The following is a 55,899-nucleotide window of genomic DNA, read 5'->3' as shown; positions in this document are numbered from 1 at the left end:
TCGGTGCAGCCAAGCTCGCCGAGGCTCTGCGCGCCAACGACTTCGACGGCCGGGTGACGGTGCTGGCCGCCGAGGAGGAGCTGCCCTATGAGCGGCCGCCCCTGTCCAAACAGCATCTGGCGGGCACCCAGCAGTTGCCCGATTTCACCGTCGACCAGGGTTCCTGGTACCGCGATCATCACATCGACCTGCGGCTGGGCACCACCGCGACGGCGTTCGACCCGCGCGCCCACACGGTGACGCTGCCCGACGAATCCACGTTGAGCTACGACAAGCTGGCGCTGGCCACCGGTTCGCGCCCGCGCACGCTGCCCATTCCCGGCGCCGACGCGCGGAATGTGTACACCTTGCGCACGATCGGCGATTCGGATGTGCTCGCCCAGATCCTGCGGACGCACCGCACGCTGGTGATCATCGGAGGTGGCTGGATCGGCCTCGAGGTCGCGGCGCAGGCACGGGCCAGACAGGTCGAGGTGACCGTGCTGGAGGCGGCCGAGCTGCCCCTGATCGGCGCGCTCGGCCCGGAGATGGGCGCGTTCTACGCCGAGCTGCACCGCGCGCACGGCGTCGACCTGCGGACCGGAACCAAGGTCGACACGATCCTGACCGACGACGGCAACGCCACCGGCGTGCAGCTCGGCGACGGCACCGTGATCCCCACGGAGGCGGTGCTGGTCGCGGTCGGCGCCCAGCCCAATATCGAGGCGGCGCTCGCGGCCGGACTCGCGGCCGACGGCGGCGTGCTGGTCGACGCGGGTCTGCGCACGAGCGACCCGGATGTGGTCGCGGTCGGCGACATCGCCGAGCAGGAACATCCGCTGCTGAACCGGCGCGTGCGCGTCGAGCACTGGGCCACCGCGCTCAACCAGCCCGCGGTGGCCGCGCTGACCATGCTGGGCAAATCCGCGTCCTACGACCGGCTTCCGTACTTCTTCAGCGATCAGTACGACGTCGGCATGGAGTACACCGGCTATGTCGGCCGTGACGACGACGTGCGCGTGGTGGTGCGCGGCGACCAGGCCGAGCGCGAGTTCGTCGCGTTCTGGCTCGACCCGCAGAACCGGGTGCGCGCGGGCATGAACGTCAACGTGTGGGACGTGACCGAGCGGATCAAGCAGCTGATCCTGGCGGGCGAGCCGGTCGATCCGGACCGGCTGGCCAATTCCGACATTCCTTTGTGAGGCAGGTCACATCAATCGGGGGAACCGATGTGTCGAACGGTGCGCATCGGCTCCGACCATGCCTCGAGGGTGCCAGGATGGCGCCACCGAAACCAGGAGAGTTCCGATGAAGTACATGCTGGTCAAGACGTATTCCGACGCCGCGTACTGCAGCACCCCGCTGCCGGAATGGGCGCCCGAGGACATCGCCGCCCACATCGATTTCCAGCGGGCGCTGGGTGAACAGCTCGCCGCCGCGGGCGAGCTCGTCGACGCCCAGGGCCTGGCCGGTCCAGAGCAGGCACTGATCGTGAGCTCCGACGGCAGCTCGGCGCCGGTGGTGGCCGACGGGCCATTTCCCGAGACCAAGGAGTTCCTGGCTGGCTATTGGATCGTCGACGTCGACTCCCCCGAACGCGCGATCGAGATCGCCGCGCAGGCCTCGGCCGCACCCGGCCCTGGCGGCAAGCCGCTCGGCGAGTACATCGAGGTGCGCCAGATCATGAGCGCGCCTGCCGAGTGAGCCGAGCCCCGCGCACCGAGGACCTGCTGCGCGAGCTCGCCCCGCAGGTCCTCGGCGTACTGGTCCGCCGGTTCGGCGATTTCGACCTGGCCGAGGACGCCGTGCAGGACGCGCTGCTCGCGGCGGCGACGCAGTGGCGTGCCGACGGCCTGCCGGGCAATCCGCGCGGCTGGCTGATCCAGGTGGCGCAGCGCCGGATGGCCGACGCCGTGCGCGCCGAGGTCGCGCGGCGGCGCAGGGAGACAACGGTTTTCGTCCGCGATGTGCCCGTAGAGGCGACCGGGCGCGACGACACCCTCGACATGTACTTTCTGTGCTGCCATCCCGATCTGCCGCCCGCCGGCGCGATCGCGTTGACCCTGCGCGCGGTCGGCGGCCTGAGCACCGGCGAGATCGCCGCCGCTTTCCTGGTCCCGGAAGCGACCATGGCGCAACGCATTTCCCGCGCCAAGCGGCGGCTCGCGGAGACCGAGCGCCCGTTCGCCGACGGCGCGAACGACAGCGCGCGCGTGAGCGCGGTGCTGCAAGTGCTGTACGTGATCTTCACCGAAGGGCACACCAGCAGTTCCGGCGCCGGACTGCGCCGGGGTGACCTCTCCGCCGAGGCGATCCGGCTGACCCGCTCGCTGCACACCCTGCTGCCCGCGAACACCGAGGTCACCGCCCTGCTCGCGCTGATGCTGCTCACCGATGCCCGGCGCGCCGCCCGCTCCGGTCCGCACGGCGAGCTGATCCCCCTGCACGAACAGGACCGCTCGCGCTGGGACCGCGCCCAGATCACCGAGGGACTGCGCCTGCTCACCGCGACCATGCCCGCCGGCCTGTCCGGCAGGTATCAGATCCAGGCCGCGATCGCGGGCCTGCACGCGCAGGCAGCTCGGGTCGAGGACACCGATTGGGCTCGAATCCTGCTGCTCTACACCATGATCGAGCGTTCCGACCCGAACCCGATGGTCACCCTGAACCGGGCCGTGGCGACCGCCATGGCGCACGGCCCCGCGGCCGGACTCACCGTGGCCGACTCCGTCGCGGAGCCGCTGGCCCGCTCCCACCGGCTCGCCGCGGTGCGCGGGCACCTGCACGAGATGGCGGGCGATGACGCCGCTGCCGTCGCGCACTATCAGCTGGCCGCCAAGAAGACGGCAAGCGTGCCGGAGCGCGACTACCTACTGCTCCGCGCCGCCCGCCTGCGTTCGGGCGAGGCCGTATCGGCGATTCGCTTGCGTCCACCCGAACAGCCCGGCATCGAGAAAGTCGTCGGCCCGAACTCCGGCAAGGCCACGCCAGCCCAGTGAACTCGCCGCGCGACCGTCGCTGGACGTGCCGGTGAGCGCGAATGTTCGCCAACGCCGAAATCGTGAGTGAGCGCCCGCCAGCTCACATCTCGACGTCTGCTCGCACCCACGCGCGAGGGCGTCGGTGCCGGCAAGTTCAACGCGCCGAGGCCGGGAACGGGTCAACCGGCTGGTTCGAGGTTCGCGATCATTCGCGCGAGAGTGGTGGTGAGCGTGGCGAATTCGGCATCGGTGATGCCGTCCGCCAGCTGTCGGCGGACGACGCCCACCGCGCGGGCCGCGGTCCCGTGCGCTGCCACCCCCGCGTCCGTAGCGGCATACCGGCCGTCGGGGTCGCGGGTGATCCACCCACGTGCGATCAGGGCGGCGGTGACATCGGCGATCGACTCGCCGTCGGCCGTCCAGAAGGGCCGCAGCGCGTCGACCAGGTCGGCGGCGGGATCGCCGACGATCGTGTTGAGCGTCTGCCACTCGCGCCGCGACATCCCGACGCTCTCGACCGCCCGGTCGAAGGTCGCCTCGATGAGCTGGTCCAGGCGTTTGACCTGGTAACCGATCAGCCTGCGTTCGGTCATCATCCACTCTTTCATGCACTATGACAGTTACATGTTCTTTTACATGTATATGTTCGACGGTAGCATGATCCCGTGGACGAGGTCGAGCGGATCGAACGGGCGATGATCGCCATCCGGCGGCGCCAAACCCGGCGCACCCTGGCGGCGGACGAACCGAGCGGACAGGCCTTCGACGTGCTCGATGTGGTCGAGGCCGCGACCGAGCCGACCGTGTCCACGGTCGCGACCGCGCTGGCCGTGGATCAGCCGCGCGCCAGCAAGCTCGTCGCCGCCGCCGTCACCGCCGGCTACCTGCACCGCGTCGCCGACCAGACCGACGGCAGGCGTTCGCTGCTCGTGCTCACCGAGCACGGCCGAAACCTGCTGGATCGGGCGCACGACCGGCGTCGCGACGCCTTCGACCGCGCGATGACCGGCTGGTCCGGCACCGACCGCGCCGCGTTCGCCCGCCTGCTCGGCCGGTTCGTCGATGGACTCGACTGACAGCGGTCCTGGCAGACTCGCAGTCGTGACGGATGTATTCAGTGCGGGTGTCCTGGTCTACCGCCGCCGCGGCGCCGGGATCGAGGTTCTGCTCGGACACATGGGCGGCCCGCTGTGGGCGAAGAAGGACTCCTCGGCGTGGTCGATTCCCAAGGGCGAGTACGTCCCCGACGAGGAATCGGCGCGCCTGGCCGCGGCCAGGGAGTTCACCGAGGAGCTCGGCCTCCCGGTCCCCGAGGGCGACTGGATCGACCTCGGTGAGGTGCGCTACGGCAGCGGCGGCAGGCGCAAGACCGTCACCGTGTGGGCCGTCGAGGGCGAGCTCGATCCGGCCGAGGTAGTCCCCGGCACGTTCGAGATGGAATGGCCGCCGCGCTCCGGCCGCACCGGAGTGTTCCCCGAAATCGACCGCGCGGCCTGGTTCGATCCGGCCACCGCCGAGGACAAACTCGGGAAAGGTCAGCGCCCTTTTCTCACCCGTCTCACCGACCACCTGGGCTGACGCCGGGCACGCCGGGCGATTACCTCGACGGAGTACATTGCGGTCATGCCCAGCGACCTGCAGCTGAAGATCATGAACGCCGGCCACCGCGTCCTGCTCGCCCTCAGCGGGGGCCGCATCGGCAACCGCATCTTCGGGATGCCCTCCCTCGAACTGACCACGATCGGCCGCAAATCCGGCGAACCGCGCAAGGTGATGCTGACCGCGCCGGTCATCGACGGTGACACGATCGTCGTCGTTGCCTCCCGTGGCGGCGACCCGACCCACCCGGCCTGGTTCCTGAACCTGCGCGACAACCCGGACGTCGAGGTGTCGTTGCAGACCGGCCCGACCCGGCCGATGACGGCCCACATCGCCACCCCCGAGGAACGGGTGAAGCTGTGGCCCCGGGTCGTCAAGGGATACAAGGGTTACGGCGACTACCAGACCAAGACCACCAGGGAGATCCCGCTGGTGCTGCTCACCCCGCGAACCTGATCAGACGAGAGCGGCGCGGAACTCCGTCGGGCTGCTGCCCCGCGAGCGCTTGAAGGCCGCGCTGAACCCGAACGCGTCGGAGTAGCCCACGGTGGTCGCCACCTGGGCGACGCTGCGCGCGGGATCGGCGAGCAGTTCCTCCGCCTCGGCCATCCGCCATTCGGTGAGGTAGGTCAGCGGCGGTTCCCCGATCACCTCGGTGAACCGCTTGGCGAACAGCGCCCGCGACACGGCGGCCTCGGCGGCCAGGCTCGCGACCGTCCACCGCTCGAAAGGCTTGGCGTGGATGGCCTCCAGTGCCGGGCCGACCACCGGATCGGCCATCCCGCGATACCAGGCGGGCGCGCAGTGCTGCTGCTCGGCGAGCCAGGTGCGCAGGTTGCAGACCAGCATCCAGTCCAGCAGGCGATCCATCATGGCCTGCGAGCCCGCGCTGTGCCGGACCGCCTCGGCGGCGGATTCCTCGAGCCAGGCGCACACATCGCTGTCGGCGGCGACCACCATCACCGGCGGCAGGGCGCGCAGCAGGCGTTCGTGCCGCCTGCCCGAGGCGCGATAGGCGCCGACGATCAGCGAGGTCTCCCCCGGCGCACCCGTTTCGGGGATCTCCTCGGTCAATTCCGGTGTGGCACACGACATCCGGCCGAACCCGTCCGGCACGAAACAGGACAGCTCGTACTCGGTGAGCGGCTGATCGGTCGCGACCTCGGTATCGTTGAACTGGAACGGTTCACCGGCCTGCACCAACGCCGTATCGCCCGCGCCGAGCCGGGTGCGCGACCCGTCGGCGAGCACCAGGGTGCCGCCGCCGTGCAGCACGCACACCATGATCAGCGGCGCTCGATCGGCGAAGCGGATCGTCCACGGTGCGCGCAGCACGGCATGGGCGACGACCGAGCCGTCGGCGCGGATGCCACTCAGCAGCGAACTCAACGGGTCCATGCCACCAGCGTAGACGAACTCCTATCAACTGGAGATGATCGCCCATAGATCGTCCACACAAACCACGGTTAACTCGAAGACACGGGGCACACCGTCCCACTTCACGATCGAACAGGGAGCCCACCGTGTCGCAGTCGCCCTCCACCACCGTGCCGACCACCACCGCGTCGAATCAGCCCGAATCAGGCTCTCGCACAGCGCTTGTCGTGCTCGCCCACCACCGCGCCGACTCGCTGTCCGCCCATATCGCGCGCCGAGCGGCCGCCCGGCTCACCGCCGCCGGGTACACGATCGACTTCCTGGATCTGCACGCCGAGAACTTCGACCCGCGGATGACCGTGGCCGACCAGCCGGACTGGGGCAACCGCGACAAGCGGTACGCCGCAGGGACCGAGGCGCACATGCGGCGTCTGCTGGCCGCCGAGGTCGTGGTGGTGGTCTTCCCGGTCTACTGGCAGAGCGTGCCCGCGACGCTCAAGGGCTGGATCGACAGCGTCTGGAACTACGGATTCGCCTACGGCCGCAGCAAGCCGCGCCTGGCGGGCAAGCGCATCCTGTGGCTCGGCCTCGCGGGCGCGACCGCGGGCGACGAGATCCTCCCCGGCATGCAGCAGTTGCTGGAGGCCCAGCTCAGCGCGGGTCTGGCCTACTACAGCGGTTTCGCCGACTCCCGGGTCGGCCTGCTCCCCGACGCCGAGGAACAGCCGCAGACCCTGGACGCCGAGGGCAATCTGATCATCGGCGAGGCGATCAGTGGCGACGCCCGCACCGCCCACTACGCCGCGTTCGACGCGACGGCCGAAGGTTTCGTCGACGACTTCCTCGCGGCGAACCTGGTCGACGCCTGAGCCCCTGCCCCGCGCGGTGACCGTCACCGTCACCGCGCGGTCGGGGCCCCCGGAGAGCGGACACGCTCACAGTCCAGTGAGCATGCGTCGCAGCACGCCGAAGAGTTCGGTGGGGTTGCCGGATTCGACGGCCGCCTTGTCGATCAGATCGATGGCGGCGGCGGTGAATTCGTCGCTCTGTTCCTGCGCGTACTCCGCCGGGGTGTCGATGCCGGGCGCGTGCTGGGCGAGCAGGGTCGCCATGGCCTGGAGGAACGGGGCCATCAGCGCGGCCAGCTGCGCGGCGGTGCCACCCGTGGTGCGGACCATCGCGCCGCCCTGCTGGAACGCGGCGAACATCGCGTACATACCGCCCAGGATCGACACGTCGTACATCGCCGCCGCGCCGGGATCCGCGCCGACGAAATCGGCCCGCCCGAACAGTTCGAGCACCGGGCGGTACCGATCGAAGGCCGCGGTCGCGCCGCTGTACAGCACGAACGCGCCGGGCCCGCCGATCATCGACGGCACCGCCATGATGCCGCCATCGATCAGTTCGACCTCGTTGTCCGCGGCCCAGCGGCCCAGTGCCCGCGCCTGTTCCGGTGTCGTGGTGGTCAGGTTCACCACCGTGTGCCCGCGCAGTAGCGCCGCGACCGGCTCGATGTGCTCGCGCACCGCCGCGTCGTCGAGCACGCACAGGATCACCAGATCGGCCGCGGCCAGCGCCTCGGCGGAGCTCGCCGCGAGCACCGCGCCCTGCGCCACCAGCGGCTCGGCCCGCGCCGCGGTGCGATTCCACACCGTCACCTGATGGCCGCCGGTCAGCAGCGCCTGCGCCAGGGCGGAGCCCATCGCACCGAGACCGAGCACCGAAACCCGCTGTGCCGTCACCGAGTTGGTCATGTTTCCCCTTGGTTCGAAGCTCTCGTCGCCACCTCGGCAACGCACTCCTAGGTTCGCCGGTAGCGATACACTGCACAAGTACCGACTATCAAGTCCAATACTCACCAAAAAGTAAGTAAGGCGAACATGAAGCAGCGAGAGCGTCCGTACTCGTGCGGGATCGATGCCGCGCTCGACGTCGTCGGCGGCAAGTGGAAAGCCCTGATCCTGTGGGCACTGTCGACCGGCACCCAGCGCTTCGGCGACCTCAAGCGGATGGTGCCCGGGGTGACCGAGAAGATGCTGATCCAGCAGTTGCGCGAGCTGGAGCACGATGGGATCGTCCACCGCGAGATCTACGCGCAGGTGCCCCCGAAGGTGGAGTACTCACTCACCGACCTCGGGGTATCGCTGAACGCGGCGCTCGTCACGCTCGGCGCGTGGGGCAACGCGAACATGGACCACATCTGCGAGGTCAAAGGCGTTCTCGCGCCGGTGCACTGACGCGCCGACCGTGGTCCGGTCGGCCATCGCGCGGATGCGGCGCCGGTGCATCGCCCCGGTGCCGCGCGGGCATCAGCCCTGGATGCCCTGCCAGGTGTTGCCGGTGATGCGCTCGTAGGCCTCTTCGTACTTGCGCCGGGTCGCCTCGACCACGTCGGCGGGGATCTCCGGACCCGGGTACTCCTTGTTCCACCCGGTGGAGGTCGACCAGTCGCGCACGAACTGCTTGTCGAAGGAACGCTGCGCGCGGCCCGGCTCCCACTCGTCGGCGGGCCAGAAGCGCGAGGAGTCGGAGGTGAACACCTCGTCGCCGAGGGTGAGCACGTCACCGTCCCAGCCGAATTCGACCTTCGTATCGGCGACGATCACGCCTGCCTTCGCGGCATGCTCGGCGCCGCGCGAGTAGATCTCGAGGGTCAGGTCACGCAGCTTCTCGGCGACCTCACGGCCCTCCTGGTTCACCACGTCGGCGAAGCTGATCGCCTCGTCGTGCCCCTCGGCGGCCTTGGTGGACGGGGTGAAGATCGGCTCGGGCAGCTTGTCACCGTCACGCAGCCCCGGCGGCAGCGCGATGCCCGACACGGTCCCGGACTGCTGGTACTCCTTGAGCCCCGACCCGGTCAGGTACCCGCGCGCGATGCACTCGACCTGCACCATCTTCAGCGGCTTGACCCTGATACCGCGCCCGGCGAACTCGGCGGGCACATCGGTCGCGGAGACCACATGGTTGGGGATGCCGGTGAAGTACTCGAACCACCAGTTCGACAGCTGGGTCAGCAGCGCGCCCTTCTCCGGAATCGGCGTCGGCAGCACCACGTCGTAGACCGACACGCGGTCCGAGGCAACCAGCAGCAGGGTGTCGCCGTCCTCGTAGAGGTCACGAACTTTCCCGGCGTGCACATGCTTCAACGTCGAGCCTCCGAATCCTGGATGGGCTTACATACTCGGTATGTAAGGACTGTACCGGCCGCTCGTGGTACCGAATCCGACCTGGTCACCACGACGCGAGGGCGGTCACATTCCGGTGCAGCGCGCTCTCACCCAGGCCACGGTGCGCCGCGGTGGCGGTCGCGGGCGCGTGCCCGGCCTGGCCGCAGCTCCGCCGCGATGGCGGTCACCGGTGCGCATCCGGACCGGCCGCAGGTCCGTCGGGTGGCCGGTCAGGCAGTCGCACGCTCGCCATCGGCGAGGCGGAAGGTGCGGCGGTAGGCCAGCGGGGCGACGCCGACCGCCACCTGGAAGTGCTGGCGCAGTGAGGCACCGGTCGCGAAGCCGACGCGGCCGGCGATCTGCTCGACCGACAGTTCGCTGGCCTCGAGCAAGTGCCTGGCCCTGGCCACTCGCTGCTGAGTGAGCCAGCGACCGGGACTCATCCCCACTTCGTCGACGAACCGGCGCGCGAAGGTGCGCTGACTCATTCGCGCGTGCGCGGCCAGCTCCGCCATGGTGAGCGGAAGCTCGAGATGTTCGAGCGCCCAGTGCCGGGTCGCGGCGGTGCTCGCGATCGCGGGATCGGGGACGGGCTGGTCGATGTACTGCGCCTGCCCGCCCTCGCGCCACGGCGGCACCACGCACCGGCGGGCCACGTGGTTGGCCACCGCGCTGCCGTGATCGGCGCGCACGATGTGCAGGCACAGGTCGACGCCGGAGGCCGCGCCCGCCGAGGTCAGGACGTCGCCGTCGTCGACGAACAGGACGTCCGGGTCGAGCCACACCCGCGGGAAGTGGCGGCGGAACGAGTCGGCCATGCGCCAGTGCGTGGTCGCGGGTCGCCCGTCGAGCAGGCCCGCCGCGGCGAGCACGAACGCTCCGGTGCAGATCGACACGATCCGGGTGCCGGGCCGTATCTGCGCGAGCGCGCCCAGGGTCACCTCGCTCAGCCCGGCGCGAGCCTCGGCGGTATCGCACGCGGGAACCACCACGGTGTCGGCGGTGGCCAGCAACTCGGGCCCGTGCTCGACCGTGATCCGGAAGTCGGCGCAGGTCCGCACCGGCCGGGCGTCGACGGAACAGGTGAGCACCTCGTAGCGGTCGTCGAGGGTGCCGAAGACCCGCTGCGGCGTACCGAGTTCGAACGGATACACGCCGTCGAGAGCCAGAACCACCACGCGATGCATGGCACGATTCTATCGGATGATGACTTCTCTGCCATTTCCCTGACGCCGCGCACCCGGCACCGTTGACCCCATGACCGACACCATGCGCGCCATCAGCCAGGACACTCTCGGCGGACCCGAGGTCCTGCGCGAGATCGAACTCCCCCGCCCCACCCCCGGCCCGAGTCAGCTACTCGTCCGCGTCCACGCGGTCGGACTCAACCCGACGGACTGGAAGCATCGCGCCCTCCCTGGATTGTTCCTGCCCGCACCGCCTTTCGTGCTCGGCTGGGATGTCTCCGGCGTCGTCGAGGCCGTCGGTTACGGCGTCACCCTGTTCGAGCCCGGCGACGAGGTGTTCGGCATGCTGCCCTACCCGCACGGGCACGGATCGCTGGCCGAATACGTCGTCGGGCCCGCGCGCGCCTTCGCCCGCAAGCCGGACAACGTCGACCACATCGTGGCCGGTGCCACGCCGCTCGCCGCGCTCACCGCCTGGCAGGCCCTGGTCGACACCGCGAATATCCAAGCGGGACAGCGGGTGCTGATCCACGCGGCCGCGGGCGGGGTCGGCCATCTCGCGGTGCAGATCGCGAAGTCGCGGGGCGCGTATGTCATCGGGACGGCGAGCGCGGCCAAGCACGAGCACCTGCGCTCGCTCGGCGCCGACGAGCTGATCGACTACCGGGAGGTCGATTTCGCCGAGGTGGTCGGCGATGTCGACGTGGTGCTGGACACCCTCGGCGAGGAGAACAGCCGCCGGTCGCTACCGACACTGCGCCCCGGCGGACTGCTCGTCAGCATCCTGGCGCGCAACGGGTCCGACCTGCCCGCCGAGGCAGCCCGGCAGGGCGTCCGCTTCGCCGCGTTGCTCGTCGAGGCCGATCATGCCGGGATGCGCGCCGTCGCCGAACTGCTCGCGTCGGGCGAGCTGACGCCGACCATCGCCGGGGTGTTCCCGCTCGCCGAAGCGGCGAAGGCGCACGCGCTCGGCGAGACGGACCGGACGCTCGGAAAACTCGTGGTCACCGTGCCCTGACCAGGTGGGCGCCGCCGACCAGGTGCGCGGCGGCGCCGACCCCGGGCATGCGGTGGCGCCGACCCCGGGCATGCGGTGGCGGCGACCCCGGGCATCCGGCGGTGGCGGTGGCGGTGACCCAGGGCACGTGGTGGCGGAGAGGCCGGAAACTCGTGAGCGGGGGTCGACGGCAAGTGGCATTGTTGACGCTGATGTGCGCACCGGTGCAGACCGGAACGCGCAACCGTGCCGTGTTCGTCGACGACGAAGGAGATCTATGTCCGCCCCGAATCTCACCCGCGACCAGGCGGTCGAACGCGCCGCGACCGTGGCCGTGCAGAACTATCGGATCGAACTCGACCTCACCGACCAGCCGCGAGGCGCGGGTTCGGAAGTGTCGGACACCTTCGGTTCGAAGACCGTCGTCACCTTCACCGCCACTCCCGGCGCGAGCACCTTCATCGATCTGGTGGCGCCGCGGGTGCGTTCGGCCGTGCTCAACGGCACGCCGCTGGATGTGAGCGACTACGACGAGTCGACCGGGATCACGCTGACCGATCTGGCCGAGACCAACGAGCTCGTCGTCGAGGCCGACTGCGAGTACTCGCACACCGGCGAGGGCCTGCACCGCTTCGTCGACCCGACCGACGACAACGTCTACCTGTACTCGCAGTTCGAGACCGCCGATGCCAAGCGGATGTTCGCCTGCTTCGACCAGCCCGATCTCAAGGCGACCTTCGACATCGTCGCCACCGCACCCGGTGACTGGCGGGTCGTCTCCAACGGCGCGACCACCGAGGAGCACAAGGTCGGCGCGGTCGTGCGGCACACCTTCGCGACCACCCCGAAGATGAGCACCTACCTGGTCGCCATGATCGCCGGTCCGTACGCGACGTGGACCGATTCCTACACCGACAGCCACGGCGAGATCCCGCTCGGCCTGTTCTGCCGCGCCTCGCTCGCCGAGCACATGGATGCCGAGCGCCTGTTCACCGAGACCAAGCAGGGTTTCGCCTTCTACCACGACAACTTCGGCGTGCCGTACGCCTTCGGCAAGTACGACCAGCTGTTCGTGCCGGAGTTCAACGCGGGCGCGATGGAGAACGCGGGCGCGGTCACCTTCCTCGAGGATTACGTCTTCCGGTCCAAGGTGACCCGCGCGTCCTACGAGCGCCGCGCCGAGACCGTGCTGCACGAGATGGCGCACATGTGGTTCGGCGACCTGGTCACCATGAAGTGGTGGGACGACCTGTGGCTGAACGAGTCGTTCGCGACCTTCGCCTCGGTGCTGTGCCAGGCCGAGGCCACCGAATACACCAGTGCCTGGACCACTTTCGCCAATGTGGAGAAGTCCTGGGCCTACCGCCAGGACCAGCTGCCCTCGACGCACCCGATCGCCGCCGACATCCCCGACCTGCACGCGGTGGAGGTCAACTTCGACGGCATCACCTACGCCAAGGGCGCCTCGGTGCTCAAGCAGCTCGTCGCCTACGTCGGGTTGCAGCCGTTCCTGGCCGGTCTGCGGGACTACTTCGCCGAACACGCCTACGGCAACGCCACTTTCGACGATCTGCTGGCCGCGCTGGAGAAGGCGTCGGGCCGCGACCTGTCGAGCTGGGGCGCGCAGTGGCTCAAGACCACCGGCCTCAACATCCTGCGTCCCGACTTCCTCGTCGCGCCGGACGGCACGTTCTCGAGTTTCGCCGTGGTGCAGGAGGGCGCCGAGCCGGGTGCCGGTGAGCACCGCGTGCACCGGATCGCGGTCGGCGTCTACGACGATGTCGACGGCAAGCTGGTGCGCACCCACCGCGCCGAGCTCGACCTCGACGCGACCGGCCGCACCGAGGTACCCGAGCTGGCCGGCGTCCCGCGCGGAAAGCTGGTGCTGGTCAACGACGACGACCTCACCTACTGCTCGCTGCGCCTCGACCCTGACTCGCTCGACGTGGTCGTGCAGCGCATCGGTGACATCGCCGATTCGCTGCCGCGGACGCTGGCCTGGTCGGCGGCCTGGGAGATGACCCGCCAGGCCGAGATGAAGGCCCGCGATTTCGTCGCGCTGGTGCAGCGCGGGATCGGCGCGGAGTCCGAGATCGGCGTGGTGCAGCGTCTGCTCATGCAGGCCGCCACCGCCATCTCCAGCTACGCCGATCCGGTGTGGGCCGAGCAGGAGGGCTGGCCCGGTTTCGCCGACCGGCTGCTCGAGCTGGCCCGCGAAGCCGAGGCCGGCTCGGATCATCAGCTCGCCTTTGTCAACGCGCTGACCGGGGCATTGCTCGCGCCGCGCCACACCGGCGTGCTGGCGCGACTGCTCGACGGCGATCCGGCCGTGGCCGGGCTGCCCGGGCTCACCGTCGACACCGACCTGCGCTGGCGCATCATCACCGCGCTGGCGGCGGCCGGGCAGATCGACGCCGACGGCGTCGACTCGCCGACCATCGACGCCGAGCTGGCGGGCGACCCGACGGCGGCGGGCAAGCGCCAGGCCGCCGCGGCAGCCACCGCCCGCCCGATCGCCGAGGTGAAGGAGCGGGCCTGGGCGACGGTGATGGGCGACGACTCGGTGCCCAACATCACCGCCCGCGCCATCGTCGGCGGCTTCGCGCCCGCCGGTCAGGGCGAGCTGCTCGCCCCGTACGTGGACAAGTACTTCGCCGAGATCCCGGCCGTCTGGGAGCGCCGCTCGAGCGAGGTCGCCCAGACCGTCGTCATCGGCCTGTACCCGCACTGGGCGATCACCGAGGACGCCGTCGCCAAGGCCGACGAGTTCCTGGCAGGCGACCACCCGCCCGCCCTGTACCGCCTGGTCTCCGAGGGCCGGGCCGGCATCGAACGTTCCCTGCGCGCACGGGAATTCGACGCCAAGTAATCGGTCGCCCGAGGGCCCGGTGCTGCGAGCTCGCCGCGCCGGGCCTTCGCGCTGTCCGAACCCAGGCCTGTGTGTCGCTGCTGTGAGCAGATCTGCTGGAAGCAGCAGAAGCGGCGAATCACGGTGCACGCGAGGCACCGTGGACGCATGGCACACGACGACAAGACTCCGATGTTCAGCTGGCGGGCCCGCGAACAACTGTTCGGCCGCCGGATCCTCGTGCTCGACGGCCCGCTCGACGACGACAACGGCACGCTGCTCATCACGCAGCTGCTGACCCTCGCGGCGCAATCGCCCGAGGCGCCGATCTCGCTGTGGATCCACTCCCCCGGCGGTTCGGTGCCGTCGATGCTCGCGATTCGCGACGTCATGCGGCTGGTCCCGTGTGAGGTGTCCACACTCGCGCTCGGATTGGCATGCAGCGCAGGACAGTTCCTGCTGTCCTCGGGTACGCCGGGACGCCGTTTCGCCCTGCCGCACGCGCGCGTCCTGATGCACCAAGGCTCGGCGGGTATCGGTGGCAGCGCGGTAGAGGTCGAGGTGCAGGCCGATGATCTGCGCTACACCGTCGACACCGTGCTCGGCCTGATCGCCGCCGACACCGGCCAGCCCTTCGACCGCGTCTACGAGGACTCCCTGCACGACCGCTGGTTCACCGCGACCCAAGCGCTCGAGTACGGCTTCATCGACCACATCGTCGAATCGTTCGACCAGGTCGTCCCCAACCGTCACCGCATCGGCATCACGGCATAGAGGAGTCATCGTGACCAGTTACACAATCCCGAATGTCGTATCTCAGCATCGCGGTGGTGAGCGGATCACCGATATCTACTCGCATCTGCTCAGCGAGCGCATCGTCTACCTGGGCACACCCATCGACTCCGGTGTCGCCAACGCGCTCATCGCCCAGCTGCTGCACCTGGAATCGGACAGCCCCGGCCAGCCGATCAGCCTCTACATCAACTGCGAGGGCGGCGATCTGTCGGCGATGCTCGCCGTCTACGACACCATGAGTTTCATCAAGGCACCCGTGCACACCACCTGCGTCGGCCAGGCCATCGCGGTGGGCGCCGTCCTGCTGGCAGGCGGCGCGGCGGGTCATCGTTCGATGCTCCCGCACACCCGGATCGTGTTGCATCAGCCGGCGACTCGCGGCCAGGGCACCATCCCTGACCTGATCCTGCAGGCCGACGAGATCGTCCGGATGCGCGCGGCGATCGAGGCGATCCTGTCCAAGCACACCGGTCAGACGCCGGAAACCCTGCGCCGCGATACCGATCGGGACCGGGTGTTCACCGCCGCCACCGCGCTCGAATACGGCCTGGTCGACCAGGTGCTGCACGAACGGGAGTGAACGCCCGGGCTACCCGATTCAGCGGTGCGTCACTGTTTTTCGATGCGATCCAGGTAGGCGCGGCGCACGCCGTCGTCGACCCGGGTGATCGCGGCGTCGTCGTTGGCGGCCTTGCGGAAGACTCGCATGACCGCTTCCGGCACCAGCCCGGACGCGTTGGCCGCCAGACCGACGTAGGACGGCACCGCGGTCTCGGCGGACCTGGTTTTCACCGTGCGGACCACGGCGGCGGCGATGTCCTCGGGGTCGACGGCGGGCAGGATGCCGTAGTCGATCCCGGAGCTGAGTTCGGTGCGCACCGCCGACGGGAGCACCGCGCTCACGCTGACCCCGGTCGCGTCCATCTCCAGCCTGGTCGCCGCGGTCAGCCCGACCACGGCGAACTTGCTGGCGTTGTAGACGGCCAGACCCTTGATCGGGAACTTGCCCGCCAGCGAGGCCACGTTCACGACGTGGCCGTAACCGCGCTCGACCATGCCGGGCAGGGCAAGGCGCATACCGTGGATGACGCCGTAGACATTGACGTCCATGGTGAGCTGGTCGATCCGGTCGGACTGCGCGAGGAACGCGCCGTTGGGCATCACGCCCGCGTTGTTCACCAGCACGTCCAGCGGTGCGCCGCGCCACTTGGCGGCCGCGGCGAGAAACGCCGCGTACGAGTCCTTGTCGGTGACGTCGAGGACGTGGCCCATGGCCCGGATGCCGATCTCGTCGGCGGCCTGCACCGCCAGCGCCTCGTCGAGATCACCGAGCGCGACGTAGGCGCCCTTGGCCGCGAAGGCCGCCGCGGTGGCGAGGCCGATGCCGCGTGCGGCACCGGTGATCGCGACCAGCGCCCCGTCCAGGTCGATTCGTGGGTAACTCATGCCGGTACCGCCATCTCGTCGTCGGTGGTGATGGTGAAGTCGTCGGGGTCGAAGGCGCTGACCCGGCGGGTCAGCTCGCCGGTGGACCAGGGCCAGCTGAAACTGTTGCGGCCGTTGGCATCCAGGTAGTAGCTCTGGCAGCCGCCCGCGTTGTAGACGGTGCCCTCCAGCGCGGACTGCACCTGGTCGACATAGCGGGCCTGGACCTCCGGTCGCACATCCAGGATCGCCCACCCCTGCCGCCGCGCGCTCGCGATTGCCGAGACCAGGAAGTCGACCTGGGCCTCGAGGATGGCGAAGGCCGAGGAGTGGCCGGTGCCGAGGCTGGGGCCGAGCACGGTGAACGCGTTGGGGAAACCGGTGGTGACCGTGCCCAGGTAAGCCTCGGGCGAGCCCTGCCAGTGCTCGGCCATGGTCCGCCCGTCGGCGCCGCGCACGATGTCGGCCAGGGGGGTGTCGAGGATGTGGAAGCCGGTGCCGAGGATGACGGCGTCGACCTCGGCGGTGCTGCCGTCCGCGCCGACCACCGTGTTGCCGCGGAACTCGGCGACGGCGGTGGCGTGGACGTCGACGTTGTCCTTGGTCAGCGACTGGAGGTAGCTGTTGGAGAACAGGATTCGCTTGCAGCCGAGCAGGTAGTCGGGGGTGAGCTTGGCCCGCAGCCGCGGATCACGCACCACCGCACGCAGATACGCCGAGCCCACCGACTGCACCGTCTGCATCAGCGGGCGCGGATTGCGGAACGCGACGCCGAGACCCTCCATCAGCGTGTACTCCACCGAGCGCAATGCCTTGTGCGCGAACGGCACCCGGCGCATGAACCGCTTCTCGAGGCCGGGCACCGGGTGGTCGAGCTTGGGCAGCACCCACTGCGCGGTCCGCTGGAACAGGTGCAGCGCGGCGACGTCCTTCTGGATCTCCGGCACGAACTGCACCGCCGACGCCCCGGTCCCCACCACGGCGACGCGCTTGCCGCGCAGGTCGTAGTCGTGATTCCAGCGCGCGGAATGGAACACCTCGCCGGGGAAATCGGCCAGGCCGGGGATCTCGGGGACGCGCGGCTCGTTCCATGGTCCGGCGGCCGAGACGACGAAGCGGGCGGTGAGCTCGCCGTCGCCGGTCTCGAGCCGCCATACCCGGTCGGCCTCGTCCCAGTGCGCACCGAGCACCTGCACACCGAAACGGGTGCGGTCGGCGAGACCGTTCTCGCGCGCGACGCGGTCGACGTAGGCGAGGATCTCGGGCTGGGTCGCGAACAGCCGCGACCACTCGCTGTTGGGCGCGAACGAGAACGAGTACAGGCCCGATGGCACGTCGCAGGCGCAGCCCGGGTAGGTGTTGGCGCGCCAGGTGCCGCCGAAGGTCTCGGCCTTCTCTACGATCAGCACATCCTCGACACCGGCCTCGGCGAGCTTGATCGCGGCGCAGATGCCCGAGATGCCCGCACCGATCACGACCACTTCGTGGTGGCTCATACGATTTCTCCTTCGACGACAGAAACCCGGACCGCGTCGGCGACCCGGCCGGGGAGGATGCGGCGGGCGGCGGCGATCGTGGCCTGCCGCCGGGCGGAATCCATGAAATTGGGGCCCATCACCGCGAGTTCGGCGGGGCCGGGCTCGACCCGGATCACCCGGGTACCGGCGGCGCGCAGCAACGCCACTTCGCGGTCCAGCCCCCTGGTCATCTGGGCGCGCAGCAGGCGTTCGACGCGGCTCAGGCCGGTGGCCGGTGCGCCACCTGCCGAGGTCATCGGCGCGACGACCACCACCTCGTCGAGGTACAGCGGGGCCAGCAGATCAGCCGACACCGAGGACACCGCCCCACCGTCGACGAAATCGCGTCCGTCGATCGACACCGGCGGGAACCAGCCGGGGATCGCCCACGACGCGGCGATCGCCGAGCCGAGATCGACATGCGGCGCGTCCGTCGAACCGAAGGCGACCCGCTCTCCGGAGCTGGGGTCGGCGGCGACCAGCCAGGTGGCCGGATGATCGACCCAGCCGCCGCGCGGTGCCAGCGCCCGGCCGAACGCGCGCAGCCAGTTGGCGTCGCCGCGGCCCTTCGGCAGCAGCCCGGCCAGCGCGGTGTAGACCGAACCGCTGCGCACACCGGCGCCGACGAGTCCGAGACCGGGCAGTCCGATCGCGGGCAGCGGCGGCATCGTGCCGGGGTCGACGGCCACGTGCTGCGCGAGGACCGGATCGGCGTCCGGCGCGCCGTCCAGGGCGGCGAGGAGATCAGCGGGGGTGCGCCCGGAGCCGAGCGCGGCGACGATCTCCGCACCCGCCGAGGTGCCGATCAGCACGTCAGCGGTGCGGACATCCCAGTCGAGAGCGCGCTCGACGGCGTCGAGGGCGACGGCGGTCCAGGCGAAGCCGAGCAGACCGCCGCACCCGATGGCGAGGCCACGTCGTGTAGTCATAACTCGGATACTAACGGTATTTGAGTTCTAGCGGTACCCCAGTCTTGCTACACTTCGGTCGTGGCCCGAATGACGCGCAAGGAGTCGCACGCACTCACCCGCGAGCGTTTGGTGGAGACCGCCAAGCGCCTGTTCCTCGCCGACGGCTACAACGTGACCTCACTGGAGAAGGTGGCCGCCGAGGCCGGCTTCTCCAAGGGCGCCGTCTACTCCAACTTCGCGACCAAGCACGAACTCGGCCTGGCCGTGATCGATGTCGTGCACGTGGAGCGGGCGCAGTCCCTCGCCGACGCGGTGTTGCCGCACGACACGATGGCGCAGCGGATCGAAGGATTCGCCCGCTGGGCCGACCAGAACATCGGTGACGTCGGCTGGACGGCGCTGGAAGTCGAATTCGCGACCAGCACCCGGCACATGCCCGAGGTCCGCACCGAACTGGCCGCACGCCGCCGCTCGATGACCACGGTGCTGGCTTCGCTGATCCAGGTACAAGCCGACGAGATGGGCTTCGACCTGCCGATTTCCGCCGAAGACGCCGCGCTGCAACTACTCTCGCTCGGCATCGGCCTCGGTGTACAGCGCGCGATCGACCCGGAGATGCCGGTGAACGCCCTCGTCGAACAGCTGCGCGGCCTGATCGATTCCGTGCGGACGGCCTGACACGCCTGGTCTCCCCTTGCCCGCGGGCCTGGGCTCTGTGGGACGCGCTCGGACCCCGCGGACGAGACAACCAGCCGATCGGGGTCAGGCCGCCAGCAGGACGGCGTTCGGGGCGACGAAGGTCTGCACCGGGGCGGGCTGGATCTGAGTACCGATGCGTCGATCACCACCGAGGACGACCGCGCGAGCCGCGGCCGGTCGGCGCATGGACTCCGCCACCTGGGCGACGAGGTCGCTGAGCGAGGTACCGAGAGCACCCGCGAGGGCCGCGATCATCTCGCTCGACGGCTCCTTGCGTCCACGTTCGACCTCGGACAGGTACTGCGGGGAGATCCCCGCCCGGCCCGCGGTGTCGACGAGGGTGGAGCGCTGTTCCAGCCGCAGGGCGCGTAGACGATCACCGAGGGCCTCACGCCACAGCGGTTCGGGACGCCCTTCGCCGCGTCCGCCCGGAATCACCCGCAACCCGTTGTGTTCGCCCATACTCCGAGCGTAGGGATGCCGGTGCCGACACACCCGGTTCTTCTGCTCTCGGCGTAACCCGGGTCAGCGGGTGATGCCGAAGCGGGTGTCCACCCAGCCGAGCGCGTCGGCGAAGGAGGCCGCCACGATGCCGCTGTGGTCGACGTCGTCGTACTTGCGGTAGTCGACGGACTGACCGTGCAGTTGCTGCTCGGCGACCATCGCGTCGGTCGACTTCAGCGGGACGGTCATGTCGGAGCGGCCCTGCAACACCAGCACCGGCGCGGTGAACCGCAATCCGCTGGGATCGTTGTCGTCGAGTACCCGCAGCAGTCCGGACAGGTCGCCATCCTTGGTGAACACGTCCTTGGCGGACAGCCCACCCCACTTGCCGCGATCACGCAGCGCCGCAGTGCATTCGGAGTCCGCGAACGGCAGCATCGAGACCGCGCGCTCGGTGAGGAACCGGGCCGGGTCGACATCGGTGACGGTCTGCGCGCCGCGCACGAGCAGCGGCACGTACAGCGAGATGTCGCCGGTGCCGAGCTTGCCGAGCGGGTTCGACACCGTCCACTTCGCCATCCGCACCTGCTCCCCCAGGTGCGAGGCGGGAGCCAGCGCGACGGCGCCGAGCAGTTCCGAGCCCGGCGCCCACGCGGCAGCCGCGCCGGCGGCGAACAGGGCGGCGTGACCACCCTGCGAATGCCCCATCGCCACCCAGCGCGAACCCACCGACTTGTCGACTTCGCGTGCGGCCGTGGCGAAATCGCCCACCGCCCGCTGTTCGGTCTCGCCGATCAGGTAGCCGTGGTTGCCCGGTGTCCCGAGACCCTGGTAGTCGGTCCTGGCCACCGCGTAGCCCTTGGCGACCCAGCGGGCCTGTTCGTCCTTGCCCGGCGAGGACCCTTCGGTGCGCGAGGGCGCGCACGCGTCGGCGACGCCATTGGTGCCCGGCGCCCAGGAGATCAGCGGCCAGCCGCCCGCGGGCGGTGTCCCCTCCGGGACCGCGAGCGTCCCCGACACCGCGACCGGCTTGCCCTGCGCGTCGACGGATCGGTAGAGCACCAGCGAGTTGCGCGCCCCCTGCACCGCCTGCGAACCGGTCAGCGGTTGGCTCCGGATCACCGAACCATGCTGTCCCGGAATCGATTCCGCGGGCGGTGCGTAGAAGCCGGACTGCGGTGCGCCCGCGACCTCGGCCACGCCCGGCGTGTCCCCGGCACAGGCCGAGGCCGACACTGCCAGGCAGGCCACCGCGGCCGCCGTGATCACCCGAGCGATAGCTGTCTGCATGTTCCCCCCGCTACACCGACGGCCGACACACCCGGCCGATAAACCGCCGACCAGGTTACTCGACGCCGCCGGGACGGCTGGGCGCCGCACGACGCCCAGCCGCCGGACTCAGCTCAGGACCCGGCCGAGGAAGTCGCGGATCAGCGCCGCGATCTCGGATCCGTGTGTCTCCAGCGCGAAGTGGCCCGCGTCGAGCAGATGCAGTTCGGCGTCGGGCAGATCGCGCAGGTAGGCGCGGGCACCGTCGGCGCCGAAGATCTCATCGTGCTCACCCCAGGTGATCAGCGTGGGCGGACGGTGCTCGGCGAAGTACTTCTGGAAGCCGGGGTATCCGTCGAGGTTGTTCTTGTAGTCGAAGAACAGCTGCAGCTGGATCTCCTTGTTGCCCGGCCGGTCCAGATAGGCCTGGTCGAGGGTCCACGTGTCCGGGCTGACCAGCGCGAGCCGGTCGGCCGGAACACCGTGCGTGTACTGCCATGTCGTGGCGTCGAGTTCGAGCAGTTTGCGCACCTCGGGCTCGTGGGTGGCGCGGTCGTTCGCGTGCGCGAACAGCACCTCCCAGAACGGGGTGAAGCCCTCGAGGTAGGCGTTGCCGCTCTGGGTGATGAGAGCGCTGACCCGCTCGGGGTGGCGCGAGGCGATGCGCAGGCCGATGGGCGCGCCGTAGTCCTGGATGTAGAGCGCGAATCGGTCGATGCAGAGGGTGTCGAGCAGTTCCAGGGTGATCTCGGTGAGTTTCTCGAAGCTGTAGTCGAATTCGTCGACCTGCGGCATGGCGGACTGGCCGAAGCCGACATGATCGGGCGCGATCACATGGTAATCCTCGGCCAGCGCGGGGATCAGATTACGGAACATGGCCGAGCTGGACGGGAACCCGTGCAGCAGAACCACAGCCGGGGCGTTCGGGTCGCCCGCCTCCCGGTAGAAGACGGTCTGGCCCTGGATCTGGACGGTGTTGTGGCGGGTCTGGTTCATGATGGACCTCTCTCTTTTCATACGGTGACCGGTTCGCGGCGGCGAACCGGGGTGATCAGGAGGGCGGCGGCGACGGTGAACGCCAGGCCGAGGACGAAGTAGCCGCGGTAGCTGTCGGTGAGGGCGTGCACGACGGTGGCCACGCCGAGGCCGGTGGCGGCGGCGAGCTGGTGGATCACCCAGGCGGGCGCCAGCGTGCGGCCCATCCGGGCGGGGTCGAGACCGCGCGAGAGGATCGCCATGGTGAGCGGGATGACCGGGAACGACGCGACACCGAACAACACGGCCACCACGACCAGCACCTCCGGCCCCGGCACGAACACCGCGGGCAGCAGCGCGGCCAGGCGCACCGAATACAGCACCCGCAGCAGGGATTCCGGCGGGTACCGCCGCAGCAGCCGCACCAGCGCCGCCGAGGTCACCCCGGCCGCCAGTGCCGCCAAGGCGACCAGCCTGCCCGCACCCGCCACCGACCAGCCCTGCTCCACGGCGTGTTTCGGCAGCATCAGCACGACGACATAGAGGGTCGCCGCGTGTAACCCGAAGGACACCAGCACTTTCCACCGATCGGCCAGCGACTCGCCCGCACCGGGGACCCTCGCCGACCGCTGGTCGTCGGGCAGCAGCAGCCACAGCACGGCGGTGGCGGCCAGCCCGATCGCGCCGAGCAGCGCGAAGGTGCCGCGCACACCGATCGGTCCGAACAGCGCCGTGGCCGCCCACGGCGTGATCAGCTGCCCCAGATTGATGCCGATCGCGGCCCTGGCCATGGCGGGCCCCGCCTGCGCACCGTGCGCCCGCCCGAGCAGGGTGGTCACCGTGAGCGTGGACGAGGAGGCGAAGCCGAGTCCGCCGAGCACCATGTAGGCGGCGACGAACTGCCACGTCTCGGTCACCATGGCCAGCACCAGATAGCTGCCCGAGATCAGACCGAGCCCGCCGATCAGCACGAGCTTGGGTCCGAGCGTGTCGAGCAACCTGCCGATCCCGTGCTGAGCCAGGCCGGTGACCATGGTGCCGAGTGCGGCGGCCACGGCCAGCGCGGTCGCCGAGACGCCGTAGGCCGCGGCGGTGGGCGCGAAGAACACGCCCATGGTGAAGTTCAGGCCGAACGACACGGTCATCGCCGCCAGTCCGGCCCAGGCAAGGTGCGCACGCCGCATGCCCGTCACATCCTAACTATCTAAATGCATTTTAATGGTTACAACTGGACAGCGGTCGACGGCATTCCGCCGCCACCGAAGTCAGCCGCGCACGGAATCGGTTCGCAGCCGGGTGATCTCGCCCTCGAGCTCGGCGATGCGATCACGCAGGACCTGCATCACCTCGGCGACCGCGGCCCGCGGGTACAGCGGCGGAATGTGCTGGCGGCAGTTCCAGTCGAACGCCTCGACCTCGATCAACACCGCCCGCTCGACCTGTGCTCGGTAGCCGTCGACCACGAGCGAGGCGAGGAGTTCCGGATCCTCGGCGGCCTCGACAACCCGCGCCCGCCCGAAGATCTTCATCCGCGACTGCGCGGCGTAGTCCATCAGGAACAGTGAGACCCGGTCGTCGTGATCGAGATTGCCGCGACTGATGTACTGCTTGTTGCCGCGGAAGTCGGCGAACCCCAGCGTGCGCGTGTCGAGCACCTTCAGGAATCCCGGTGCGCCGCCGCGATGCTGGATGTACGGCCAGCCGGTCTCACCGACCGTCGCCAGATAGAAGCTGTCACGCTCGCCGATGAACCAGGCCTCGTCGGGCCCGATCCGATCGGCTTCCCCGGGCACCTGCGCCATCCGCTCATAGGCGCGCAGGCTGCCGTGGACGCGCTGATGCTCGCGCACCAGCGGAGTGAACGCGACCTGCGCGTAATGCCCGGTCATGACTGCTCCTTCGCGTGATTGCCCACGACTCGATCCCTCGCGATGATTCCACGTTCTAACCTGTAATAAACAGTTGAAAGGTTAGGCGGGTGCGTTTGATTCCCGGTTCGGGAAAGAACTTCGGCATCGGGGCACGGGGCGGGAAACACGAACGGCGCGTTCACCTCGGAAGGTGAACGCGCCGTTCGGAAGAGAAGGAGCTAGCGGCCGATCGCCGCGGCCATCACACGGACGGCGGAGATCAGGCCGTCGATCAGGTTGCCCTGACGGAACGACGCCAGCGCGGCGGTGACGCCCAGCTGGCAGATGCGGTCGTTGGCGCGCTCGGCGACGTTCGCACCGGACCGCACCTCGATGGCGTGCTGGTTCGGCGAGACCGCGATGAGTACCGAGTCGGCCGCCTCGGGGGTGTTCGGCAGGACCGCGTCCGCGCCGGCCGCCGGGTCGTTGCCGAGATCGCCGAGGTAGATGTTGAAGCGGACCTTGGTCGCGCGGGTCGCTTCGGTGAGCGCGTTGTCGAGCATGATGCGTTCACGGTCGGTGAACGGCACCTCGTCGAAGACGGTGCCCGGCTCGTGCACGCCCGACACCCGGCCGCTGCTGGTCAGCGCGAACCCGTGCGGCAGGTCGGCCTCGACCACCGCGGGCCAATTAGAACTTGCCACTTGCCCGGCCTCCGATCAGCTCCGCGTTCGCGGCTTCGAGAGCCGCATGGCTGCCATGCGACTCGGCGGTGTGGTGACCCGCCGCAGCGGTCACCTCGTCGGTAGCGCTCCACAGCACCGGCGAGTGGGTCCACTTCTGCCCGAGCGCGAAGTGGGCCGGCTTGTCACCGGGGAATGGCTTACCGAGATAGGACAAACCCGCGATCGCGAAATAGATCGCGGCCGGGATGCCGACGAAGATCAGCACTGTCTCGAGAATGCTCACGGTCCAACGGTAGACGATGCTGTGTAGTAGTTCATCCTCCGGCTATCCCGAACGGCCGCGTGTCCGGCGTGATCAGACCAACCAGGCCGCCGAGTCGGCGGGCAACCGGTCGTCGACGATGGGCGCGCTGGCCAGCAGCACCTCTCCCGGCGGCAGCTGAATCGGCCCGTCGGAAGCGTTGAGCACGCAGACCAGCCCGCCCGGCCTGCGGAAGGCCAGGCAGCCGTCGGGGCTGCCGTACCACTCGATCCGGTCGCCGGCGAACTCTGGCCTTGTCCCGCGCAGATCGATCGCCAGCCGGTACAGCGACAGCGTCGAATGCAGGGTCTCCAGCTGGGCTTCCACGGTGCGGTCGGCCCAGTCCGCTGGGATCGGCAGCCACGCCTGCCCGGCGGCGGTGAACCCGAACGGTGTGCTCGCGCCCTCCCACGGAATCGGCACCCGGCACCCGTCACGGCCACGCTCGGTATGCCCTGACCGCTCCCACACCGGGTCCTGCAGCGCGTCCTCGGGCAGGTCGTCGACATTGGGCAGACCGAGTTCGGCGCCGTTGTAGATGAACACCGCGCCGGGCAGCGCCAGCTCGACCATCATCATCGCCCGCGCCCGCGCCACTCCGGCCTTGCCGCCGCCGTAGCGGGTGACCTCGCGCTCGATGTCGTGGTTGGACAGCGTCCAAGTCGGTGGCGCGCCGACACCGCTCACCGCATCGAGGGAAAACGTGATCGCCGCGCGCACCCCCGCGGCGGTGAAGGGCGCCTCGGCGAGGCGGAAGTTGAACGCCAGGTGCAGTTCGTCCGGGCGCACGTATTCGCCGAAGCGGGTGTTGTCGTCGACCCACACCTCGCCGATCGACACCGCGTGCGGATAGTCGCCGAGGATCGTGCGGATGCGGCGATGGATGGCGTGCACACCGGGGTTGTTGAAGCGGAGATCGTCGTCGTCGTGGACCAGCATCTTGGTCTCGACCCTGGCCATGTCGGGCAGGCCTTCCGGCTTGGCCATGCCGTGGGCGACATCGATCCGGAAACCGTCGACCCCCCGGTCGAGCCAGAATCGCAGCGTCTTCTCGAAATCGGCGGCGACCTCGGGGTTCTCCCAGTTCAGGTCGGGCTGTTCCGGCGCGAAGATGTGCAGGTACCACTGACCGGGCGTGCCGTCGGGATCGGTGACCCTGGTCCAGGCCGGGCCGCCGAAGATGCTCGGCCAGTTGTTGGGCGGCTCGGCGCCGTCCTTCCCGCGCCCGTCGCGGAAGATGTACCGGGCCCGCTCTGGGCTGCCCGGTACCGCGTCCAGCGCCGCGGTGAACCACGGGTGCTCGACGCTGGTGTGGTTGGGCACCAGATCCATCGTCACCTTGATCTCGCGGTCGTGTGCCTCGGCGATCAGCTCGTCCAGCGCGGCCAGCCCGCCGAACAGCGGGTCGATGTCGCGCGGATCGGACACGTCGTAGCCGCCGTCGGCCTGCGGCGAGCGCATCACCGGACAGATCCACAGCGCGTCGACACCCAGTAACTCCAGGTAGCCGATCTTCTCGCGAACGCCACCCAGATCGCCGACACCGTCACCGTCGGAGTCGGCGAACGAACGTGGATAGACCTGATAGAACACGGCGGTTGTCCACCACGGAGCGGTGCGGTCTTCCCCCGGCACCGGCGAGGCAGGTGTCTGTGTCACATCGGCAATATTGCCAAAGATTGCCCGCAATATTCCTGTGGCGCGAGACTTTCTCCGAAACCGGCAAATCACCAGCGTTTCGCCACGCCGGGCCGAAACACCGGGGTAAACCTCGACGTCGACCCGAAACCGGGCCGCCACCTGCCGGTCATCAGCGAACGCGCGGCACCCGCACCCTCAGCCGGGCGCGTTTTGCAGGGACGCCGCCGCCATCTGGAAGTAGTCCATCAGCGTCTTGCGGTGTTCGTCATCCAGGATCGATGGCTCGATCTCGCCGACGGCGATGGTCATGCACCGGATCCAGGCGTCGCGCTCGAGCGGGCCGATGACGAACGGGTTGTGCCGCATCCGCAGCCGCGGGTGCCCGCGCTCGTCGGAGTAGGTGCGCGGGCCGCCCCAGTACTGTTCGAGGAACATGCGCATCCGGCGCTCGGCCGGGCCGAGGTCCTCCTCCGGATACAGTGGGCGCAGGATCTCGTCGGCAGCGACCTCGCGATAGAACACGGACACGATGCGCCGGAACGTCTCGGCGCCGCCCACCGCTTCGTAGAACGAGGTCGTTGTCTGCTCACCTGAAGTCACGAGGTCCATTGTGCCCCGATGACGTGTCGGGCGGCCCGGCGGCAGCCTCGGTCACGAACACATGGCCCTTCAACCACAGTTCACCCGAAAGTTTGAAAAATAGCCGTGCAATACCGGCGCAACCATGGTCAACTGGGGGGCAGTATCGACCCCAGATACCACATGATCCTGCCAATCATGAAATTGAGGTCAAGATGAAGCAGCGACCAGGCGCCCGGTCGTCACGCGAGGCGCGCGCGCACCGACAACTCCAGCCCGCCGACGTCCACAATCGTGGCTCGGGGGCCATCCCGCTGCACATCCTGTCCGATCACCATCCGGGCGCCCACGGTCATCACGACCTGCCGCATCACCCCGCACCACTGCATCTCGCCGGAGACCACGACGCCGCCGCTTGGCGCAAACGCCGGGTCCTCCTCCTCAACGCCACCTACGAACCGCTCACCGCGCTGTCCGCGCGCCGCGCAGTCGTGCTGCTGATCTGCGCCAAGGCGGACGCGGTCCACGACGATCCCGAAGCCCCGGTCCTGCATTCGGCAGGCGCCGCGGTGGCGATTCCCTCCGTCATCCGGCTGCGCACCTATGTGCGCGTGCCCTATCGCGCCCGCGTCCCGATGACTCGCGCCGCCCTCATGCACCGCGACCGCTACCGCTGCGGGTACTGCGGCGGCAAAGCCGAGACCATCGACCACGTGATCCCCCGCAGTCGCGGTGGCGAGCACTCGTGGGAGAACTGCGTCGCCAGCTGCGCCCCGTGCAACCACCGCAAAGCCGACAAGATGCTCACCGAGCTCGGCTGGACGTTGCGCCATCCGCTGGTCTCCCCCAAGGGCCCGCACTGGCGGCTGCTGTCCACCACCGCCGACCTGGATCCGATCTGGTTGCAGTACCTGGGCGAAGGAGCCGCCTGACTCAGGGGCTCTCGATGACCATCGAGGCCCAGGTACCCGGTTCGAGCGCCTCGAAGATGTGCGGTAGATCGCCCAGGTAGCGGACGTAGTCGCCGGGGCCGATCTCGATGGGTTCGTCCGCCGGGCCGACCAGCGCCCGCCCCGCCGCCAGGACGACGTGTTCGACGACGCCCGGGTTGTGCGGGTCGGAGCGGCGGATGTGACCGGGCTCGGCCGCGATGCGGTAGACGTCGCAGCGCGTGTGGGATTGCCCCGCTGCGAGCAACGTCACTCGATAGTCGGCATCGGCCGACGGGACCGGCGCGCCCTCGTCCGCGCGGATCACCTGGACATTGGGCCGCGGCGGATCCAGCAGCCTGCTGAACGGCATCTCCAGGGCGACGCACAGCGCCCACAGGGTTTCCAGGCTGGGATTACCCGTGCCCGATTCCAGTTGCGAGAGTGTGGATTTCGCGACGCCTGCCCTGCTCGCGACCTCGGTCAGCGACAAGCCTGCGCGGGCGCGTTCGCGGCGCAGTGCCGCCGCGATCACCGCTTGGGGTGGTCCGGCGACCGGGTCCTGCCGGTCCATCGACGCCTCCTGGGGGCTGACGGTTTTCGCGTTGACTTTACCCAGCGGTGGCGTTCATTATGAGAAACATGCGTTCGATATGGCGAACACTCGATCGGCGAACCGTCGCCGCCGTGGCCGCGGCTTGCCTCGCCGTCGGCCTGTTCGGCGTCTCCTACGGTGCGTCGACGATCGCGGCCGGGTTTCCGGCGTGGATGCCGATCGTGATGGCGGTGACCGTCATGGCGGGCGGCTCGGAGCTGTTGTTCTTCGGCATCGTCGCGGCCGGTGGCAGTCCGCTGGCAGCGGTCGTCGCCGGGCTGCTGCTCAATGCCAGGCATCTGCCGTACGGCCTGTCAGCGCCCGAGGTGTTCGGTCGCGGTTGGAAGCGCGTCCTCGGCATCCATGTGCTCAACGACGAATCGGTGGCATTCGCGACCGCGCCCGGCGACCAGGAGCGCAAACGCGCGGCCTACTGGGCGTGCGGCATCGGCGTCGCCCTGAGCTGGCCCCTCGGCGCGACCCTCGGCGCCGCACTCGGTTCGCTCGTCCCCGACACCTCCGCTCTCGGCCTCGACGCGGTGTTCCCGGTGATCCTGCTCGCCCTGATCCTGCCCGCCCTGCGCGACCGCGCCACCCTGCGCCCGGTACTGGTCGGCGCGGCACTCGCGGTCGCCGTCGCGCCGTTCGTGCCCGCCGGGTTGCCGGTACTGATCGCGTTGCTCGGCCTGGTGTTCGCGCTGCGGCCACCAAAGAAGAGCGACCCGGTGGCACAGCAATGCTGACATCTCCCGGCCGGCCGATGCCTGCACCCGCCGGCTCCGGCCCCGCACTCGGCAGCCCATCGCTCGGGCGACACGGATGTGGTGTTCCGCCGCCACCGGCCATGCCTCGGCACCGCTCGCAGACCGTCCCGCCTGGCTACCACGCGGCCATACTGACGCCAACCGATCGGACAACGACGGGACGACCCGACCTCAGGCCCGGTTCGCCGAGACGTGCGCCCCTGCGGACAGCACTCACCGACACACAGGCCAACGCGGCTCGTCGGCTGTCATCGCGGCGGTTCGTGTCGTGAACGCGCCGTATCTACTCCCCGCGATGCTCGCGCTCGCCGCGGGCACCTATGCGCTGCGCTGGACCGGCCCGGCCTTGCGGCATCGACTTCGCCTGTCGGCCAGGACAATCCACCTGCTCGACACCGGCGCACTGATCCTGCTCGCGGCGCTGGTGGCAACCGCCACCCTGCCGACCGGTTCCGGCGAACTCGGCATCGCCCTGCCCGCCGGCGTCGCCGTCGGTGGTGTGCTCGCGTGGCGCCGCGCTCCCTTGCTGGTCACCGTGCTCGCAGCCGCGGCGACTACGGCGTTGCTCCGACTTGTCGGCGTGCACTGATCCGCTGCCGACACATTCAGCTCTGACCGAGCCTCGGCTGCTGCGCGAGGGCCGCCGATATCATCCGCCGTCAGCCTCCGACCGGACGAGCAGCGGAAGCCGCGCCAGCTTTCGACCGGACACACAGACGGGCCGCCGGTCAGGTTTCGATGGCGGCTGTGGCGCGACTTCAGCTGGGCGACAGCGGGATTCCGCCGCCCAGACGACGGGCGACAGAGCCGTAGCGGGCGTCGAGGCGGAGCCAGGTGCGGGTCGCGCGGACACGGACGAGTTCCGTGGGCTGGATGCGGCGGGACTCGGCCTTGTCCCCCGCGTGCGGGATGAAGTCCATGGCGGTCAGGGCGAAGACCACGCGCATCGGGACTTCCACCTCGATGTCACCGCCGGTGACGGTGAGTACCGACTGGTCCAGCAGCGAGGCGGGCGGGCCGTGGGCGCCGCCGTGTTCGCGGGCCACCTCGGCGCCGCGCTCGGCCAGTTCGACCAGCGCGCGGGCCGGGACGTCGTCGATGTGGGTGAAGCCTTCGGTGGGTGGTAGCGCTCCGCGCCAGGCCGAGTCCATCGAGTAGCCGAGGTCGACCGGGTGGCCGGTGCGCAGGCCGGCCAGCACCATGTCGGCGCCTACGGTGACATCGTCGACGCCGAGCTCGGCGGTCACCGTGCGCACCGCGAGGGTTTCGAAACCTGTTGCGACCCAGGCGGAGACGAGGCTGGAGCCGCGCCGCCGCAGCCGCACGACGGCGGCGGGGTCGAGCCGGATCGCGCGGGTGAGGAAGGTGGCCAGGTTCTCGCGTTCGGCCGGGTCGGGTGCGTGCAGCACCCGCTGTTCGGAACTCACGGACGTCAGGCCCGCCACAGTGCGAGATAGTCGCGCTCGGTGTCGCTGAGCCTGCGCAGGCGCTGGGTCTCGATGTCGAACGCGGCGAGCTGGGTGGTCGCGGTGACCGCGGGCGGCGAGCCCGGCGCCGCGCCGCTGGCACGCACCTCGTAGCCGATCGTGAAATCGACCGCCCGCAGCTGCTTGACCCACATGGCGATGTCGAGCGGGGTGTCCTCGTGGCGCAGCTGGCCCCGGTACTTCACGTGCAGGTCGACCAGCACGCAGCCCTGCCTGCCCATCGACGCCGTCGGCTTGTCGTCGTCGAACAGCCACGGAATCCTGGCCTCTTCCAGCAGGGTCACCATCCGCGCGTGGTTGACGTGCTGGAACACGTCCATATCCGACCAGCGGATCTCGACCTTGGCGTGAAAACGCTGCGGCAGAGCCAGGTCCGCCGCGGGCGCGGCGGCGTTTCCGTTCGGCGAGCTCGTCACCGTGGTACCTCCGATTGGGCGCCCACCCCGCTCACCATGCTCCGCACCTGTCGCGCGGCGACCGACAGTGTGGCGAGGTCGTGGGTCCCGGACTCGAACAGTTCCGACAGCGCCGCGCGCGCACGGCCGAGCCGGGACTGGTTCTTCGACTCCCAGTATGCAATTTTCTCGTCGGCCGTCTCCTCCGGGTCACCCCCGGAGAGCACATCGAGGGTGAGCGAGCGCAGCGAACCGTACATGTCGTCGCGCAGGGCGAGCCGGGCCAGCGCGTGCCAGCGGTCGCCCCGTTCGAGGTGGCTGACCGCCTCGAGCAGCCAGTCGATCTTGAGGTGCTCGTTGAGCGCGTAGTACAGCGCGCCAACCTCGGCGCCGTCGCGATCGGCGATATCGGCGATGTCGGCCACGTCCAGCAGCGGGTACAGGCCGAGCAGGCCGAACACCTCCGTTGCCAGCTCGGTCGGCGCGCCACGGGCGATCAGCTCGGCCGCGCCCTGGGTGAGCGAGGTGACGTGGTGCCCGCGCAGCCAGCCCGGCACCTGCGGCGCCAGCTCCTGCACCCGGCGGTGATACCGGTTGATCTCCGCGCCGACCGCGATCGGCTGCGGCCGGTTGCTCAGCAGCCAGCGCGAGGCCCGGTCCAGCGTCCGCTTGGATTCCAGTTCCAGCAGATCGCACACGCCCGCGGGGGCATCGGCGCTGCGGATGCGAGCCCACACATCGCGCAGCTCGAAGATCTCCGAAGCCGCGGCGAACGCGCGGACGGTGTCGGACGTACTGGCCCCGACCTCTTCGCTGAGCCGGTGGGCGTAGGTGATGCCGCCGTAATCGACGACTTCGTTGACGATCATCGTCGTCACGATCTCGCGGCGCAGCCGATGCTTCTTGATCTCGGCGCCGAACCGCTCGCGCAGCGGCGTCGGGAAGTACATCGGCAGCCGGCGCGCGAAGTAGACGCTGTCGGGCAGATCGGTCTCGAGCAGATCGGCCTTGAGCCCGAGCTTCACATGCGCGAGCAGGTTCGCCAGTTCCGGCGAGGTGAGGCCGCGGCCCTCCTCGTCGCGGCGCTTCAGGTCGACCTCCGACGGCAGCGCCTCGAGTTCCCGGTCGAGGCCGCGGCGCTGTTCGAGATCGTCGATGACCCGGCCGTGCACGCTGACCATCTGCGGCGCGTCGGTGCGCGCGATGCCGATCAGCACGTTCTGATCGACGTTGTCCTGCAACACCATCCGCGCGACCTCGTCGGTCATCGAGGCCAGCAGCGGATTGCGGTCGGCCGGTGCGAGCGCGCCCGCGCTCACCACGCCGTCGAGCAGCACCTTGATGTTGACCTCGTGGTCGGAGCAGTCCACACCCGCCGAGTTGTCCAGCGCATCGGTGTTCATCTTGCCGCCCGAGCGGCAGAACTCGATCCGGCCCAGCGCGGTGGCACCGAGGTTGCCGCCCTCGCCGATCACCTTGACCCGCAACTGATTACCGTCGACGCGCACCGCGTCGTTGGACTTGTCGCCCACCTCGGCATTGGATTCGGTGCTGGCCTTGACGTAGGTGCCGATGCCACCGTTCCACAGCAACTGCACCGGCGCGAGCAGGATCGCGCGCACCAGTTCCGGCGGCGAGAGCGCCTGCACCGCGTCCGGCAGGCCGAGCACGGCCCTGGCCTGCGGCGAGATCGGCACCGACTTCACGGTGCGCTCGAACACCCCACCACCCGCGCTGATCAGGCTGCGGTCGTAGTCGGCCCACGAAGAGCGCGGCAGCTCGAACAGCCGCTCGCGTTCGGCGTAGGAGGTGGCGGCGTCGGGATTCGGGTCGAGGAAGATGTGGCGGTGGTCGAACGCGGCGACCAGCCGGATGTGGCGCGAGAGCAGCATCCCGTTGCCGAAGACGTCACCGCTCATATCGCCGACGCCGACGACGGTGAAGTCCTGGCTCTGGGTATCGATGCCCATCTCGCGGAAGTGGCGCTTGACCGCCTCCCACGCGCCCCTGGCGGTGATGCCCATCGCCTTGTGGTCGTAGCCTGCCGAACCGCCGGAGGCGAACGCGTCGCCGAGCCAGAAGCCGTAGCTGGTGGCCACGTCGTTGGCGATGTCGGAGAAGCTGGCCGTGCCCTTGTCGGCGGCGACCACCAGGTATGTGTCGTCAGCGTCGCGGCGGACCACCCGGGCGGGCGGGCGCACCGCGCCCGTGGCCAGGTCGACATTGTCGGTGACGTCGAGCAGCCCGGAGATGAAGGTGCGATAGCAGGCGATGCCCTCGGCGACGCTCGCCTGCCGGTCGGCGGCCGAGTCGCCGGTGGCGGCGGGCGGACGCTTCACCACGAAGCCGCCCTTCGCGCCGACCGGCACGATCACCGCGTTCTTCACCGCCTGCGCCTTCACCAGGCCGAGGACCTCGGTGCGGAAATCCTCGAGCCGGTCCGACCAGCGCAGGCCACCGCGAGCCACCGAACCGAAGCGCAGGTGCACACCCTCGACGCGCGGCGAGTAGACGAAGATCTCGAATTGCGGTCGCGGCTTGGGCAATTCGGCGATCTCACGCGGTTCCACCTTGAACGAGAGGTACTCGCGCGGCCTGCCGTCGGCGTCGACGACGTAGTAGTTGGTGCGCAGGGTCGCCTTGATCAGACCGAGGATGGCACGCAGGATGCGGTCGACGTCCATGCTGACCACTTCATCGATCCCGGCCCGCACCTTCGTCTCGATCTCGGCGGCGGCTTCGGCCGAGACCGTGTCCGGATCGAAGCGTGCCGCGAACAGGTCGACGAACGCGCGCGAGACCTCGGGATGGGCCAGCAGCACCCGGGCGATATTGATCTGGCTGTACGGGAAACCGGCCTGCTGCAGGTACTTCGCGTACGCGCGCAGAATCGCCACCGAACGCCACGGCAGACCGGCCCGCAGCACCAGCTCGTTGAGACCGTCGGCCTCGGCCCGGTCGTACCAGACCGCCTCGAACGCGTCGGTGAACCGGGAATGCAGCTCGTGGCTCGCCTGCTCGAGCAATTCGGCGTCGAGATCGCCACCGAGCGCGTTGCGCAGCAGCTCCGGCCTGGCCTGCAGGCCGAAGTCGTAGATCCAGCGCTCGGCGCCGCCGTCCATCTCCAGCTGGTAGGGCCGCTCGTCGACCACCTCGACGCCCAGACTCTGCAGCACCGGCAGCACCTGGCTCAGCGAGACGCCGGCGCCTGCGATGTAGAGGCTGAACCGCCACGAGCCCGGCGCGGCCTCTGCCTTGCGGTACAGGTGCTGGCCGATGCCGCCCTCGGTGAGCCGTTCCAGCCTGCCGATATCGGCCAGCGCGCGGGCGGGACCGAAGTCCTCCTTGTAGCTCTCCGGGAACGCATCCGAATACCGTTTCACCAGTGCGGGATCCAGCACGGTAGAGGTGGCGACCTCATCGTCGATCCGGTCGTCCCAGGTGTGGCTTGCCGCGTTCAGCAGGCCCTGCAGGCGCAGCCGGTTCTCCTCGGAGGTGTCGGGCGCCGCGGTGGCATCGGCAGGCAGCGTCACCGTGAAATACACACTGGCGAGCTCGCTTTCGCTCACCCTCGCCGAATAGTCGATGTCGGCGCCGCCGAGCTCGCGCACCAGGATGTCCTGCATCTGCAGGCGCACCGCCGTGGTGTAGCGATCCCGCGGCAGGTACACCATGCAGGCGACGAAGCGGCCGTAGTTGTCGCTGCGCAGGAACAACCGCACCTGCCTGCGCAGGCCGACGCCGAGCACGGCGACGGCGGTGCGGCGCATCGCCTCGGTGTCGGCGGAGAACAGCTCGGTGCGCGGGAACGACTCGATCACCTCGAGCATCGCCTGCCCGGAGAAGGAGTCCTTGTCGAATCCCGCGGCCTCGATCGCGGTCCGCACCCGGGTGTTGATGACCGGGATGTCGAGCACGTTCTCGTGCACGGCGCTGACGGTGAACACGCCGATGAACAGGTGCACGCCCGCCACGGTGCCGTCGTCGTCCACATCGGCGACACCGACGAAGTACGGGTATACCGAGCGGTGCACGGTCGCGCGGACCAGGCCCTGGGTGAGCATCAGCAGCGGGTGGTCGTTGCCGTTGATCGGCACCTGGAAGTCGGTGCCGGTATCGGCGCGCAGCACCCCGAGACTCACGCCGGGCACCGGCGTCGACACGGCGTGGCCGTGGTCGGTTTGGCGGTGATACCGCGCGTACCCGAGCAGCGTGAAATTGCCGCGGGCCAGCCAGCGCAGCAGCTGCGCGCATTCGGCCAGGTCGTCGGCGGGGAACGAGGCCGAGCCGGTGGCCGCGGTGCGGTCGAGCTGGTCGGCCAGCGAGCTCTGCACCTGGGTCATCGCCTCGGTGTCGTCGATGACCTGGCGGACGTCGGCGAGTACCTCGGGGACGGTGCGCTCGATGTGGTCGAGCTGGGCCCGGCTCGTCGACGGATGCAGCTGCAGATGCATCCACGACTCCGGCTTCCCTGTCTCGCCGTTGGCATCGACCTCGTGCGGTGCCGCGGTGACCAGCACGCCGTGCTCGTCGCGGGTGACCTCGAAGATCGGGTGGATGACCTCGGTGACGCTGACCTGCATCCGGGCCAGCGCCGCGGTGATCGACTCGACCAGCAGCGGCATGTCGTCGGTGACCACCTGCACCGCCGCACCCATACCCGACCCGTCGTCGGGATGGTAGACCCGCACCAGCGCAATACCGGCGGGGCGTTCGGCGGCCAGCTCCATGTGTCGGCGGAAGATCTGGTTGATGCCGGTGACCGGGAAGTCGGCGTCACCGGCGTCGACGTGTCGGAAGTACGCTCCCTCGAGTGTCGCGAGTTCACCGCGCAAGCTTTGCGGCATTCCCGCGGCCCACGCCGCGCTCGACATTTCCGACGAGACCGTCATCGTTTTTCGCCCACTCCCATGGATTCGGTTCGCTTCGATTCCGCAATTCAGGTGACGCAAATTCGAGACTAGCCGCGGGTACATGGACACGCGGAGGGTTTTTCGCCTTGCCGCGCCGGTAACTTGGCCAACGTTCGGTGAACTCCGGACATGACCTGGCTACCAGCACTTTTCGCGCATCGACGACGACGGCCCGGCAGGATCGATCGTTCGCCGATCGACCCCGCCGGGCCGTTGTGCGCGCCGCGAATCAGTCGCGGGTCAGCTTGCGGTGGGTCACCCGGTGCGGGCGGGCCGCTTCCGCGCCGAGACGCTCGACCTTGTTCGCCTCGTAGGCCTCGAAGTTGCCCTCGAACCAGAACCACTTGGCGTCGTTGTCGTCGTCACCCTCCCACGCGAGGATGTGGGTGCAGGTCCGGTCGAGGAACCAGCGGTCGTGGGAGATCACGACGGCGCAGCCGGGGAACTGATCGAGCGCGTTCTCCAGCGAGCTGAGGGTTTCGACGTCGAGGTCGTTGGTCGGCTCGTCGAGCAGGATCAAGTTGCCACCCTGCTTGAGGGTCAGCGCCAGGTTCAGGCGGTTGCGCTCACCACCGGAGAGCACCCCGGCCGGCTTCTGCTGATCCGGGCCCTTGAAGCCGAACGCGCTGACGTAGGCGCGCGAGGGCATCTCCTGGTTGCCGACCTCGATGAAGTCGAGCCCCTCGGAGACGACCTGCCAGACGTTCTTCTTCGGGTCGATGCCCGCGCGGTTCTGGTCGACGTAGCTGAGCTTGACCGTCTCGCCGACCTTCACCTCGCCGCTGTCGGCCGATTCCAGGCCGACGATGGTCTTGAACAGCGTGGTCTTACCGACGCCGTTGGGGCCGATCACACCGACGATGCCGTTGCGCGGCAACGTGAACGACAGATCCTTGATCAGCTGACGATCGCCGAAGCCCTTGTCCAGGTTCGACACGTTGACCACGATGTCGCCCAGGCGCGGACCCGCCGGGATCTGGATCTCCTCGAAGTCCAGCTTCCTGTGCTTGTCGGCCTCGGCGGCCATCTCCTCGTAGCGACCCAGACGTGCCTTGTTCTTGGCCTGGCGGGCCTTGGCGCCGGAGCGCACCCACGCCAGCTCGTCCTTGAGGCGCTTCTGCAGCTTCTGGTCCTTCTTGCCCTGGACCTCGAGACGCTGGGCCTTCTTCTCCAGGTAGGTGGAGTAGTTGCCCTCGTAGGGGTAGGCGCGACCACGGTCGAGCTCGAGGATCCACTGGGCGACGTTGTCGAGGAAGTACCGGTCGTGGGTGACGGCCAGCACGGCGCCCTGGTAGGAAGCCAGGTGCTGCTCGAGCCACAGCACACTCTCGGCGTCGAGGTGGTTGGTCGGCTCGTCGAGCAGCAGCAGATCAGGCTTGCTCAGCAGCAGCTTGCAGAGTGCGACACGGCGACGCTCACCACCGGAGAGGTTGGTGACCGGCTCGTCCGGCGGCGGGCAGCGCAGCGCGTCCATGGCCTGCTCGAGCTGGGAGTCGACATCCCACGCGTCGGCGTGGTCGAGGAACTCCTGCAGCTTGCCCATCTCGTCCATGAGCTCGTCGGAGTAGTCGGTGGCCATCAGCTCGGCGATCTCGTTGAAGCGATCCAGCTTCACCTTGACCTCGCCGAGGCCCTCCTCCACGTTGCCGCGGACGGTCTTCTCCTCGTTCAGGTGCGGCTCCTGCATGAGGATGCCGACCGTCGCGCCCGGCGCGAGGAACGCCTCGCCGTTGTTCGGCCGGTCCAGTCCCGCCATGATCTTCAGCACGCTGGACTTACCGGCGCCGTTGGGGCCGACCACACCGATCTTGGCGCCGGGCAGGAAGTTCAGCGTCACGTCGTCGAGAATGACCTTGTCGCCGTGCGCCTTGCGAACCTTGATCATCTGATAAATGAACTCAGCCATATACGGAAGCCTATCGGTGCGGGTAACGGGGGTGAGATGCGGAGCGGGCCGGGGTGCCGCGGAGCGACCCTCAGGCGTCGACCTGCTCGGGCATGCCTGAGATCGGCACCGCAACCGGCGATCGCGCCGGGAGGGAATCCGCCGCGGTCGTAGAGGCTACGGCAGTGGGTGCGGTCGGCGCATACTCGGCCACGTCCGCGGACGGAACCGGGGATACAGCGCCTCGGCGGTCGGAAATATTCCGCACCGCGTGTGGCGCCGACCGGGCGATGTCGGAGCGGCGAACGATCGACGCGCTGCACCGACCCAGATCAGGACCAACCGCCACCGCGCGCATCTCCAGATCGCGGCGTTCGGTGCCGTCCTTGCCACGGTACTCGTGCGAGCGCAGCTGACCGTAGGCGATCACCGGATCGCCCCGGTGCAGCGACCGGTCCACCCCGGTCACCAGCCTGCGCCAGCACGACACCGTCAGGTAGAGGGTCCCATAGTTCATACTGCCCACATGGCGATCTACGGATACGCGCGAGGCGCGCTGTTAGCTGACCAGGTGCAACAGCTCAAAGAATCTGGGTGCTCGGTTGTGCACTTCGATGTATCGACGTGGCGCGCGGATGGTGCCGGTTGGGTCGACCTGGTCGACGCGGTGCAGCGCGGCGATACCGTTCGGTTCGTGTCCCCCGACCGGCTGAGCCGGTCTGTCGAGGTTCACCAGTTCATCAGTGAGGCGCTGGCATCGCTGGGTGTCCGAATCGAGTATCTGTCATGAGCTACGCAGGTCTACGCGCGGTAGTCGGCGCTCGGGTGTCAGTACTGAAGGATGAGGGCAAGGTATCGCACCAAGCCCAGCACAAGACTGGTTCGACCTGGGTTGATGCTCAGGAAGCAATCACAGTCGGCACGTTCGAAGACCTGGACGTGTCGGCTTCGGTGTCACCGTTCGATCGGCCCGACCTGGGTCGCTGGTTCAAAGAAGAGTTCGCCGACTCGTTCGACATCTTGGTGTTCTCGAAGATCGACCGTGCGTTTCGGTCGACCCGCCACATGATCAAGGTGGCGGAGTGGTGCGAGGAACACAAGAAAATCCTTGTGTTCGCCGAGGACGGTCTAGTCCTCAACTACCTGAACCCCGCCCCCGGCCTAGAGGGCATGTTGGCGGAGCTGTTCGTCTACATCGGTTCGTTCTTCGCTCAGCTGGAGCTGAACCGGTTCAGCACCCGGACCAAGGACGGTCACCGGATCATCCGGCAGACCGATCGGTGGGCGTACGGAGTCCCCCGGTTCGGGTTCAGGACCGCGCCACACCCGTCCGGCAAGGGCCGGTGCATCGTCCAGGATCCGGCAGCACAGCAGGTCCTACACGAGCAGATCAAACCCCAGTTGTTCGCCGGGGACTCTATGACGTCGATCGTCGCGCATCTGAACAAGTGCCCTCACGAACTGCGGAGCGAGGAATGCCCCGGACCGTGCCAAGGGTCTGCGGTACTGACCAGCCTGGAACGCTCCCGAGTCGAGAACGGTAAGCCTCGGCTACGCCGAGAACCGTGGACGCATTCAGCGCTAGAGGGGATTCTCACCAGCCACGGCACGCAAGGCATCAAGGTGGATTCGGACGGGAACCCGGTCCTCACCGCGGATGGTTCCATGATCCAGATGGCAGACGCATCGTTCACCGACGACGAGTGGGACCGTGTCCAAGCAGAGGTGCAGAAGCGCAAGCAGTCGGGTAAGAAACGGGTCAACTCCGAGAACCCGATCCTCGGCGTCGGGTTCTGCGGCAAGTGCAAACGCCCGTTGTCTCAGCACATACCGAAGACACGAGACCACGTTTGGTACTTCCGGTGCGGGAACAAGCCGGACCGGGGATGCAAGGTGCTGGTTCGCGCTGATGTCGTGTTGCCGCTACTGGAGGAATCGTTTCTGAGCCACTACGGCCCGCGACCGGTTACCCGGCGCGTGCTGGTCCCAGGCAGCGACAACCGGGCCGAGCTGGAGCGAGTGACAGACGCGATCCAGCGCCTACGCGACGAGTCCGACGCGGGATTGATCGTTACGCCCGAGGACCGGGCGCAATACATCAACCGCTTGACCGGCCTCACCAACCGCAAGACAGCCCTAGCAGCTTCGCCGGTCACTGCACCCCGGTACGAATTCGAGACCACCGGAGAGACCTACACAGAGGCTTGGAACCGTCTAGACCCAATCGGACGCAGAGACATGTTGAAAGACGCCGGATTCCGGTTGGAGATCCACTCAAAGTACGAGTGGCACTTGTTCGATACCGGCGACACCGAGGCAGGCCATAAGGAGTGGCTGGACCGTATCCAAAAGGGACATGTTGACAAGTCGTCATGGGACGGAGAGAAATACACCCGGACCGAGGAATCCGGTTGGCAGTTCCGGACCGAAGACGACGGAACCGAGTTCTGGTACCAGGGAGATGACTGGTACCCGTCATCCTGGGTGAACGGCGAGGAGTGGATTAACGGTGAACGTCCTAACTGACACCCGTACGGTCCGGCTTCGGTCTGCGCGTGGTGATGCGTTCCCTGCATTGGTGGATCTAGAGCCTGACGGGTCGCTGACCATAGTCACAGAGGATCGGACAGGCTACGGATCTGCTCACATAGCGTATGCACATAAGTACTTCGGTGGTAAGTCCTCCCGAGAGTTAGAGCATAGGTACATAACCCCGAGAGGTGTACACCGAGTGATGTCGGTGTGGCATAAGTGCCCTACTGGCACCGAGTAAACCGAGGAACCCCAGCTATCCGGCTGGGGTTTCTCATGTCCAGGTTCAGTCAGTACAAAACAAGCTCTAGATTCGATTCTGAGCGACTTTCTGCCGCTCCATGAGTTTGCGCATGGGTTGGATATTTTAATGACCCACAGAGCCGTTTAGGCGGCTCTTTATCTAGGATTGATTTAGGCAGGCCCGAAAGCCTGCCTTGAATTAACCGGCCATCGGGCCGGATATTCAACACCCAATCGGACCGGCTTCGAGCCGGTCGAATGATTACACCCCGAGCGAGTAGCGAGGGGGTTGGGTTTGGTGGATCCGAGCGAGTAGCGAGGTTGTATATATTTATATTCCTTATACGCGCGTACGCGGGCGCGTTCACTCGCTCCCCTGCGCGCAGGAAAGGTACCCCGGGCGTGTCGCCCCGGCACTCAATCGCCTATTCGCCGTTCTAAGCGATTGGGATACCAAAACCCATACGAGTACCCACCTCGGCTAGGTTCGTCGCTCTCCGTGGATTCTGGAGGGCAACACGGGCACGCCTAGCTTGCCGACGCGAGCGGGTCCGCATGATACACCTATCCGGTGATCTCGTCCATAAGCATTCTGAGCGTCAGTGAGTGCTTCTCGGGTGGGAGTGCATCCAGCGCCGTACGGGCATACGCCACGCCGCCGTCATGGTCGCCAGCGCGAACCAGCATGAGTCCTCGGTGCATCTCGAGATGGGTAGCGAACCTGGGCAGCGTCGGCGGGAGCAGTCGCCTTGCTTCGTCCTGAGCGTCTACCGCTTCGGCTTCGTCACCGAGCCGGGCGCGAAGCAACGACCGGAACACCCCGAGCCGCCAGTACGGCACCGCGTAGTCCGAGGCTTCGGCATCTTCGGATCCCGATTGGTCGAACACCCGTCGGCCCTCAGTATCGAGTGCCCGTGCCGTGTCAGCATCCCCGGTAATCGCTGCGGCGTGAGCCTTGCCGTAGATGGCGTTCAACCGGCCCAGCGATGGCCGCTCCGAGATTTCTAGAGCCTGGTCGGCAAACATGTTCGCGATCGGTAGTGAGGCACCTTCGTAGCCCAGGGCGATAGCCGCCCGACCTCGGACCCAAACCCGAGTGTCAACGTCACCCGAGCGGTCTGCGGATTCAGCCGCCATCCGGTACCACGTGACAGCCTTCGCACCGTCCGAGCCCGGAAACGTCTTGGCGAACAACGTCATTAGCCGCGAGGCGTGAGCCCACATACGCGGTGAGTCGCACTGCTGTTGGATGATCGCGAGGTCTACCGCTAGCCGCTTCTGGATCTCTGCCGCACCCGAAGTCATGTAGTCGGCCCCATAGCCGACCAGGGTGTGTTCCCACTGGTCTACCGATGGTCCTGCGCCTTGCAGGCGCGCCGTAAACCCTTGCGCCAGTAGATCCGACGCAATACCCGGCGCTACCGCTGTCGCGGCGAAACTGGCAAGGAACTTGCGTCTATCCACATCGGACTCCATCACTGCCAACGGAACGTCTAACACTGCGGCTAGGTGCCGCAACCAGAACGGGGAGGGCTGGTACTTACACGACTCCCAACGACGCGAGATGTATTCCCGCGAGATCGGGACTCCGGCGTGTTCGGTGAGTTCGTCGGCAAGCCGTGCTTGCGACCAGCCACGCGCGGTCCGCAGATCGCGTATGAGCTTCCCCGTCGTCATGGGTTCATCATGCCCGCGTGAGCAGGATTGCGGCAGGCTGCCACTAGGAATGCCACTGCGGCTGAACATCACTGAGCGGAACGATTGACACCGGAGCGGGGAGAGGTCCCGTAGCCGAAGAGCCGCCCGGGCGATCCTGACTCAGATCGGTTGTCCGGGCGGGCTCACCACCGAGCAGGAGGGGAACGTGCTCCCACAACGGACACCTAAGCCCAAACACCCGGACCCGATAACGATCGCACCGCCAGAGGTAATCCGGCGGCTGCTGGCCGCTCTGGCTCAGTGGGAACCGAAGCGGCAGGGATCATGACCAACCCGACCCGAGAGCGGTTAGACGCGCTGTCGGCGCGTGCTGCCAAACGATCCATGACAGTCCAACCCGCACCGGAGGGGTTCCAACTCGCCTCCCCGTGGCGGGTTGTCTGCTGCGGAACGCTGGACCAGATAGCCGATTGGCTCACTGCTGCGGAGGAGCACGACCGGACCGCCCCGATACCGGAACCGGTCGGGGATCGAGCCGACTACTGATGACAGTCGGTGTCTTGGTCGCGCTGGCTGTCCCCGCCGTCGTCCTGGCGCTTGTTGTGTTCTGGCCTGGCGAGTAGTCCGGTCCGTTTACGCCGAGTGACTGAAGCCGCTTTACCTGCGGCTACACCCGAGCCGGCCAGCTCCGCGGGCAGGCTCTCGGTCCGTTTAGTCCGTGGCGAAAGCCTGGAGTGTTAGACCTCGGGCCAGCTTGCCGAGCTTCTGCGGTGTCACACAAACCGAAGATTCCTGACCAGCGGTTACATCCCTGGCCTCGGCCGCGTATCACCAAAACCATGGCCTACCATCAATCCGGGCCAACCGGCCCGAACTGTGTCACCCAGACAAACAGTCTGGCCTGACCCAACCGAATACCCAAAGTGAGACCCCGGCCCACAAAGCCGGGGTTTTTCTGTGTATCCGGTCACAATTACCCGGATCATAACGAAATCCCGGGGGGCGTGACCCGTATATATGATTGGAGCGGGAAAGATTTTCCCGTTGAATAAGTCACAATTCTCCCGAGTATCTTAAAAATCGAGGGGGTCTCGTAGGTATATATGAGTGGTGGGGTAATTACACCCTGTGCGATCTGTCACAATTTCGAACAGGGTCTTAGAAATCGGGGGGTGTTCTGACCTATATATGATTGGAAGTAGTCACTCCCAGACGTTTTCGGGGGGTACCGGACTCCTATATATACATGGGGGCAGTCACATACTTTGTAGACGTCTCGTAAAACGGGGGGCGTCTCACCTATATATAACTGAGAGTGGTTAGTCACATTCGCTCGACCTCTCGTAGAAAACAATGGGGTCTCGTACCTATATATGAGTGAGAGTAGTCACCTTCGCTATGAACCTCTCCGAAATCGGGGGGTGTTCTTAGGTATATATAAGTGTAGGGATACCAACTGACAGGCTTTGGGACTGTCATTCTTTTTACCGAGATGCCATGTGCACACGGAACGGAGGTGAACAACATGGATTACATCTGCCCGAACGGGCACCAGAAGAACGGACCAGCGGACTATCTCCCCGATGGCAGTTGCCGTCACTGCGACCGATCCCGACAAGCGAACTACCGAACCCGGCGACGGGCAGCAATCGAGCTAGCGCAAGTACTCGAAACCCACGGGGTACAGGTGATGCGTTCGGATCCTCCGGTGGATCTCCAGGCCCTAGGCGCAGCTCTCGCGTTTGGATACCAGCAACCGAACTAAATACCCCAGATCCTCAAACCAGGCCGTCTGTGAACCACTCAGGCGGCGTTTTTCATGCCCTGGATAGGGCACCGCGAAAGGAACCAACAACAATGTTCGATACCACATACACAGCAATCAAGATCAGTTCTTGGAACGACCTCGGTGTGAAGCTTCCGAAGGAACTCGCCAAGAGCATCGGGGTATTCGATGCGATTCGAAGCGTCACGATTAACGACACACCCAAGCTCGACATTGAATCAATCACCCCGGAAAACGCTGAGAGCGTGATCCGGCAGTATGCGGACACTCTTGCTGTTTCTCTGCCTATGTCGTCGCGACCGGGGCAGGCCGGTCTTTCGGCGCTGGAATCGTCAAAGGTGGTTGCGCTCGAAACCGCAGCACGGAACGTCCTCTGGCATGGAGACGACGCTGTGCCCGGGATCATCGAACAGCTAACCCCGGAGTTTGAAAAGCGCGTCGCTGCGTACACCGAAGCGGTTCAGAAGCTCCCCGAAGAAATCACTATGGAATCCATCGCGTCGGCTGGACCTGACACGCTGGCTGTCTGGCAGGAAGCTCGCACGCAGGCTCGGGAGCTGGACTGGATCAATAATTGGCTGTCATCGCTGCTGGCGCTTCCCAGCTTCCGCAAGCACAACGAGTTTCTTCGGTACCTGCGTCTTGCAGTACCGGCGAACCGTACAGAGTTCCACGCTCTGAAGGAGGCTGCCGAGGCAGCATCGCGGACGGATTCTTACCGCGCTGAGATCAATCCGATTTACCTCGCCACTGTTCGCAACGGGATTGAGTGGGGAATCAATACACCCGAATCTGCCGACGCGATCGTTTCGGATATTCAGGCTCAGCCGATCCCGGAAAACGCTTGGAGCGCTAACCGGTTCTGAGAGCCGAGTACACCGGCCGGGTAACCCCGGCATCGACCATCTGTTGAAAGGCTCCCAGCGTGGCATCTGGGGGCCTTTATTATTCATAGGAGAAACATTGTCCACTGAAAACGAACTACTGAAGCTCAAGACAGTGCTTGCTGTTGGTGTTCCACCCGAGGATGCCGAGTGGTTCGCATCGCGGGTTATCGGCGAAACCGAGGATGAAATCCTTGCCGACGCTGCCAAGCTCGCCGGGATGCTCGGCGCAAATACCCCGAACGAACAGTCGCGGTTGGTCGACCACTCCCAGGGCCGTGGCGGCAGGCCGCCGCGTGCAGTAGATCCACTGTTGGAAACGCTGATGAACGTTGTTGGTGTCCGATGATGGATCGCGAACAGGCGTATCAGGAATACGTAGCGAAGTTCGAGCCGTATAACGCGGCGATTCGCGCCGCTGGTGATGTCCCGTGGTTTGAGAAGCACCCGGATCCCGAAGCGGCACGCCGGGAGCTTTTCTTTCGCCGGTTTAGGCAGCCTTCGGCACCTGTAGCCGTCACTGGCAAGTCAATGCCCGAGATTCGCGGCGAACACAACGAATGGAACTGAATTGAGCATCAACCGTACGAATGGTCCAGCCGCAACCCTGAAGCGTGCGGTGACCAACAACCGACCGAACCCAACTGCCCGAGTGGAGTTGGACGACTTCAGCGACGGCGTAGCGCGTCGGATGGTAGGGCGCAGGATCGTTCAAGCGGCCGAGGACACCACCGAACCCGATAAGTGGTTGATCGTTCGGAACCTGGCAGAGCAGAAGCGACGCGAAGTCGCCGCCGGTCAGAAGCCCGAGGAACCTGCTCCACAGTCCACCGCGGATTTGATCCGTTCGACCATGGCTGAGACGTACCGGCCTGCGTCACGGGCGGATATGCCGTTGAACGGTGACGCGGTTATCCGTGCTGCTGGTGGTGATCCATCGGCACAATCCAGCTGGGGTAGGGAATCTGTCGCAATGCTGATTCGTCGGGGGCTCATGACCACGGTGCAGGACGGCCGTAGCGAGTGAGGGCATTGTGCGCCCGTGAGGGCTGTAGCCGTCAGGTGAACGGATTCCGGCCGTATTGCTCGCCGCTGTGCGAGCAGTTCCACTACGAGATTCTGACTCTTCAGGACTACGTAGAAACCGTGGACTATCCGAGTACCGCCGGACTATGGGCCGAACTAGTCGGGCTGTCCGACGCGCTTACCGCATACCGGAAGCGGCGGCTTCGGATCCAGAGTAAGTATCCCGGGGACCGGCCATGGACTCATCCAAAAGAACTGTCGTCACGTGACGTTGCTAGTCGGGGGTATTGGCAGGATCCCGAAACGCAACATTGGTTCGTCGGGGAGGTGAACAAATGAACCTCCCTGTTCCGGTCAAGCCACGCAATGCGAATGCGTGGCCCACCCACCGATACAAGAAACGCCTTCGGCGAGGAGTGAACAGCGATGAACGCGCCCAGCGTTAAGACCTATTGGAACACCAAGCGTTCCGAGACTACGCACAAAATCACCCGTGAGGGTACGTCTGCGTTTCTCCTGATGAATAACGAGGAGCTGGCAACGCTCCGCGACCTAATCAACTCTGCCTTGGGAGGCACCAACCATGACAACATTCTCTAAGCTCACTTGGCTAAAGCGCACGAACGGGCATAAGTTCACTGCTACCGAGATGGCTACCTTGGTGGCGATCTTCAATTACACGAACGAGCAGGGAAAGAATGCGTTCCCCGGCATGAAGCGGCTTTGTGAAGACACGTGCCGTAGTCGAGGGCAGGTGTCCGAAGCGGTGAAATCGCTTCGCCTACGCGGATGGATTACCGAGGTGTCCCGAGGTTCGGGTATTTCCGGCAACGCTTCTCGGTATGAACTGATACCTGACGCACCTAACCCGGGTATGTCCGGGAATTCTGACATAGGTATGTCCGGAGAATCGGACATGGTATGTCCGGAAAACCAGACACCATCAGATCATGTAACAGATCATCTAACAGATGATAATAAGCGTCCGGTTTTCGGTGAAGAGAAAACGCGGACACATGAGAATCTGAATTCGGGAGCTTCCTGCGGGCTCCCTTCGGATGGGAAAGAATCCGATTCAACACCCAACCGGATCGCGAACCCGGATAACCCGGGAGAGCAGAGCAACAACCCTGACCGGTTGTTGATCGGTGAGGTTACCGAACCTGAAAGTTCCCCCCGGCCCGCGCCGGATCCGGACGAACTAGCCGAGTGGGTTGTCCTCCACTGCCAGGGGCTCACATCCGGCGAGGTGTTCACCCGGTGTGAAGCCGAGTTCGGCGGTGCGTACATGACTTACGTCGACATGTTGAGGGGACGTATCCGACTGACCGGCGGTACGTTGCAGCGTGCCTAGATGGCCCGTAGACGGACGAAAACCGTTCGGTGGTACCTGGGTTCACCCCGTGACCGTGCCTGTACGCTCAGGGCTCCAGCCCTCCTGGGGGAGGCTGGACACGAACGCCAGCAACCCAGCGGGATTGGTCCACGCTGGGCGGCAGGCAAAGCAGAACCCCCGGTGTTAGTGGCACCGGGGGCTCTGTCTCATCTGTGTTCAGTTCAGTTGTGGTGATGCCTAGTAGGCGACTCGCATCCCGAGCGCCTCCAGTAGATCCGCCGAAACCTCATCCGGATCGGTGCCGGTGTAGGTCTGTCCGGCGTAGTCCGCTACCCAACCGGATCCCTGACGCCGCAGGACGGCAACGCTCTCCAGAATCCGCGGGGAGGTCCGGAGTCCCACACCACGGTTCAGTTCCTGGTTCTCGATACGAGTCAGGGTGCCGTAGCTCGTGCCTGCGTCCACTCGGTAGGTACGACGGGCAACGCCTTCGGTGGCGAACATGGTGGTGATCATGAGAATCATGGCCTTTCGTGTTGTGAGAGTTGGGGTTCAGTTGGCGACGTAGCCGAGTGCAGGTGCCAGCGCATCCCACTCGGGGCCGGACGGCAGGAACATGTACGCGGGTGCGTTCGGGCCGTAGGTGGCATCACCCATCCACACGCGCCAGCACGCCATGTCCTCGGTGCAAGCGGTCATATCTGCGGGTGCGGCGTAAGCGGTGCCGGTGCCGAACACCAGTGCAGCGAGAACAGCAAACAGAATCCGGATCATGGTGGGTTCCTTTCGTGAACCTGGGGAATGTGCCGATCGAATGTCGGCGAATCGCCGGGGTGAATTCCTCCGGCCGAAAAGAGATTCGCACACCGATTCAGATTGCGTCAAATTATCCAATGAATTCCCAGGTAATTGGGAATTGAGGGAGGGGTACTTGCTCGGGTTTAGGTACCCCCTGCCTCCCCCCTCGGGTGGGGGTATTCGGTTGGGGTGCAGGGGTGGGGACCCCCGGGGTGTGTGACTACCGGGAACTGCGTGGACCTGGTGTGGTCGGTCCACCTCGGCGCACTGCGCTCGGGGTGTGGCCTGAGTGTGGGGTATCGGGGGTCTACCTGGGGTTTGTCCTGGTGTGAGCGCCGGTGCTGGCACCGGGCACTAGGTGCCTGGCACTGGGTTTCTGCTGGTCAGTGCGGGTTCTGCGGCTTGCCGGACACTCGGGTGTCACGGTCGACCACGGTCGGTACCCGCTCGGATATGGCTCTGACCTGGGGTTTTCCTCGGAGGTGGAGCCCGGCACCCCCCACGGGGTATCCCCTGCCCCTCCACCCTCGGGATCGGTGGTAAATGCGTTTCCGGGGTTCGATGCGATTCGCATTGATCAGTTTGGCACTCACTCGCGTATATGCGATGCGTTCGCATCTGCTGTTTTTTGGTTCGCGTGACCTGCGCGAACATCTCCCCAGCTGGGGAAACGAACCGGGGTTTCGACCCAGAAAGATAGGAAAACAATGCATATTCCGCGTATTCCACGCGGTCTAAACACTGCTGGAAAGAATCTATGGAAGAACACGCTAACGGAATTCGACATGGACAACGAGCCGCATAAGCTGACCGTCCTAGAGCAGGCTTGCCGGGTAGCCGACGAGATCGCCCGGTTGGATGCGGCCAAGGATGGCGAACCGTTGACTGTCCTGGGGTCTGCTCGCCAGCTGACTATCCATCCGTTGATTGCGGAGCTGCGTGTGCAGCGGGCTCTACTCGCTCAACTGCTGGGCAAGCTGGGGCTACCCCTGAATGACGATGAGCAGGCCAAGAAGTCGGAACGCCGAACCGCGTCGGCTAAGCACGCCGCGAACGTCAAGTGGAACAAGGAGCAAGGATGACCACACGTCGAAGCGGCCCCACCAGTGACCTTGAAAGACTGGCTGAACGTGTCCCTGAGCGACTGTTGGCCCTACACCCATATGTGAGCATGGGTCCACCCGGCTTGAGGCTGTACGTAGCCGATGTGGCCGAGTGGATTAGCGAGCAGGCTGGACGGGAACACTCGGTGCCCGCTGACCGGGCTACGGCTGTTGAACTGATGGACCTAATCGGGTGCCCGTTGCCGGAGTGGTTCCGCCGAGTGGCATCGGGACGGGTGTAACAGGTTGGCCGGCATATGGATACGCCCAGTTCAAACACGGTGCCAGCATCGGCACACCTCAGGGCTTGTCACAGATACCCTGTGTCATGGTCGATCTGAGCAAGAGTGCAGACGTGAACGCCGAGCGTCGAGACCGGGCACGCACTCTGGCGACGGTGCACGCGTTTTCGCATTCACATGGGCGTGATGTCGCGGAACGCTTGTATGCCAACGACTTAGACGCTTTGCCGGGGGCACTGGTACCCCGGCCGGTGCTGGAGCCGTCGTTTCACCCTTGGTGTGGCACTGGCCGCGCAGAGTGGGCAGTCACCCACGGTCGCGCCGACCTCGATTGATACCGGACCCGCGAGCAGCCGTGCTAGTGTCCGAAATACAAGTCAGGCCCCGGAGGTGCTACCAACACCGCCGAGGCCCTGGGCGAGGAACTGGGTCTAGCAGTCCGACGCCGTAGGCCGTGAGCCTACCGCATTCGGCTATTCAGCCATCTTCCCCCGCTTGACGCTGTGCGCCCGAGCATTACGAACGGGTGATACGCCTCACCCGCGTAGTCGTCGCCCGTCAGAGGGGCTACAGCAACCTGTCCGATGACACAGAGCCGCACGTAAAGGCGGACTCGGAGTGCTGCCCCGTGGTTGGGGCACGGTCGTACGTAGGCAACCCCGGTCCGGGGCTCTGCGGCGTGCACCGGGCTCTGTGCAGTAACCCAGTCCCGGCCTGCCGAGTAATCCCCGGCAGGCGTTCACACCAACCGACGCGGAACGTAGCTGTCCGACCGAGGCGTTATGTGATCCCGTATCCATCGCGGTACGGGGTACGCCCTGCCCTAGCTCCACTTCGCGACACTCCCAAGGTGTTCAATGTGGGCAGTGGCGGAAACCGTGTGCCGTTGTCCACCCATTCCCCCGCCGCGGCGTCGAAGCGGCGTGAATTGCTCGCCATCCGGAATGTCACCACCTGCTCGCCGTTGGTGAGATCACGCCGTACCGGATGAGTGACCACCGTACCGATCACCGTCGCCTGTGCCTCGTACATCGAACCAGCCCCCGCTCGGTCGTTGCTGCTCTGACCATCCAAGGATGGCTCGTCGCAGCGCGGATCGGGAGGCCGTGCCGGTAGCTGGGGACAACTTCGACGGTTGTGGATATCGACCGTGTCAGAGCACGGGGAGCTCGGTGTTCGCCCCGCACAGGACGACGATCGGCCGCACACCCCGCTCCGGGCGGTACGCACCGCTCTGCACCGCGGCCAGGGCGGCGGCGCCTTCGAGTTCGACGACGACGCGGAATTCGCGCCACAGGTATTCGCGGGCCGCGGTGATCGCGTCGTCGGCGACCGACAGCACGGGCATCCGGTGCCTGCGGGCGATCCCGAAGGCGATGTCGCCGACCCGCGTCGCGCACAAGAGTTCGGAGCCCCCCGGCTGCGCGTCGACCTCGACCGGCGCACCGGCCGCCAGCGCGGCCGACAGCGCCGGGGTGTGCTCGGCTTCGACGCCGACGATGTGCCTGCGCCTGCCCAGTGCGGCGCCGAGGCCGGCGATCAGGCTGCCGCCACCGATCGCGGCCAGCACCGGCGGCCTGCCCCGTACCTGTTCTTCCAGCTCGAGGCCGATGACGCCCGCACCGGCGACCACAGCGGGCATGTCGTAGGCGTGCAGATGTTCGGCGCCGCGTTCGGCCGCGAGGGCGACGGCCTTGCGCTGGGCCTCCGCATAGCTCGTGCCGTGCCAGAGCACCTCGGCGCCGTGCGCCCACATCGCCGCGACCTTGGTGTGCGGCGCCGATTCCGGCACCACCACCGTGCACGCCTTGCCCAGCTGCGACGCGGCCAGCGCGACCGCGATCCCGGCATTGCCGCCGGAGGCGACGACGACATGGTCGGCGCTCGCGTCTGCGGCGAGCAGCGCGTTGAGCGCGCCGCGCACCTTGAACGTGCCGCCGTGCTGCAGAAACTCCAGCTTCAGCGAGACCGGCACCGGCCCGTCCGGCCCGTCCACACTGGTGTGGAACACCGGCGTCTTGCGCACCCGGCCCGCCAGCCTGCGCCGCGCCGCGCGCACGTCCGTGCGGAGCACCCGCGGCGGTTCGGCGCGGTCGGTCGATTCGCTGATCGGCACACCGCAACTCACCGGCGCACCTCGCGGTCGCGTCGCGCCAGCTCGGCGTACATGGCGTTGTAGGCGGTCAGCTCGGCATCGTTGTCGCGGTCGGCGGCCCGGTCGGTCCGCTTGGCGAGGCGCTGGTCGCTGCGTGACCACTGGATCAGCAGCGCCAGCATCACCACGACCAGCGGCACCTCGCCACTGGCCCAGGCGAAGCTACCGCCGTTGCGCTGATCGGCCAGCAGGTCGATGTTCCAGCCGAGGTCGAGAGTGCGGTAGAACCAGCCGCCGAGCACCGTGGTCATGCTCATCAGCGCGATGCCGAAGAAGGCGTGGAACGGCAGGGTGCCGAACACCATGCCCAGCTTGGTCAGCGGCGCCACCTCGCGCGGCTTGGGATCGATGCCGATCACCACCCAGTAGAACAGGTAGCCGCTGAGCAGGAAGTGCGCGTTCATCATCAGGTGGGCGGCGTGCGAGTCGACCGAGGCGTCGAAGATCCCGCCCAGGTAGAGCGCGTAGAACCCCGCGACGAAGATGATCGAGGCGACGACCGGCTGGGTCAGGAACCGCGAGACCGGGTTGTGCACCGCGGCCAGAATCCACTCGCGCGGACCGGGCACGCCCTCACGTCCGGCGGGCGGCAGCGCCCGGAGCGCGAGTGTCACCGCGCCGCCGAGCGCCAGCAGGATCGGTGCCAGCATCGATAGCGCCATGTGCGCGCCCATGTGCACGCTGAACATCGCGGGCGCGTAGCGGCCGACACCCGAGGACGTGGCCAGCAGCAGCACCAGGCAGCCGCTGCACCAGGCGATGGTCCGCCCGACCGGCCAGGCGTCACCGCGCTTGCGCAGGCGGTAGACCCCGAGCAGGTAGAGCGCGGCCAGCACGATGGCCAGGGTGCCGAAGATCAGGTCGAACCGCCAGTCGAACAGCAGTCTGCTCACGGTCGGCGGCCCGGCGAGGGTGTAGCCGAGTTCCACTTCGACCGGCGTCGGGATCGAGGTGGGCGGCGGTGGCGGGGTGCGTCCGAGGCCGACGGCCAGGCCGATGGTGGCCGCGAAGATCAGCATCTCCACCCCGGCGAACCGGATCAGTGCCCTGCGGTCGCCCGGGTCGGCGGCCAGGGCGGGCAACGCGGCCCGGCGCTGCAGATAGCCGATGACACCCAAGACCAGTAGCGCCGCCGTCTTGGCGAGCACCAGCTTGCCGTAGGTGGTGCTGAACAGGTCCGACGCGGGCAGCCGCACCCAGGCGTTGATCACGCCACTGAGGCCGATGACGACGAAGGAGATGGTCGCGGCGAGCGAGAACCGCCGCGCCGCCACATCGATGCCGGGACCGCCACGCAGCGCGTACGCCAGCACCGCGACCAGGCCGCCGACCCACACCGACGCCGACACCATGTGCAGGATCAACGAATTGGTCGCCACATCGTGGGCGCCACCCGAGGACGAATGCCCGGTCAGCGCCAGCGGCATCATCGTGATCAGCGAGCCGGCCAGCAGCAGCGGCGTCCAGCCCCAGCGCAGCGCCAACCGGCAGCCGATGGCAACGATCAACGCGAACAGTGTCGTCGTCCGCCACGCGCCCGCCACTTCGACCTGCGCGATCACCGGCCACAGCACCTCCGGCCGCCAGATGTCACCGACCGGCTGACCGGTTGTGTCCGACACCGTCAGCGGCACGAGCAGCGCCGCACACGCGGCCCAGACCAGCGCGGCATCCGAGGCCCGGCGCACCGCGCGGTAGCCGCCCGCCTCGAGCAGCCCGCTGTCGCGCGGGGGCAGCAGGAACGCGGCGAACAGCAGCGAGCCGACGGTCACCGCGGCGGCCAGATCGGCCACCGCGCGCAGCGCGGGCAAACCATATGTTGTCAACGGCCCCGGATCGGGTATACCCAGCAGACTCAAGGCTTGCGCCGCAGACAACCCGACCACGACGGCCGCGACGAAGGCTGCCATCGCACCCGCGACGACACTCAGCACCCGGAAGGACATCGCGTTCCCTGTCGGCGCAGCCCGACCCGCAGCCACCGGTGGCGCGCCGCCCTCGGCGGGTCCAGCGGAGGGGTCCTGCGATAACGACATGACAACGAGGGTAGTTCGGCATGCCCGGAGCCGCCCCGATGGGGCGCCGCTCCCGACCCCGGATCCCGATTTGGTCGGTCGCTATACTTTTCGCGCTGGACACCGGAGCCGAGTTCGGCCAAGGTGGATGCCACTGCCTCCGTAGCTCAGTTGGATAGAGCAAGGGCCTTCTAATCCCTAGGTCGCAGGTTCGATTCCTGCCGGGGGCGCAACCCTCCACCTGCGTTTACGCAGGTGGAGGGCAAATTCTAGCGTCGCAGGTTCGATCCCTATGGGAACCGTGACTTCGTTCAGCCTTTTCGCCGCAAACGCGCAGGTTGAGCTACTTCCAGCCCACTACCCGCAGCGTGGCTGACTCGCCGAGCAGATCGCCGGTATCCGATCGTTCGAGGAATGGGCGCGCCGCAAGGCCGGCATCAACTGATAGTCGCACTCCCGGCCGCCTATTGCAGGAGCCGGGGATGCCCGGACCCCCGTCCTCTACCCCGGAACCTTCTGATCCGGTCCCCCTGCACCGACCGTGCATTGACCGAGGCGGGCGAGGCGCAGTTGCGCGCCGTCGACGTGTCTGCGGCGCGCGTTCAGGACGCCGTGCCGCACCCACATGGTCCAGTCTTCGTTCACCGGTTCCTTGACGGTGAAGTTGACGCGCAGGTCGACCTCGGCTGCCGCCGGTCCGTCGATGTGGACGGCCGCGTAGTCGAAGAGCAGATCCACCGGCATGGCCAGAATGATGTTGTCCTGGCGTCGGGTGATCTCTGCCAGGGTTTTCTCGATCGCGGTGATCCGCTCGTTGCCCTTGCTGGATGACTGCCCACGTAGCTGGTGACGCAACCGACCTAGCACATGCACATCTGCTAGCGCTCGATGCCATCCGCCAGGCGAGCACCGAATCTACAACCGTTCAAGAACACGGCGGGTGGTCGTCGGCGCCTTCAGCGATCGCATCACCAGCACCGCATCCAATCACGAACGGCGCCTCCGGAATTCCGGGGCGCCGCTCGGGCAGTTCGCACCGTGTCCGCGGATCAGGCTTCGCGCACCGCCGTGACGATCGCGACGACCGCCGCGGACAACGCCCCGATCACCACCCCGCCGAGGACGACCGCGGCGGCGGCGACCGTGAACTGATCCCAGCCCACCATGAGCGCGGCCACGCCGAGGAGTACGAAGATCGCGTCGATGCCAACGGCGGCCAGGACAGCGTCGTCGCGGCCCAGTAGCCGTGGAGTCAGCGCAACGGTGGCCAAGCCGAGCAGGACGGACACCAGGCCGACCACGACGAAGACAGGGACGGCCATTCCGGTGCCGACATCGGTCCCCAGGATCAGCGTGGCGAACAGGACGAGGCCGTACAGAACGCGGATCGCGCCCACACCGCGCAGCATCCACGAGGACACATCGACGGGGGCACCCCCGGTGGAGGTCTTGGTCGCGTACGCCATGCGCACGGTTGCCACCTGGCTGGTCATATCCCGCTCCTTCGACATTTTCACACCTTCGTGCAATTGCACGTAGCTGTGAAACTACGTCCATTGCACACCCATGTGCAAGAACTCGTGAAGGGACTCACAGCCGCCGAGGGTTCGTGCCGGAGAGCACACCTTGGATCCATTCGGGGACAGCATGTTTCGACGAGCGATCGCCCGACGAGCACACCTGCGATCAGTGCTGCGCGGCCTTCGCGGCGGACCGGGCGATCTCCGCGGCACCCGAGCGGTCGACGCCGACCGCGATCAGGCAAGCCAGGGCAGCGTCGCGCGCGGCTTCGGCGCCGACCCATTCACCATCGCTGTGCGCTTTCAGCAGCTCGAGCACCAGCGCCGTGAGTACTCCGGCCAACGCTGTGGGCGGAAGGTGACCAGCGAAGGTTCCGTCGGCTTGACCAGCCGCTATCAACGTGA

Annotated in this window: 55 protein-coding genes and 1 tRNA gene (2 of these 56 cut by a window edge); 25 read left to right on the top strand and 31 right to left on the bottom strand. The window is 67.2% G+C overall.

Annotated elements, in window-relative coordinates:
• The 3 genes from ACWF82_RS15375 to ACWF82_RS15365 all read left to right on the top strand — a co-directional run.
• On the top strand, positions 1-1,181 hold the 3' portion of the coding sequence (locus tag ACWF82_RS15375) for an NAD(P)/FAD-dependent oxidoreductase (protein WP_452501607.1). 40 nt of this gene lie to the left of the window's left edge; 1,181 of the gene's 1,221 nt are visible here — the last part of the coding sequence; its start codon lies beyond the left edge, outside the window; its stop codon occupies positions 1,179-1,181.
• A gap of 106 nt (positions 1,182-1,287) precedes the next feature.
• Entirely contained in the window at positions 1,288-1,683 is a 396-nt protein-coding gene (locus ACWF82_RS15370) for a YciI family protein (RefSeq protein WP_452501605.1), read from the top strand.
• Positions 1,680-2,978 (top strand): RNA polymerase sigma factor, encoded by a 1,299-nt coding sequence (locus ACWF82_RS15365; RefSeq protein ID WP_452501603.1) that lies wholly within the window; start codon positions 1,680-1,682, stop codon positions 2,976-2,978. The genes ACWF82_RS15370 and ACWF82_RS15365 overlap by 4 nt, the downstream gene beginning before the upstream one ends.
• Positions 2,979-3,139: 161 nt before the next feature.
• On the opposite strand, the gene ACWF82_RS15360 is transcribed toward ACWF82_RS15365, so the two are convergent.
• Positions 3,140-3,568, bottom strand: a complete 429-nt coding sequence (locus tag ACWF82_RS15360) for a MarR family winged helix-turn-helix transcriptional regulator (RefSeq protein WP_452501601.1) — start codon at positions 3,566-3,568, stop codon at positions 3,140-3,142.
• A gap of 57 nt (positions 3,569-3,625) precedes the next feature.
• Here ACWF82_RS15360 and ACWF82_RS15355 point away from each other — a divergent pair, with 57 nt between their 5' ends.
• From ACWF82_RS15355 to ACWF82_RS15345, 3 genes are read left to right on the top strand one after another with little or no spacing between them, the layout of a single operon-like run.
• Positions 3,626-4,036: a MarR family winged helix-turn-helix transcriptional regulator gene (locus tag ACWF82_RS15355; protein ID WP_452501599.1), complete on the top strand. Its 411-nt coding sequence runs from the start codon at positions 3,626-3,628 to the stop codon at positions 4,034-4,036.
• Between the two features lie 25 nt (positions 4,037-4,061).
• The gene (locus ACWF82_RS15350) at positions 4,062-4,538 is read left to right on the top strand and encodes an NUDIX domain-containing protein (protein ID WP_452501597.1); all 477 of its coding nucleotides are present in this window, start codon (positions 4,062-4,064) and stop codon (positions 4,536-4,538) included.
• A gap of 45 nt (positions 4,539-4,583) precedes the next feature.
• Positions 4,584-5,015, top strand: a complete 432-nt coding sequence (locus ACWF82_RS15345) for a nitroreductase family deazaflavin-dependent oxidoreductase (RefSeq protein ID WP_452501595.1) — start codon at positions 4,584-4,586, stop codon at positions 5,013-5,015.
• On the opposite strand, the gene ACWF82_RS15340 is transcribed toward ACWF82_RS15345, so the two are convergent.
• Positions 5,016-5,957 carry an AraC family transcriptional regulator gene (locus ACWF82_RS15340; protein WP_452501593.1) on the bottom strand — a complete coding sequence of 314 codons (942 nt, stop codon included), beginning with the start codon at positions 5,955-5,957 and terminating at the stop codon, positions 5,016-5,018.
• A 125-nt stretch (positions 5,958-6,082) separates the two neighbouring features.
• On the opposite strand from ACWF82_RS15340, the gene ACWF82_RS15335 reads away from it, so the two are divergent.
• Positions 6,083-6,805 carry an NAD(P)H-dependent oxidoreductase gene (locus tag ACWF82_RS15335; RefSeq protein WP_452501591.1) on the top strand — a complete coding sequence of 241 codons (723 nt, stop codon included), beginning with the start codon at positions 6,083-6,085 and terminating at the stop codon, positions 6,803-6,805.
• A 66-nt stretch (positions 6,806-6,871) separates the two neighbouring features.
• On the opposite strand, the gene ACWF82_RS15330 is transcribed toward ACWF82_RS15335, so the two are convergent.
• Complete coding sequence (locus ACWF82_RS15330) at positions 6,872-7,735, bottom strand: NAD(P)-dependent oxidoreductase (protein ID WP_452501589.1); 864 nt, start codon at positions 7,733-7,735, stop codon at positions 6,872-6,874.
• An 81-nt stretch (positions 7,736-7,816) separates the two neighbouring features.
• Between ACWF82_RS15330 and ACWF82_RS15325 the strand changes: the two genes are divergently transcribed.
• Complete coding sequence (locus ACWF82_RS15325) at positions 7,817-8,173, top strand: winged helix-turn-helix transcriptional regulator (protein ID WP_379030251.1); 357 nt, start codon at positions 7,817-7,819, stop codon at positions 8,171-8,173.
• Positions 8,174-8,245: 72 nt separating this feature from the next.
• Here the strand turns inward: ACWF82_RS15325 and ACWF82_RS15320 are convergent, their stop codons facing one another.
• Together ACWF82_RS15320 and ACWF82_RS15315 are read right to left on the bottom strand one after the other, a co-directional pair.
• Complete coding sequence (locus ACWF82_RS15320; protein WP_452501587.1) at positions 8,246-9,082, bottom strand: phosphoribosylaminoimidazolesuccinocarboxamide synthase; 837 nt, start codon at positions 9,080-9,082, stop codon at positions 8,246-8,248.
• A 251-nt stretch (positions 9,083-9,333) separates the two neighbouring features.
• Positions 9,334-10,290 (bottom strand): GlxA family transcriptional regulator, encoded by a 957-nt coding sequence (locus ACWF82_RS15315; protein ID WP_452501585.1) that lies wholly within the window; start codon positions 10,288-10,290, stop codon positions 9,334-9,336.
• Positions 10,291-10,360: 70 nt separating this feature from the next.
• On the opposite strand from ACWF82_RS15315, the gene ACWF82_RS15310 reads away from it, so the two are divergent.
• From ACWF82_RS15310 to ACWF82_RS15295, 4 genes are all read left to right on the top strand, one after another.
• Positions 10,361-11,308 (top strand): NADP-dependent oxidoreductase, encoded by a 948-nt coding sequence (locus ACWF82_RS15310; RefSeq protein WP_452501583.1) that lies wholly within the window; start codon positions 10,361-10,363, stop codon positions 11,306-11,308.
• A gap of 256 nt (positions 11,309-11,564) precedes the next feature.
• A complete protein-coding gene (gene pepN / locus ACWF82_RS15305; protein WP_452501581.1) occupies positions 11,565-14,156 on the top strand; it encodes an aminopeptidase N in 2,592 nt (863 codons plus the stop codon).
• 147 nt (positions 14,157-14,303) lie between these two features.
• Entirely contained in the window at positions 14,304-14,909 is a 606-nt protein-coding gene (locus ACWF82_RS15300; RefSeq protein ID WP_452501579.1) for a ClpP family protease, read from the top strand.
• A gap of 10 nt (positions 14,910-14,919) precedes the next feature.
• Positions 14,920-15,510, top strand: a complete 591-nt coding sequence (locus ACWF82_RS15295) for a ClpP family protease (RefSeq protein ID WP_452501577.1) — start codon at positions 14,920-14,922, stop codon at positions 15,508-15,510.
• A gap of 29 nt (positions 15,511-15,539) precedes the next feature.
• On the opposite strand, the gene ACWF82_RS15290 is transcribed toward ACWF82_RS15295, so the two are convergent.
• The 3 genes from ACWF82_RS15290 to ACWF82_RS15280 are packed head-to-tail and all read right to left on the bottom strand — an operon-like array spanning position 15,540 to position 18,801.
• Entirely contained in the window at positions 15,540-16,376 is an 837-nt protein-coding gene (locus ACWF82_RS15290; protein ID WP_452501575.1) for an SDR family oxidoreductase, read from the bottom strand.
• The gene (locus ACWF82_RS15285) at positions 16,373-17,851 is read right to left on the bottom strand and encodes a flavin-containing monooxygenase (RefSeq protein ID WP_452501574.1); all 1,479 of its coding nucleotides are present in this window, start codon (positions 17,849-17,851) and stop codon (positions 16,373-16,375) included. The genes ACWF82_RS15290 and ACWF82_RS15285 overlap by 4 nt, the downstream gene beginning before the upstream one ends.
• Entirely contained in the window at positions 17,848-18,801 is a 954-nt protein-coding gene (locus ACWF82_RS15280) for a patatin-like phospholipase family protein (RefSeq protein WP_452501572.1), read from the bottom strand. Before ACWF82_RS15280 ends, ACWF82_RS15285 begins: the two co-directional genes overlap by 4 nt.
• A gap of 69 nt (positions 18,802-18,870) precedes the next feature.
• Between ACWF82_RS15280 and ACWF82_RS15275 the strand changes: the two genes are divergently transcribed.
• Positions 18,871-19,461: a TetR/AcrR family transcriptional regulator gene (locus ACWF82_RS15275; protein WP_379031780.1), complete on the top strand. Its 591-nt coding sequence runs from the start codon at positions 18,871-18,873 to the stop codon at positions 19,459-19,461.
• Positions 19,462-19,545: 84 nt separating this feature from the next.
• On the opposite strand, the gene ACWF82_RS15270 is transcribed toward ACWF82_RS15275, so the two are convergent.
• From ACWF82_RS15270 to ACWF82_RS15230, 9 genes are all read right to left on the bottom strand, one after another.
• The gene (locus ACWF82_RS15270; RefSeq protein WP_452501570.1) at positions 19,546-19,944 is read right to left on the bottom strand and encodes a helix-turn-helix domain-containing protein; all 399 of its coding nucleotides are present in this window, start codon (positions 19,942-19,944) and stop codon (positions 19,546-19,548) included.
• 63 nt (positions 19,945-20,007) lie between these two features.
• Complete coding sequence (locus tag ACWF82_RS15265) at positions 20,008-21,216, bottom strand: alpha/beta hydrolase family protein (RefSeq protein WP_452501568.1); 1,209 nt, start codon at positions 21,214-21,216, stop codon at positions 20,008-20,010.
• 108 nt (positions 21,217-21,324) lie between these two features.
• Positions 21,325-22,191 carry an alpha/beta fold hydrolase gene (locus tag ACWF82_RS15260; protein ID WP_452501566.1) on the bottom strand — a complete coding sequence of 289 codons (867 nt, stop codon included), beginning with the start codon at positions 22,189-22,191 and terminating at the stop codon, positions 21,325-21,327.
• 17 nt (positions 22,192-22,208) lie between these two features.
• Positions 22,209-23,354: an MFS transporter gene (locus ACWF82_RS15255; protein WP_452501740.1), complete on the bottom strand. Its 1,146-nt coding sequence runs from the start codon at positions 23,352-23,354 to the stop codon at positions 22,209-22,211.
• An 81-nt stretch (positions 23,355-23,435) separates the two neighbouring features.
• Entirely contained in the window at positions 23,436-24,059 is a 624-nt protein-coding gene (locus tag ACWF82_RS15250) for a pyridoxamine 5'-phosphate oxidase family protein (RefSeq protein ID WP_452501564.1), read from the bottom strand.
• 200 nt (positions 24,060-24,259) lie between these two features.
• Positions 24,260-24,724: a DUF5130 domain-containing protein gene (locus ACWF82_RS15245; RefSeq protein ID WP_355276990.1), complete on the bottom strand. Its 465-nt coding sequence runs from the start codon at positions 24,722-24,724 to the stop codon at positions 24,260-24,262.
• Positions 24,711-24,989 carry an aa3-type cytochrome oxidase subunit CtaJ gene (gene ctaJ / locus ACWF82_RS15240; RefSeq protein WP_379030216.1) on the bottom strand — a complete coding sequence of 93 codons (279 nt, stop codon included), beginning with the start codon at positions 24,987-24,989 and terminating at the stop codon, positions 24,711-24,713. The genes ACWF82_RS15245 and ctaJ overlap by 14 nt, the downstream gene beginning before the upstream one ends.
• A gap of 72 nt (positions 24,990-25,061) precedes the next feature.
• The gene (locus tag ACWF82_RS15235) at positions 25,062-26,666 is read right to left on the bottom strand and encodes a glycoside hydrolase family 13 protein (protein WP_452501561.1); all 1,605 of its coding nucleotides are present in this window, start codon (positions 26,664-26,666) and stop codon (positions 25,062-25,064) included.
• A 177-nt stretch (positions 26,667-26,843) separates the two neighbouring features.
• Positions 26,844-27,257 carry a globin gene (locus tag ACWF82_RS15230; protein ID WP_379310479.1) on the bottom strand — a complete coding sequence of 138 codons (414 nt, stop codon included), beginning with the start codon at positions 27,255-27,257 and terminating at the stop codon, positions 26,844-26,846.
• 185 nt (positions 27,258-27,442) lie between these two features.
• Between ACWF82_RS15230 and ACWF82_RS15225 the strand changes: the two genes are divergently transcribed.
• Positions 27,443-28,159 carry an HNH endonuclease gene (locus ACWF82_RS15225; RefSeq protein WP_452501559.1) on the top strand — a complete coding sequence of 239 codons (717 nt, stop codon included), beginning with the start codon at positions 27,443-27,445 and terminating at the stop codon, positions 28,157-28,159.
• Position 28,160: 1 nt separating this feature from the next.
• On the opposite strand, the gene ACWF82_RS15220 is transcribed toward ACWF82_RS15225, so the two are convergent.
• A complete protein-coding gene (locus ACWF82_RS15220; protein ID WP_452501557.1) occupies positions 28,161-28,730 on the bottom strand; it encodes a helix-turn-helix domain-containing protein in 570 nt (189 codons plus the stop codon).
• Between the two features lie 68 nt (positions 28,731-28,798).
• On the opposite strand from ACWF82_RS15220, the gene ACWF82_RS15215 reads away from it, so the two are divergent.
• Positions 28,799-29,494 carry an AzlC family ABC transporter permease gene (locus tag ACWF82_RS15215; protein ID WP_452501556.1) on the top strand — a complete coding sequence of 232 codons (696 nt, stop codon included), beginning with the start codon at positions 28,799-28,801 and terminating at the stop codon, positions 29,492-29,494.
• Positions 29,495-29,783: 289 nt separating this feature from the next.
• Positions 29,784-30,104, top strand: coding sequence for an AzlD domain-containing protein (locus ACWF82_RS15210; protein ID WP_452501554.1), 321 nt, complete (start codon positions 29,784-29,786; stop codon positions 30,102-30,104).
• Positions 30,105-30,273: 169 nt separating this feature from the next.
• Here the strand turns inward: ACWF82_RS15210 and ACWF82_RS15205 are convergent, their stop codons facing one another.
• The 5 genes from ACWF82_RS15205 to ACWF82_RS15185 all read right to left on the bottom strand — a co-directional run bounded on the left by ACWF82_RS15205 (position 30,274) and on the right by ACWF82_RS15185 (position 38,712).
• Complete coding sequence (locus tag ACWF82_RS15205; protein WP_452501552.1) at positions 30,274-30,942, bottom strand: hypothetical protein; 669 nt, start codon at positions 30,940-30,942, stop codon at positions 30,274-30,276.
• A 5-nt stretch (positions 30,943-30,947) separates the two neighbouring features.
• Complete coding sequence (locus ACWF82_RS15200; protein ID WP_452501738.1) at positions 30,948-31,373, bottom strand: acyl-CoA thioesterase; 426 nt, start codon at positions 31,371-31,373, stop codon at positions 30,948-30,950.
• Between the two features lie 41 nt (positions 31,374-31,414).
• Positions 31,415-36,289: an NAD-glutamate dehydrogenase gene (locus ACWF82_RS15195; protein ID WP_452501551.1), complete on the bottom strand. Its 4,875-nt coding sequence runs from the start codon at positions 36,287-36,289 to the stop codon at positions 31,415-31,417.
• 250 nt (positions 36,290-36,539) lie between these two features.
• Positions 36,540-38,216 (bottom strand): energy-dependent translational throttle protein EttA, encoded by a 1,677-nt coding sequence (gene ettA / locus ACWF82_RS15190; protein WP_379310471.1) that lies wholly within the window; start codon positions 38,214-38,216, stop codon positions 36,540-36,542.
• A 70-nt stretch (positions 38,217-38,286) separates the two neighbouring features.
• The gene (locus tag ACWF82_RS15185; protein WP_452501548.1) at positions 38,287-38,712 is read right to left on the bottom strand and encodes a hypothetical protein; all 426 of its coding nucleotides are present in this window, start codon (positions 38,710-38,712) and stop codon (positions 38,287-38,289) included.
• Between the two features lie 9 nt (positions 38,713-38,721).
• On the opposite strand from ACWF82_RS15185, the gene ACWF82_RS15180 reads away from it, so the two are divergent.
• Together ACWF82_RS15180 and ACWF82_RS15175 are read left to right on the top strand one after the other, a co-directional pair.
• A complete protein-coding gene (locus tag ACWF82_RS15180; RefSeq protein ID WP_452501546.1) occupies positions 38,722-38,985 on the top strand; it encodes a recombinase family protein in 264 nt (87 codons plus the stop codon).
• Positions 38,982-40,721 (top strand): recombinase family protein, encoded by a 1,740-nt coding sequence (locus tag ACWF82_RS15175; protein WP_452501544.1) that lies wholly within the window; start codon positions 38,982-38,984, stop codon positions 40,719-40,721. Before ACWF82_RS15180 ends, ACWF82_RS15175 begins: the two co-directional genes overlap by 4 nt.
• An 813-nt stretch (positions 40,722-41,534) precedes the next feature.
• On the opposite strand, the gene ACWF82_RS15170 is transcribed toward ACWF82_RS15175, so the two are convergent.
• A complete protein-coding gene (locus ACWF82_RS15170; protein ID WP_452501542.1) occupies positions 41,535-42,647 on the bottom strand; it encodes a helix-turn-helix transcriptional regulator in 1,113 nt (370 codons plus the stop codon).
• Between the two features lie 1,839 nt (positions 42,648-44,486).
• On the opposite strand from ACWF82_RS15170, the gene ACWF82_RS15165 reads away from it, so the two are divergent.
• The 5 genes from ACWF82_RS15165 to ACWF82_RS15145 all read left to right on the top strand — a co-directional run bounded on the left by ACWF82_RS15165 (position 44,487) and on the right by ACWF82_RS15145 (position 47,679).
• Positions 44,487-45,281: a hypothetical protein gene (locus ACWF82_RS15165; protein WP_452501540.1), complete on the top strand. Its 795-nt coding sequence runs from the start codon at positions 44,487-44,489 to the stop codon at positions 45,279-45,281.
• 97 nt (positions 45,282-45,378) lie between these two features.
• A complete protein-coding gene (locus ACWF82_RS15160; protein ID WP_452501539.1) occupies positions 45,379-45,648 on the top strand; it encodes a hypothetical protein in 270 nt (89 codons plus the stop codon).
• Positions 45,648-45,869, top strand: coding sequence for a hypothetical protein (locus ACWF82_RS15155; RefSeq protein ID WP_452501537.1), 222 nt, complete (start codon positions 45,648-45,650; stop codon positions 45,867-45,869). Before ACWF82_RS15160 ends, ACWF82_RS15155 begins: the two co-directional genes overlap by 1 nt.
• 1 nt (position 45,870) lies before the next feature.
• Positions 45,871-46,326 carry a hypothetical protein gene (locus ACWF82_RS15150; RefSeq protein ID WP_452501535.1) on the top strand — a complete coding sequence of 152 codons (456 nt, stop codon included), beginning with the start codon at positions 45,871-45,873 and terminating at the stop codon, positions 46,324-46,326.
• 582 nt (positions 46,327-46,908) lie between these two features.
• Complete coding sequence (locus ACWF82_RS15145; RefSeq protein ID WP_452501533.1) at positions 46,909-47,679, top strand: helix-turn-helix domain-containing protein; 771 nt, start codon at positions 46,909-46,911, stop codon at positions 47,677-47,679.
• A gap of 219 nt (positions 47,680-47,898) precedes the next feature.
• Here ACWF82_RS15145 and ACWF82_RS15140 read toward each other — a convergent pair whose 3' ends face one another.
• Together ACWF82_RS15140 and ACWF82_RS15135 are read right to left on the bottom strand one after the other, a co-directional pair.
• Positions 47,899-48,165 carry a hypothetical protein gene (locus tag ACWF82_RS15140; protein ID WP_452501531.1) on the bottom strand — a complete coding sequence of 89 codons (267 nt, stop codon included), beginning with the start codon at positions 48,163-48,165 and terminating at the stop codon, positions 47,899-47,901.
• Positions 48,166-48,213: 48 nt separating this feature from the next.
• Positions 48,214-48,435: a hypothetical protein gene (locus ACWF82_RS15135; RefSeq protein ID WP_452501529.1), complete on the bottom strand. Its 222-nt coding sequence runs from the start codon at positions 48,433-48,435 to the stop codon at positions 48,214-48,216.
• A gap of 809 nt (positions 48,436-49,244) precedes the next feature.
• Between ACWF82_RS15135 and ACWF82_RS15130 the strand changes: the two genes are divergently transcribed.
• Positions 49,245-49,541, top strand: coding sequence for a hypothetical protein (locus tag ACWF82_RS15130; protein ID WP_452501527.1), 297 nt, complete (start codon positions 49,245-49,247; stop codon positions 49,539-49,541).
• 1,416 nt (positions 49,542-50,957) lie between these two features.
• On the opposite strand, the gene ACWF82_RS15125 is transcribed toward ACWF82_RS15130, so the two are convergent.
• Positions 50,958-51,932, bottom strand: coding sequence for a serine/threonine dehydratase (locus ACWF82_RS15125; protein WP_452501525.1), 975 nt, complete (start codon positions 51,930-51,932; stop codon positions 50,958-50,960).
• Complete coding sequence (locus ACWF82_RS15120) at positions 51,929-53,905, bottom strand: cytochrome c oxidase assembly protein (protein ID WP_452501736.1); 1,977 nt, start codon at positions 53,903-53,905, stop codon at positions 51,929-51,931. The genes ACWF82_RS15125 and ACWF82_RS15120 overlap by 4 nt, the downstream gene beginning before the upstream one ends.
• 225 nt (positions 53,906-54,130) lie before the next feature.
• Between ACWF82_RS15120 and ACWF82_RS15115 the strand changes: the two genes are divergently transcribed.
• Positions 54,131-54,204: transfer RNA gene (locus ACWF82_RS15115), tRNA-Arg, on the top strand.
• Between the two features lie 271 nt (positions 54,205-54,475).
• On the opposite strand, the gene ACWF82_RS15110 is transcribed toward ACWF82_RS15115, so the two are convergent.
• The 3 genes from ACWF82_RS15110 to ACWF82_RS15100 all read right to left on the bottom strand — a co-directional run.
• A complete protein-coding gene (locus tag ACWF82_RS15110) occupies positions 54,476-54,829 on the bottom strand; it encodes an alkyl sulfatase C-terminal domain-containing protein (RefSeq protein ID WP_452501523.1) in 354 nt (117 codons plus the stop codon).
• A gap of 194 nt (positions 54,830-55,023) precedes the next feature.
• The gene (locus ACWF82_RS15105) at positions 55,024-55,467 is read right to left on the bottom strand and encodes a hypothetical protein (protein ID WP_452501522.1); all 444 of its coding nucleotides are present in this window, start codon (positions 55,465-55,467) and stop codon (positions 55,024-55,026) included.
• A gap of 193 nt (positions 55,468-55,660) precedes the next feature.
• Positions 55,661-55,899, bottom strand: the 3' portion of a protein-coding gene (locus tag ACWF82_RS15100) for a TetR/AcrR family transcriptional regulator (RefSeq protein WP_452501520.1). 397 nt of this gene lie beyond the right edge of the window; 239 of the gene's 636 nt are visible here — the last part of the coding sequence; the start codon falls outside the window, past its right edge — the gene reads right to left on this strand; its stop codon occupies positions 55,661-55,663.

The organism is Nocardia sp. NPDC055053 (assembly GCF_053608285.1).
This window is presented reverse-complemented; position numbering and strand designations above follow the sequence as displayed.

Excerpts from the sequence above, each read along its gene's own strand:
- ACWF82_RS15370 (WP_452501605.1), top strand. The coding sequence starts at position 1,288 with ATGAAGTACATGCTGGTCAAGACGTATTCCGACGCCGCGTACTGCAGC.
- ettA (WP_379310471.1), bottom strand. The coding sequence starts at position 38,216 with ATGGCTGAGTTCATTTATCAGATGATCAAGGTTCGCAAGGCGCACGGC.
- ACWF82_RS15360 (WP_452501601.1), bottom strand. The coding sequence starts at position 3,568 with ATGAAAGAGTGGATGATGACCGAACGCAGGCTGATCGGTTACCAGGTC.
- ACWF82_RS15185 (WP_452501548.1), bottom strand. The coding sequence starts at position 38,712 with ATGAACTATGGGACCCTCTACCTGACGGTGTCGTGCTGGCGCAGGCTG.
- ACWF82_RS15280 (WP_452501572.1), bottom strand. The coding sequence starts at position 18,801 with ATGACTACACGACGTGGCCTCGCCATCGGGTGCGGCGGTCTGCTCGGC.
- ACWF82_RS15105 (WP_452501522.1), bottom strand. The coding sequence starts at position 55,467 with ATGACCAGCCAGGTGGCAACCGTGCGCATGGCGTACGCGACCAAGACC.
- ACWF82_RS15325 (WP_379030251.1), top strand. The coding sequence starts at position 7,817 with ATGAAGCAGCGAGAGCGTCCGTACTCGTGCGGGATCGATGCCGCGCTC.
- ACWF82_RS15275 (WP_379031780.1), top strand. The coding sequence starts at position 18,871 with ATGACGCGCAAGGAGTCGCACGCACTCACCCGCGAGCGTTTGGTGGAG.
- ACWF82_RS15195 (WP_452501551.1), bottom strand. The coding sequence starts at position 36,289 with ATGACGGTCTCGTCGGAAATGTCGAGCGCGGCGTGGGCCGCGGGAATG.
- ACWF82_RS15265 (WP_452501568.1), bottom strand. The coding sequence starts at position 21,216 with ATGCAGACAGCTATCGCTCGGGTGATCACGGCGGCCGCGGTGGCCTGC.
- ACWF82_RS15260 (WP_452501566.1), bottom strand. The coding sequence starts at position 22,191 with ATGAACCAGACCCGCCACAACACCGTCCAGATCCAGGGCCAGACCGTC.
- ACWF82_RS15270 (WP_452501570.1), bottom strand. The coding sequence starts at position 19,944 with ATGGGCGAACACAACGGGTTGCGGGTGATTCCGGGCGGACGCGGCGAA.
- ACWF82_RS15180 (WP_452501546.1), top strand. The coding sequence starts at position 38,722 with ATGGCGATCTACGGATACGCGCGAGGCGCGCTGTTAGCTGACCAGGTG.
- ACWF82_RS15130 (WP_452501527.1), top strand. The coding sequence starts at position 49,245 with ATGGACAACGAGCCGCATAAGCTGACCGTCCTAGAGCAGGCTTGCCGG.
- ACWF82_RS15120 (WP_452501736.1), bottom strand. The coding sequence starts at position 53,905 with ATGTCCTTCCGGGTGCTGAGTGTCGTCGCGGGTGCGATGGCAGCCTTC.
- ACWF82_RS15315 (WP_452501585.1), bottom strand. The coding sequence starts at position 10,290 with ATGCATCGCGTGGTGGTTCTGGCTCTCGACGGCGTGTATCCGTTCGAA.
- ACWF82_RS15220 (WP_452501557.1), bottom strand. The coding sequence starts at position 28,730 with ATGGACCGGCAGGACCCGGTCGCCGGACCACCCCAAGCGGTGATCGCG.
- ACWF82_RS15170 (WP_452501542.1), bottom strand. The coding sequence starts at position 42,647 with ATGACGACGGGGAAGCTCATACGCGATCTGCGGACCGCGCGTGGCTGG.
- ACWF82_RS15255 (WP_452501740.1), bottom strand. The coding sequence starts at position 23,354 with ATGCGGCGTGCGCACCTTGCCTGGGCCGGACTGGCGGCGATGACCGTG.
- ACWF82_RS15145 (WP_452501533.1), top strand. The coding sequence starts at position 46,909 with ATGACAACATTCTCTAAGCTCACTTGGCTAAAGCGCACGAACGGGCAT.
- ACWF82_RS15310 (WP_452501583.1), top strand. The coding sequence starts at position 10,361 with ATGACCGACACCATGCGCGCCATCAGCCAGGACACTCTCGGCGGACCC.
- ACWF82_RS15135 (WP_452501529.1), bottom strand. The coding sequence starts at position 48,435 with ATGATCCGGATTCTGTTTGCTGTTCTCGCTGCACTGGTGTTCGGCACC.
- ACWF82_RS15345 (WP_452501595.1), top strand. The coding sequence starts at position 4,584 with ATGCCCAGCGACCTGCAGCTGAAGATCATGAACGCCGGCCACCGCGTC.
- ACWF82_RS15155 (WP_452501537.1), top strand. The coding sequence starts at position 45,648 with ATGGATCGCGAACAGGCGTATCAGGAATACGTAGCGAAGTTCGAGCCG.
- ACWF82_RS15285 (WP_452501574.1), bottom strand. The coding sequence starts at position 17,851 with ATGAGCCACCACGAAGTGGTCGTGATCGGTGCGGGCATCTCGGGCATC.
- ACWF82_RS15230 (WP_379310479.1), bottom strand. The coding sequence starts at position 27,257 with ATGGACCTCGTGACTTCAGGTGAGCAGACAACGACCTCGTTCTACGAA.
- ACWF82_RS15300 (WP_452501579.1), top strand. The coding sequence starts at position 14,304 with ATGGCACACGACGACAAGACTCCGATGTTCAGCTGGCGGGCCCGCGAA.
- ACWF82_RS15165 (WP_452501540.1), top strand. The coding sequence starts at position 44,487 with ATGTTCGATACCACATACACAGCAATCAAGATCAGTTCTTGGAACGAC.
- ACWF82_RS15250 (WP_452501564.1), bottom strand. The coding sequence starts at position 24,059 with ATGACCGGGCATTACGCGCAGGTCGCGTTCACTCCGCTGGTGCGCGAG.
- ACWF82_RS15140 (WP_452501531.1), bottom strand. The coding sequence starts at position 48,165 with ATGTTCGCCACCGAAGGCGTTGCCCGTCGTACCTACCGAGTGGACGCA.
- ACWF82_RS15290 (WP_452501575.1), bottom strand. The coding sequence starts at position 16,376 with ATGAGTTACCCACGAATCGACCTGGACGGGGCGCTGGTCGCGATCACC.
- pepN (WP_452501581.1), top strand. The coding sequence starts at position 11,565 with ATGTCCGCCCCGAATCTCACCCGCGACCAGGCGGTCGAACGCGCCGCG.
- ACWF82_RS15225 (WP_452501559.1), top strand. The coding sequence starts at position 27,443 with ATGAAGCAGCGACCAGGCGCCCGGTCGTCACGCGAGGCGCGCGCGCAC.
- ACWF82_RS15175 (WP_452501544.1), top strand. The coding sequence starts at position 38,982 with ATGAGCTACGCAGGTCTACGCGCGGTAGTCGGCGCTCGGGTGTCAGTA.
- ACWF82_RS15340 (WP_452501593.1), bottom strand. The coding sequence starts at position 5,957 with ATGGACCCGTTGAGTTCGCTGCTGAGTGGCATCCGCGCCGACGGCTCG.
- ACWF82_RS15215 (WP_452501556.1), top strand. The coding sequence starts at position 28,799 with ATGCGTTCGATATGGCGAACACTCGATCGGCGAACCGTCGCCGCCGTG.